The organism is Mesorhizobium sp. M6A.T.Cr.TU.017.01.1.1 (assembly GCF_004023115.1).
Classification (GTDB): domain Bacteria; phylum Pseudomonadota; class Alphaproteobacteria; order Rhizobiales; family Rhizobiaceae; genus Mesorhizobium; species Mesorhizobium mediterraneum.
In genome coordinates this window covers 1-42,478 of sequence record NZ_RZTA01000010.1, presented here as the reverse complement: position 1 = coordinate 42,478, position 42,478 = coordinate 1, and the positions used below count along the sequence as shown (strand labels likewise).

Annotated in this window: 36 protein-coding genes; 15 read left to right on the top strand and 21 right to left on the bottom strand. The window is 62.8% G+C overall.

Annotated features, from left to right (window positions below; all coding sequences use genetic code 11):
* The coding region (locus EOB36_RS05160) for a LysR family transcriptional regulator (protein ID WP_245467619.1) at positions 1-663 on the bottom strand (663 nt) is incomplete at its 3' end.
* A gap of 220 nt (positions 664-883) precedes the next feature.
* On the opposite strand from EOB36_RS05160, the gene EOB36_RS05155 reads away from it, so the two are divergent.
* From EOB36_RS05155 to EOB36_RS05145, 3 genes are all read left to right on the top strand, one after another.
* Positions 884-1,072 carry a hypothetical protein gene (locus EOB36_RS05155; protein WP_095486713.1) on the top strand — a complete coding sequence of 63 codons (189 nt, stop codon included), beginning with the start codon at positions 884-886 and terminating at the stop codon, positions 1,070-1,072.
* 335 nt (positions 1,073-1,407) lie between these two features.
* Entirely contained in the window at positions 1,408-1,542 is a 135-nt protein-coding gene (locus EOB36_RS35695; protein WP_013894968.1) for a hypothetical protein, read from the top strand.
* 352 nt (positions 1,543-1,894) lie between these two features.
* Complete coding sequence (locus EOB36_RS05145; protein ID WP_348627380.1) at positions 1,895-2,833, top strand: GlxA family transcriptional regulator; 939 nt, start codon at positions 1,895-1,897, stop codon at positions 2,831-2,833.
* Positions 2,834-2,881: 48 nt separating this feature from the next.
* Here the strand turns inward: EOB36_RS05145 and EOB36_RS05140 are convergent, their stop codons facing one another.
* The 10 genes from EOB36_RS05140 to EOB36_RS05095 all read right to left on the bottom strand — a co-directional run bounded on the left by EOB36_RS05140 (position 2,882) and on the right by EOB36_RS05095 (position 16,976).
* Positions 2,882-3,724, bottom strand: a complete 843-nt coding sequence (locus EOB36_RS05140) for a DUF1194 domain-containing protein (RefSeq protein ID WP_127206259.1) — start codon at positions 3,722-3,724, stop codon at positions 2,882-2,884.
* 120 nt (positions 3,725-3,844) lie between these two features.
* Complete coding sequence (locus tag EOB36_RS05135) at positions 3,845-6,406, bottom strand: FAD-dependent oxidoreductase (protein ID WP_126106099.1); 2,562 nt, start codon at positions 6,404-6,406, stop codon at positions 3,845-3,847.
* A 277-nt stretch (positions 6,407-6,683) separates the two neighbouring features.
* On the bottom strand, positions 6,684-7,913 hold the full coding sequence (locus EOB36_RS05130) for a hypothetical protein (protein WP_127206492.1): 1,230 nt from the start codon (positions 7,911-7,913) through the stop codon (positions 6,684-6,686).
* A gap of 16 nt (positions 7,914-7,929) precedes the next feature.
* A complete protein-coding gene (locus EOB36_RS05125) occupies positions 7,930-9,402 on the bottom strand; it encodes an aspartate aminotransferase family protein (protein ID WP_128284436.1) in 1,473 nt (490 codons plus the stop codon).
* Between the two features lie 23 nt (positions 9,403-9,425).
* A complete protein-coding gene (locus EOB36_RS05120; protein WP_095486718.1) occupies positions 9,426-10,433 on the bottom strand; it encodes an NAD(P)-dependent oxidoreductase in 1,008 nt (335 codons plus the stop codon).
* Complete coding sequence (locus EOB36_RS05115) at positions 10,430-10,876, bottom strand: EamA family transporter (protein WP_128284435.1); 447 nt, start codon at positions 10,874-10,876, stop codon at positions 10,430-10,432. The genes EOB36_RS05120 and EOB36_RS05115 overlap by 4 nt, the downstream gene beginning before the upstream one ends.
* Before the next feature lie 106 nt (positions 10,877-10,982).
* A complete protein-coding gene (locus tag EOB36_RS05110; RefSeq protein ID WP_128284434.1) occupies positions 10,983-12,350 on the bottom strand; it encodes an FAD-binding oxidoreductase in 1,368 nt (455 codons plus the stop codon).
* A 2-nt stretch (positions 12,351-12,352) separates the two neighbouring features.
* Positions 12,353-13,786 carry a UbiA family prenyltransferase gene (locus tag EOB36_RS05105; protein WP_128242693.1) on the bottom strand — a complete coding sequence of 478 codons (1,434 nt, stop codon included), beginning with the start codon at positions 13,784-13,786 and terminating at the stop codon, positions 12,353-12,355.
* Between the two features lie 268 nt (positions 13,787-14,054).
* Positions 14,055-14,318: a hypothetical protein gene (locus tag EOB36_RS05100; protein WP_095486721.1), complete on the bottom strand. Its 264-nt coding sequence runs from the start codon at positions 14,316-14,318 to the stop codon at positions 14,055-14,057.
* Between the two features lie 168 nt (positions 14,319-14,486).
* Positions 14,487-16,976 (bottom strand): mechanosensitive ion channel family protein, encoded by a 2,490-nt coding sequence (locus EOB36_RS05095; RefSeq protein WP_095486722.1) that lies wholly within the window; start codon positions 16,974-16,976, stop codon positions 14,487-14,489.
* Positions 16,977-17,196: 220 nt separating this feature from the next.
* Between EOB36_RS05095 and EOB36_RS05090 the strand changes: the two genes are divergently transcribed.
* The 4 genes from EOB36_RS05090 to EOB36_RS05075 are packed head-to-tail and all read left to right on the top strand — an operon-like array spanning position 17,197 to position 22,349.
* Positions 17,197-18,456, top strand: a complete 1,260-nt coding sequence (locus EOB36_RS05090) for a sarcosine oxidase subunit beta (protein ID WP_128284433.1) — start codon at positions 17,197-17,199, stop codon at positions 18,454-18,456.
* A gap of 11 nt (positions 18,457-18,467) precedes the next feature.
* A complete protein-coding gene (locus EOB36_RS05085) occupies positions 18,468-18,764 on the top strand; it encodes a sarcosine oxidase subunit delta (protein WP_095486724.1) in 297 nt (98 codons plus the stop codon).
* Positions 18,761-21,754, top strand: coding sequence for a sarcosine oxidase subunit alpha (locus tag EOB36_RS05080; protein ID WP_128284432.1), 2,994 nt, complete (start codon positions 18,761-18,763; stop codon positions 21,752-21,754). Before EOB36_RS05085 ends, EOB36_RS05080 begins: the two co-directional genes overlap by 4 nt.
* Entirely contained in the window at positions 21,747-22,349 is a 603-nt protein-coding gene (locus tag EOB36_RS05075; RefSeq protein WP_126106093.1) for a sarcosine oxidase subunit gamma, read from the top strand. Before EOB36_RS05080 ends, EOB36_RS05075 begins: the two co-directional genes overlap by 8 nt.
* A gap of 52 nt (positions 22,350-22,401) precedes the next feature.
* Here the strand turns inward: EOB36_RS05075 and EOB36_RS05070 are convergent, their stop codons facing one another.
* Positions 22,402-23,106 carry a nitroreductase gene (locus tag EOB36_RS05070; RefSeq protein ID WP_128242668.1) on the bottom strand — a complete coding sequence of 235 codons (705 nt, stop codon included), beginning with the start codon at positions 23,104-23,106 and terminating at the stop codon, positions 22,402-22,404.
* A gap of 300 nt (positions 23,107-23,406) precedes the next feature.
* Between EOB36_RS05070 and EOB36_RS05065 the strand changes: the two genes are divergently transcribed.
* From EOB36_RS05065 to EOB36_RS05050, 4 genes are read left to right on the top strand one after another with little or no spacing between them, the layout of a single operon-like run.
* Positions 23,407-23,994, top strand: a complete 588-nt coding sequence (locus tag EOB36_RS05065; RefSeq protein WP_126106092.1) for an XRE family transcriptional regulator — start codon at positions 23,407-23,409, stop codon at positions 23,992-23,994.
* 20 nt (positions 23,995-24,014) lie between these two features.
* Positions 24,015-26,468 carry an FAD-dependent oxidoreductase gene (locus tag EOB36_RS05060; RefSeq protein ID WP_128284431.1) on the top strand — a complete coding sequence of 818 codons (2,454 nt, stop codon included), beginning with the start codon at positions 24,015-24,017 and terminating at the stop codon, positions 26,466-26,468.
* A complete protein-coding gene (locus EOB36_RS05055; RefSeq protein ID WP_095486730.1) occupies positions 26,468-27,649 on the top strand; it encodes a pyridoxal phosphate-dependent aminotransferase in 1,182 nt (393 codons plus the stop codon). The genes EOB36_RS05060 and EOB36_RS05055 overlap by 1 nt, the downstream gene beginning before the upstream one ends.
* Complete coding sequence (locus EOB36_RS05050) at positions 27,646-30,105, top strand: FAD-dependent oxidoreductase (RefSeq protein ID WP_164547178.1); 2,460 nt, start codon at positions 27,646-27,648, stop codon at positions 30,103-30,105. Before EOB36_RS05055 ends, EOB36_RS05050 begins: the two co-directional genes overlap by 4 nt.
* Before the next feature lies 1 nt (position 30,106).
* Here EOB36_RS05050 and EOB36_RS05045 read toward each other — a convergent pair whose 3' ends face one another.
* The 7 genes from EOB36_RS05045 to EOB36_RS05010 form a co-directional block, all read right to left on the bottom strand.
* Entirely contained in the window at positions 30,107-30,694 is a 588-nt protein-coding gene (locus EOB36_RS05045) for an NAD(P)H-dependent oxidoreductase (RefSeq protein ID WP_126106090.1), read from the bottom strand.
* Positions 30,694-31,275, bottom strand: coding sequence for an NAD(P)H-dependent oxidoreductase (locus EOB36_RS05040; protein WP_095486732.1), 582 nt, complete (start codon positions 31,273-31,275; stop codon positions 30,694-30,696). Before EOB36_RS05040 ends, EOB36_RS05045 begins: the two co-directional genes overlap by 1 nt.
* Positions 31,276-31,481: 206 nt before the next feature.
* A complete protein-coding gene (locus tag EOB36_RS05035) occupies positions 31,482-32,879 on the bottom strand; it encodes an FAD-binding oxidoreductase (protein WP_095486733.1) in 1,398 nt (465 codons plus the stop codon).
* Positions 32,879-34,180 (bottom strand): cytosine deaminase, encoded by a 1,302-nt coding sequence (locus tag EOB36_RS05030; RefSeq protein WP_127205775.1) that lies wholly within the window; start codon positions 34,178-34,180, stop codon positions 32,879-32,881. Before EOB36_RS05030 ends, EOB36_RS05035 begins: the two co-directional genes overlap by 1 nt.
* A gap of 186 nt (positions 34,181-34,366) precedes the next feature.
* A complete protein-coding gene (locus EOB36_RS05020) occupies positions 34,367-35,218 on the bottom strand; it encodes an ABC transporter permease (RefSeq protein WP_126106088.1) in 852 nt (283 codons plus the stop codon).
* Entirely contained in the window at positions 35,205-36,035 is an 831-nt protein-coding gene (locus tag EOB36_RS05015; RefSeq protein WP_126106087.1) for an ABC transporter ATP-binding protein, read from the bottom strand. The genes EOB36_RS05020 and EOB36_RS05015 overlap by 14 nt, the downstream gene beginning before the upstream one ends.
* Positions 36,036-36,044: 9 nt before the next feature.
* A complete protein-coding gene (locus tag EOB36_RS05010) occupies positions 36,045-37,049 on the bottom strand; it encodes an ABC transporter substrate-binding protein (RefSeq protein WP_126106086.1) in 1,005 nt (334 codons plus the stop codon).
* Between the two features lie 253 nt (positions 37,050-37,302).
* On the opposite strand from EOB36_RS05010, the gene EOB36_RS05005 reads away from it, so the two are divergent.
* The 3 genes from EOB36_RS05005 to EOB36_RS04995 all read left to right on the top strand — a co-directional run bounded on the left by EOB36_RS05005 (position 37,303) and on the right by EOB36_RS04995 (position 39,235).
* Positions 37,303-37,686, top strand: coding sequence for a RidA family protein (locus EOB36_RS05005; RefSeq protein ID WP_127205777.1), 384 nt, complete (start codon positions 37,303-37,305; stop codon positions 37,684-37,686).
* 83 nt (positions 37,687-37,769) lie between these two features.
* Positions 37,770-38,573 (top strand): creatininase family protein, encoded by an 804-nt coding sequence (locus tag EOB36_RS05000; RefSeq protein ID WP_095486739.1) that lies wholly within the window; start codon positions 37,770-37,772, stop codon positions 38,571-38,573.
* 158 nt (positions 38,574-38,731) lie between these two features.
* Complete coding sequence (locus EOB36_RS04995) at positions 38,732-39,235, top strand: GNAT family N-acetyltransferase (protein ID WP_095486740.1); 504 nt, start codon at positions 38,732-38,734, stop codon at positions 39,233-39,235.
* A gap of 58 nt (positions 39,236-39,293) precedes the next feature.
* Here the strand turns inward: EOB36_RS04995 and EOB36_RS04990 are convergent, their stop codons facing one another.
* Positions 39,294-39,803 carry a tyrosine phosphatase family protein gene (locus EOB36_RS04990; RefSeq protein ID WP_095486741.1) on the bottom strand — a complete coding sequence of 170 codons (510 nt, stop codon included), beginning with the start codon at positions 39,801-39,803 and terminating at the stop codon, positions 39,294-39,296.
* A 116-nt stretch (positions 39,804-39,919) separates the two neighbouring features.
* Entirely contained in the window at positions 39,920-40,960 is a 1,041-nt protein-coding gene (gene cobD, locus EOB36_RS04985) for a threonine-phosphate decarboxylase CobD (protein WP_095486742.1), read from the bottom strand.
* Between cobD and cbiB the strand changes: the two genes are divergently transcribed.
* Positions 40,959-41,927, top strand: a complete 969-nt coding sequence (gene cbiB / locus EOB36_RS04980) for an adenosylcobinamide-phosphate synthase CbiB (protein WP_128284430.1) — start codon at positions 40,959-40,961, stop codon at positions 41,925-41,927. The two genes, cobD and cbiB, sit on opposite strands and share 2 nt — an antisense overlap.
* The last annotated feature ends 551 nt before the right edge of the window (positions 41,928-42,478 follow it).

The window sequence follows — 42,478 nt, the reverse complement described above, 5'->3', positions numbered from 1 at the left end:
CATATAGGCGACGCGATAGTTGCGGCCCTCACGGCCGAGCGCTTCGAGTGCCCCGGCCCGCCAGGCGCAGCCCTCTTCCCACAATGACACCGGCAATGGCTCGCGCAGATGCGCGCAGCCGCCCTTGGCGCCGGCCCAGACGATCGGTTCGGTGAGCAGCACCTCGGCGCCGAGCGCGCTGGTCTTGTACGAATTGGTGAGTAGCGTGATGTCGAGCGCCCGGTCGTCCATGCGCCGGCGCAGATTGATGCTCTGGTCGATGGTGACGTCAACCGCGATCGAGGGATGCGACTGCGCAAAACGCTTCAGCACATGCGGCAGCACGCGCTCGCCATAATCGTCCGGCGAGCCGAGCCGCACCACCCCGACAATATCGGGGATGATGAACTTCGACACCACCTCGCGGTTGATCGACAACAGCCGGCGGGCGTAGCCGAGCAGCATCTCGCCATCGGTGGTCAGCGTCACCGAGCGCGCGTCGCGCGCGAACACGGAGCGACCAAGAATATCCTCAAGCTTCTTGATCTGCATGGAAACAGCCGACGGCGTGCGGAAGACGGCATTGGCCGCGGTGGTGAAACTGCCGGTCTCGGCGATCGCCACGAAAGTGCGCAAAACGTCGAGATCAAGCAGCGGCAACGGATGATTGAGTGGGGCGTTCATCGGGATCGACCTTCAATTTTTCTGATTCAAACCATCATTCCATTTCGTTTGATTGAACATCACTTTGGGAGGATAGTCAACTCCATCGAAGGCAGACGTACCGAGGCCGCCTTGAAACGACTGTGACATTGATCTGCAATCGACACGAAATGAAGCTGAAACAAACCTGAAGTAGCTCTCATACGGGGCAAACTTCCGGCCCAACGCAAAGGAGAATGAAATGTCCATCCTGTCATCCATCGGCCGCATCGCGACCGAATTCAGCGCGGCCCGCGCCCGCTATCAGACCGAACGCGCCATCCGCTCTCTGCCGATCGAACTGCAGAAGGATATCGGCTGGCCCGAAGCCGCAGACACCAAGACCACCACTCGCTACGGCGTCGGATCCTGGGCTGGTGGAGCAAAATAGATCGTGTGTATTCAAAGCTGAAGGCCTGCCGCGCAGACGCTGCCCGGCAGGCCTTTTTATTTGTGGTCAAATGACCTTCCGAGCCATGTCGCCGCTGCATGGCGTATATGAAGGGGCTGCATAGCAGCCGACATTTCGAACTAACGCCTTGTAAGTGATCATAAATCTTAGGCGGAATGCCCAAATATGTCGCATTCCGTGTCGCTTTTCATATCAAGTGCTTCGCTTTTGCGATTTAGTTTCCCCTCACGTAAGCCTATATCAGCGCCAGCAAACGAGCTGCCCCACTCCATCAAGCGAAGGCGACCCGTCTGAGCAACCGAATGGAGATGATCATGAAGCTTTTTGCCCGCCTTTTCGCTCGCCGTGAAATGAACCTGACGACCGCGCTCGAGCGCCAGCGCCTTGCCAACACCATGCCCGGCCAGACCGGCGCCATGGCCGCCGCGCGTCTTGGTTTCGTCGCCTGATCTGACAAGCTTGCGAGCAGCGCTTCTTTCTGCTGCTTCGAAATTGATCAGAGCGCCGCTTCGGTCCTGCCGAGGCGGCGTTTTGTCGTGCGCCGACCACATCCGGCATATGTGCTCAATCCGGCAGCATGTTGGATCCGTCACCGTATAACGATTGCCCATTTGCGACCCATGTCGCAAATAAAGTCTTTCCGTTGCCGCCTAGCCAATTGACAGGAAAGGTTTTTCCTGATGTCGCTATGCTGATCGCGACATCCTGTTCGCGCCATTGCAGCGTGAGGGCTACCCTGTGAACGTCGTAAATCATCCGATCAAGCGATCGTTTGTGTTCTTCCTGGTCCCCGATTTCACCATGATCGCTTTTGCGACGGCGCTCGACCCGTTGCGTTCGGCCAACCGGATGCTCGGCTACGAGGCCTATCGCTGGCGGCTCGCCAGCATCGACGGCAAGCCGGTGCGCGCCTCGAACGGCGTCGAATGCGCCGTCAACACCTCGCTGGAGGACGAGCGCAAGAAGATGTCTGGCCCCGAACGGCCCAACATGGCGGTGGTCTGCAGCGGCATCAATGTCGAGCGTTACCAGAACAAATCGGCCTTCGCCTGGCTGCGCGAGGAATACAACCGCGGCGTCGCCCTCGGCGGCCTATGCACCGGCGCACATATATTGGCCGCCGCCGGCCTGTTGTCCAACAAGCGCTGCGCCATTCATTGGGAGAACCTGCCGGGATTTTCCGAGGCATTCCCCAAGGCCAATGTCTTTGCCGACCTCTTCGAGATCGACCAGAACATCTACACCTGCGCCGGCGGCACTGCGGCGCTCGACATGATGCTGAAGCTGATCGGCGACGATTTCGACGACAATCTCGTCAACCGGGTGTGCGAGCAAGTGTTGACTGACCGCGTGCGCAGCCCGACCGATCGTCAGCGCCTGCCTTTGCGCGCGCGCCTTGGCGTGCAGAACTCCAAAGTGCTGACCATCATCGAATTGATGGAAGCAAACCTGTCCGAGCCGCTGTCGCTGATCGAGATCGCCGATCATGTCGACCTGTCGCGCCGGCAGATCGAGCGCCTGTTCCGCACCGAGATGGGCAGATCCCCTGCCCGCTACTATCTGGAAATCCGGCTCGATCGGGCCCGGCACTTGCTGATCCAGTCATCGATGCCGGTGGTCGAGGTGGCGGTCGCTTGCGGCTTTGTCTCTGCCTCGCATTTCTCCAAATGCTACCGCGAGCTCTATGCGCGCTCGCCGCAGCAGGAGCGCGTCGATCGCAAGCAGTTGCTGGCCGCGTAAACAGCCAACATCTTGCACGCGTAGCCTCTGGCGGGGAGCGCTTGAAATCTAGCGGCTGTCGTACATCCAGCTTCGGTCGCGCCACATTTTTTCGCCGACCTGGCAGTCGGTGGCCGGCTTGTCTTGCGCCAGCACCACCGGCGAATGTGCCGCTTCGTCCGCCGCCCACTGTGGGGACGCAGGCCCGGCAAGCTCGAGCACCAGCTTGCGGCGGATCGCTTCGGGAAACTGCGTCCACTCATTGACCGGAATCATGAACGCGCCGGGCCCACCGATGACGCAGTCGGTGTAGTAGCGGTCGAGATAGTTGACGTCGTAGACGCTGGTGAAGCCGCTTCGGGTCATCAGCGGCAGGCCATTGATGGTGATGCCTTGCTTGACCAACCCGTCACGAACCACGTCGACGGGAGCACCTTGATTGTTGGGGCCGTCGCCTGAAATGTCGATGACGCGCTTGACGCCCCGAAAGCCGCTTTCGGCGAAGAGATCGCTGCCGAACTGCAGGGCACCGGAAATCGAGGTGCGCCGGGCGCTGTTGGGCGCATGGGCGGAGAGCTGCTCGACCACCCGCTCGGCGTCGGCACGATTGGCGATCACCGTCCACGGCACGATGACATGCTGCCAGGTCGTGCCGGCCCATTCGACATAGGTGACGGCGATCTTGCCATAGGCGCCATCGGCTATCGCCTGCAGCACCGTGTCGTGCGTCAGGGCCGCCACATAGCCGCGACGCTGGATTTCGAGCTCGGCTGGCGACATCGAAAGCGAAACGTCAACGGCAAGAACCAGCTCGACGTCGACCGGCTCGGCGGCGCGGGATTCTGGCGCCAGCCCAAGCGTCAGCGCAGCGGCAGCAGAGAGGAGATGTCTTGCGCGGGGAAAAGCAGACATGCCGCAAGGTAAGCGAGAATCGTCGCGTCACAAAGCGAAAAGCCCAGCGCTGGGCTGGGCTCTTGCGTTCACGTTTTTGCGAGGCCACCCCATTGTAGCGGCCCGGCAAGTCATCATCGCTCAGCTGCGCGGATTGAGATTCTCCGGATCGTAGAGCGGCTTGTAGCCGACAGCGGCCACCTCGACCGGGTATGTCTCGCCGAAATACTCAACATTCAGCTTGCGGCCCTCCTGGCAATACGCCCAGGGCAGATAGGCGAGCGCAATGTTCTTGCCGATGGTCGGACCATAGGCGATCGAGGTCGTGAAGGACCGGCGGCCGAGTTCGTCGACCAGCGTCTCGCCCGTTTCCGGGTCCATCACCGGCATCGTGCCGACCGGATAGCGGGCAACCCCCTTGGGATCGACATTGTCCGTCATGACGAGTGTGCAAAGCATGGCCGGCTGATGCGCTCGGGCGCGATATTCCAGATGCTTTGCCTTGCCGCTGAAATCGGCCTCCTTGACCTTCGGGCGGGCAAGATCGGCCTCCAGCAGATTGTACTCGGTCAGAAGATCCGCGTTCTGCAGGCGCAGGCTCTTCTCCATGCGGCGGCTGTTGGCATAGGTCTCGACGCCAAAAGCCATCACGCCGGTCGAACGCAACGCGTCCCAGACGGCCAGGCCGTCCTCGTATCGCATATGCAGTTCCCAGCCCTGCTCGCCGACATAGGAGATGCGGAAAGCGGTCACGTCCTTTCCGGCAATCCTGACAGGCTTGATCGCTGCGAAGGCAAAATTCTCCGGCGTCAGCCCGTCCGGGTTCTCGACGACCTTCTGCAAGGTCGACCGCGCGTTCGGACCCCAGATGCCGATGGTCACGTATTTTTCAGTCACGTCCGTGACGGTGACATCGAAGCCTTTGTCTTTTGCCGTCCGCCGCATGTACTGGAAGTCGCGCGGACCGGCATCGGCGCCGTCGATGACGCGGCAGCGGTCGGCCATGCGGATGACGGTCAGGTCGGCGCGCACCATGCCCTCGTCGTCGAGGAAATGGGTATAGATGCCCTTGCCGATGTTGGTATCGCCGCCGATCTTGGCCGCGCATAGCCACTCCATCAGCGCGACGTGATCCGGGCCTTCCACGTCGTACATCGCGAAATGCGATAGGTTGACGATGCCGCAATCCTCGCTCATGGCGAGATGCTCGGCATTTGAGACGCGCCAGAAATGGCGGTTGTCCCACTCGTTTTCACGGACTGGCACCCGGTTGCCGTATTTCTCGAGCAGGTGCTCGTTGGCGGCATAGCCATGGGCGCGCTCCCAGCCGCCCAGTTCCATGAAATAGCCGCCGAGTTCCTTCTCGCGCGCCCAGAAGGGCGAGCGGCGCACGTCGCGAGCCTTAGAGAAGGGCTCGCGCGGATGGACCGCCGGATTGTAGACCTTCATCGCCGTTTCGGTGCAGCGGTCCCAGATGAACTGCTCTTTCGTCTGGTGCGGATAGAAGCGCGCATAGTCGATGGCGTGGTGGTCGATCGACGTCCGGCCGTCGGTCATCCAGTCGGCGATGAGCTTGCCCATGCCGGGGCCGTCCTTGACCCAGATCGCGACGGCATACCAGAGGCCGCGCACCTTCTGGCTCTCGCCCATAGAGGGGCCGCCGTCTGCCGTCACCTGCAGAAGCCCGTTGAAGGAATGGCTCTCATTGTAGCCCAGTTCGCCCAGGATCGGCGTCAGTTCCATGGCGCGCTCGAGCGGCGCCAGGATCTGTTCCATGTCGAGGTCGCGCTGCGAGGGCGAAAGACGGGCCTGGTTCTTCTCCAGAAGGTCGCGCGGATGGCAAAGGCGCGGATTGGTCTCTTCGTAATAGCCCCACTCGATCTGCCCACCTTCGGCGGTCTTGGGATCGCCGGTGTCTCGCATGTAAGCCGAATTGCCCTGGTCGCGCAGCAGCGGCCAGCCGATCTCCTTGCCGGTGCCGGCGAACTCGGTATACGGCCCGAAGAAGGTGAGCGGATGATCGATCGGCATCACCGGCAGGTCCTCGCCCACCATTTCCGCGATCAACCGGCCCCAGATACCCGCGCAAACAATCACGTAGTCGGCTTCGATTGTGCCGCGATCGGTCACCACGCCTTTGATGCGCCCATTCTCGACGATAAGCGACTTGGCCGGTGTGTTCGCGAAGGATCTGAGCTTGCCGGAGGCTTCCGCCTGGTCGACCAGCTTGCCGGCGACTGTTTGCGAGCGCGGGATGACGAGACCGGCATCGGGATCCCACAGGCCGCCCTGCACCATCTCTTCTTCGATCAGCGGGAATTTCTGCTTGATCTCGGCCGGCTCGATCAGGCGGGCGCGCGTGCCGAACGCCTTTGCCGAGGCGATTTTGCGCTTGATCTCCGCCATGCGATCGTCGTCGCCGACGCGGGCGACCTCGAGGCCGCCGATGCGGGCGTAATGGCCCATCTTCTCGTAGAAATCGATGGAGTAGAGCGTCGTCCAGCAGGACAGGAAATCATGGCTGGTCGTGTAGCAGAAGTCGGAGGCGTGCGCTGTCGAGCCGATGTCGGTCGGGATGCCTGATTTGTCGATGCCGACGATATCGTCCCATCCGCGCTCGATCAGGTGATGGGCGACCGATGCGCCGACAATGCCGCCCAGCCCGACGATGACGACCTTCGCCTTTTCCGGAAATCCTGCCATTGCCCGCGACTCCAAAGTGCTGTTGCAGGCGCCGGCGCCCGCTTGACCGGCGCACAATATGCAGGCGACGGCCATCGTGCTACCGCCTGTTTGCGACACGCCGCAGGTGCGGCGCGACCCCGACGCATAACGCCGAAAAATCGGAATCGATTTTCGCTGGGATCATGCGCAGAAAGAAGTTCTACAGCGTCCTTTGCGCGTCCAAAGGACGCGTCGCGCAGCAGTAGAGATCAGCGGCTTCAAGCGAAAATGATGCGCGCCGGGCTGGAGACGGAACTCATGGTTTATCGCCCGGAATGACGTGCAACACTGCGGCTCGTCGCCCTTTGATGCTCGTCCACAGCGCCATGAATGGACCAGCGAGCAGCAGAAACGGCGGAATCAGGTTGGGAAAGTAGATGCGGGTGTCGTGGATCGGGAAGACGGTGAACTTGGCCAGCACGCCGAGCACCAATGCCGCGAACAGGATTCCGGCGCGGCGGTCGAGCTTGAAGCCGGCGCGGCTTGAGGCATACCACCCCGCCAGCGCCAGCACCGAGACGCCGATCCAGCTGTTGAGGCTGACGGCGCGGACCAGGGAGGCGGCAAAGGCCCGGAGATAGGCGACAACCGAGAACGGTGGATCGAAGCCGTCCATATTGTAGTGCTGCTCGATGCTGGAGAACCACAGATGCGGCCACCAGCCGGGATGCTGCGCCCAATGGGAGATGGCGAAATAAGCGACCAGGGAGGCGGCAAACCCGGCCAGCGCGCCCCACGCTTTCTGCCGGAAGGCGACCAGCAGCACGGCGAAGATGGCAAGGAAGACAATGTTGTCGGGCCGCGCCATGAAGGCGAGGAAAAGCAGGACCGCTGTCGCGACCTCGCGACCGCGCACATACGCAAAAAGCCCGCCGAGGAACAGCGCCGAGCACAGCAGATCCGGCGTCGCGGCCCGCGCCACATCGCCGAATTCGGCCATGATCAGCACCGCGCCGGCGACCGGCGCCAGCGCCAGCGCGCCTTCGGACCGCAGCCAGAGCAGCGCGATCCCACCGAACAGCAGCACCGACAATACCTGTAGCAGCCGCATCGCCTCGACCGGCGACATCACAGAGCTCATCGTCGAAAGGATCTCGGCGTAGAGGAACTTGACCCGATACATGCCGAGCAGCGAATGGAAGTCGGTGGCATTTCCGGCCATATGGCTGCGGAAGCCGCCGCCGTCATCGACCAGCGCTTTGTAGTCGCCCGCCGATACACCGTCCCTGACCGTGCCATAGGCATAGTCGTGCAGCGCCTTCGCATCGGCATAGGTGCCCTCTTCGGCGATCGCCAGATAGGGCAGCATGTCCCAATTGGCGTCGGGCATGAACCATGCCGTCACGGCAGTCAGAAGGATGTAGAGCGCAAAGGCCGCCGCCCCGATCGGTGCGGCAAGACGCGCATAGGCGCCCTCGCCCCATGCCAGACCGGCCTCGGTGAGCCGATCGAGCAGGTTTGTCGGAACGGGAGATTTGGTCAGCATGGTTTCGCTCAGTAGCCTAGCGGACCTGGCTTTTGACGAAATCCTTCACGATCGACACGATGCCGCGCGACAGCAGACTATCGAGCGCCTCGACAAAGCGGTCGACGTGTTCGCGCTGGCAGATCAGCGGTGGTTCGAGGCGGATGACGTTGCGGTTGTATTCGGTGAAGGCGACGAGCACGTCGTAGTCGCGCAGCAGCAGCGCTCCGACGAAACCGGACAAAGATCCCTTCAGCTTGTCGTCAAGCACGCTGACCACAGGCCGCAGCACCATCGGCAAGGTCTGCGAAAAGTCGTGGAATTCCAGCCCGACCATAAGCCCCTTGCCCCGCACGTCCTTGATGATCTTGGGATATTTCTCCTTGAGCGCTTGCAGCCGTTGCAGGAGGTAGTCGCCGGTCATCGCGGCGTTGTCGATCAGTCCCTCGTCGTAAAGCACGTTGAGCGCCTCGATCGAGGTGACACAGGCCTCGCCCATGCCGCCGAAGGTCGCCATGGCGTGGATCATCGCCGTCTTCGGCGTGCCATAGGCCTTCATGTAAATCTCGCGCCTGGCGATCATTGCGCCGACTGCGGCCTTGCCGCCGCCGAGCGACTTCGCCAGCGCCGTCACATCAGGAACAACGCCGTAATGCTCGAAGGCATAGAAACGGCCGGAGCGTCCATAGCCGCACTGCACCTCGTCGGCGACCCACAGCACGCCATACTGATCGCAGAGCGCGCGCAACTTCTGCCAGTATTCGGCAGGCGCCTGGATGATCCCGCCGCCGCCCTGGATGGTTTCCAGCACGATGACGCCGACCTCGGGATCGGAGCGGAAGGTGCGCTCGACCGCCTCGATGTCGGCGAACGGGATGCGCACGACATTGTCGGCGACCTTGAAGTCGGCCCGGTAGAGCGAGCCGTCGGTAATCGCCAGCACACCCTTGGTCTTGCCGTGGAAGGAATTCTCGGCATAGACGACCTTCGGCCGCTTCGGGCCCGCGGCGCGCTCGGCGAGCTTCACCGCCGCCTCCATGGCTTCTGAGCCGGACGAGCCCAGAAACACCATGTCGAGGTCGCCGGGCGAGCATTTGGCGAGATTGTGCGCCAAGGCCGCCGCATATTGCGACATGAAGGCGATGGCGATCTCCTGCCGCTTCTCCTCCTGGAATTTCTTGCGCGCCTCGAGTAGGCGCGGATGATTGTGGCCGAAGGCCAGCGAGCCGAAACCACCGAAGAAATCCAGGATTCTGCGGCCGTTCTGATCGATGTAGAACATGCCTTCGGCACGCTCGATCTTGATCTTGTGGAAGCCGAGCAGCTTCATGAAATGCAGCTGGCCGGGGTTGAGGTGCGCCTTGAACAGGTCGGTCATGCGCGCGACGTCCATCGTCTTGGCCTGCTCGACGCTGATCAGATCGGGCTTGACGGTGGTGGCGGGCGAAAGCGCCGGCGCGCTGACCGTGGCGCGCGCAGTCGTGTGGTCTGGCTTGGTCATGACGGTCATCTCAAGAGTCTCCTGCTGGCCCTTCACTCGGCGGGCACATGTTTGGCGGCGACGGCATGGCCGTCTTTCTTGGCGCGATATTCGCTGTAGGCGGCGATCAGCATGTCCTCGTCGCGATATTGCGGCACCCAGCCGAGTTGGCGCTCGGCCTTGGACACGTCGAGCACGCAGTCCTCGTCGGCGATCAGATACTGCTCCGGATCCATGATCGGCATGTTCAAGAGGTCGAGCAGGTCGAGCGTGCGCTTGACCGCCCAGCCCGGTGTCGGAATCAGGATCGACTTCGAACCGGCATGCCTGATCAGATCGCCGAGCAGTTTCCTGACCGGCGGCGGATTGAGCGAGCCGAGATTATAGGCCTCATCAGGCACGCCCGCCTTCCAGGCGGCGCGCGCGGCCTCGGCGCAGTCGAACACCGAGATGAACTGATAGGGGTTCTTGCCCGAGCCGATCATCGGCACCGGAAGGTTCCAGTCGATCAGCTTGAACAGTTTCTCGAGGATGCCGAGGCGGCCGGGGCCGATGATGAGGCGCGGCCGAAACAGCGAGATCGACATGCCGCGCTTGCGCCATTCGGCGGCCAGTTCCTCGGTCTTCTGCTTCGACCAGCCATATTCGCCGAGCGGCGCGACCGGATGGTCCTCCGTCATCGGCTGTGTGACCGTGTGGCCGTAGATCATGTCGGTCGTGTAGTGGACGAGCCTCGGAGCACCGGCCTTGTCCATCGCCTGCAGGATGTGCTCGGTGCCGTGGAAATTCACCGGGAAGAAGAACTCGTGGCGTTTGGCGCGGACCTGGATCGGCGACAGCATTTTCGCCGACAGATTGTAGACCATGTCGTCGGCCTTCAGCCCGACCGAAGCGACCGAGGCCGGATCGGTGACGTCGCACCTGACATATCGGACCGAGCGGTAATGCGGCAGATCGCTTTTAGCGATATCGGCGACAACCACCTCCTCGCCGTCGGCCAGAAGTTTCGGGGCAAGGTGGCGGCCGACGAACCCGTCGCCGCCGAAGATCACATGTCTCATCGAACGATCCCACTGTGAATCTTGTCGGACGAAAGGGAGGCCGTTTCCTCGTTATCCCCGCGCCCACCCAAATCCCGGCCACTTTGGGCGATCAGCACCGTGCCGACGCAGATGAAAGCGATGCCGGCGATACGCCAGCCATTGAGGTCCTCGCGGAAGACGAAATAGGCGAAGATCGCAACGGCGACATAGGCGAGGCTGAGGAACGGGTATGCGAAACTGAGCTCGACCTTGGACAGCACATAGAGATGCGACGCCATCGAGATGACGAAGGTGCACAGGCCGAGGAAAACCCACGGGCTGAAGGCGATCTGCAACAGCTTCAGCAATGGATTGGTGCCCTCGAAGGAAATCTGGCCGAGCGACATCATGCCCTGCTTCAGCATGAGCTGCGCAGCGGCGTTGGTCATGACCGTGAACAGAATGAAGATGATGTATTTCATGTCTTTTCCAGCAACCCTTCCTCGTTCTATTAAAAACCTGCAAACATTTCGTGAAGCACAGGAAAACTCGAAGAAAGCCTTACCTTATCGTTCCATTAACCATGAACTATTCGAATCTTATCGGATCCTCGGCTTCGGCGGGTTCGCGTCGCGCGTCGAGCTTTTTCGCCGTTCGCGCCCAGAAGCTCGACATGAAGGCGGGGTCGCGGATGGCTTCGAGGCGCTGCCATTCCGGAAAGGACGCGGCGAAAACGTCGGCACCCATTCGGGCGTCCTTGTAAGGATTGACCGCGCCACCGGCCTCGACGGTGATTTGGTCGAGCTCCTTCAGCAGCGCCAGCGTCGCCCGGCCACGGTTGGGAAAATCCAGCGTCAGCGTGAAACCCGGTCGCGGGAACGACAGCAGTGCCGGCGAGCGGATCGAGCCGAAACGCTTCAGGACCGTAAGAAACGAGCCCTGCCTGGCTCGTTTTGCCGCCGCAAGCAACGCCGGCACCGCCCGGCGCGCGACGTCTTCCGGCACCACGCTCTGGTGCTGGAAGAGCCCGTTCGGTCCGTAGAGCCGGTTCCAATTGCCGACCCCGTCGAGCGGAAAGAAAAAACCCTGGTAGCCGACCCGACGCGGCGCCGTGGACCGGCCTTTCTTCCACCGGTAAGCGGCATTGAAGGCAGTCAGGAACGGCCGGTTGAGCACGTTGAATGGCGGCTGGAACGGCACCGAAAGATTCCCGCCTGCACGTAAGGCCACATGGGAGCCATGCTCGGCGTGATTGCCGGTGAACAGCAGCCCGCGCCCACGGCCGGGGCCGCCGGCAAGCTGGTCGATCCAGGCCACGACGTATTCGTTGGCCTGGTCGGCCGCTTCGGCAAGCTCGAAGAATTCGCCGAGGTCGCGGAACGGCGTCGTCGTCTCGACGATGTCAAGCGATGGCACCCGCATCAGCCGGATCGATGCCGACAGGATCAGTCCGGTCAGCCCCATGCCGCCGATCGTTGCGGCAAACAGGCGTGCGTTGTCGGTGGCCGAGCAGTAGTAGGTCCGTCCATCCGATCTGAGCAGCGTGAAGGATTCGACATGGCAGCCGAAGGTGCCGCGCCGGTGATGGTTCTTGCCGTGAACATCATTGGCGATGGCGCCGCCGAGCGTGACGAACTGCGTGCCAGGAACGACGGCCGGAAAGAAGCCGTATGGCGCTGCATGGGCGATGATGTCGGGCAGAAGCATGCCGGCCTCGGCCTCCATCACGCCGGTCTCGGCATTAAAGGCGCGGATGCGATTCAGCGGCCGCATGTCGACGACCTTGCCAGCCTCGTTCTGGCAGGAATCGCCATAGGAGCGGCCGTTGCCATAGGCGAGCAAGGCGTTTCTTGTCGCCTTGCCGCCCTTCAGCAACGCAACAGCGTCGTCCGCCGGGATCACATCGAGTGCCGGCGGCGTGGCAAGGCCGAAGCTCTGAAAACGCTGCTTCGCCACGCCTACCAGCCTCCGGCGACCAGAAACACGGCGCCGATGAGCACGACGATCTGGCTGCGCCAGTCGCGAATGATGAAGACGACCGGATCGTCGTGCATCTCGTCGCGGCGGGCGAGTATCCAGACGCGCATGGTCAGGTAGAGCACGATCGGGGCCAGCGGCCAGACCAGCCAGGGATGCGGATAGAGTTCGCGCACCGCGACGCTGTCCATATAGAGGGCCAGCACCAGTGCCGAGGAAAAGGCCGAGGCCATGCCCGCCTGGGCGACGATCTCCTGGTCTTCGGTGCGGTAGCCGCGGCCGGCAATGCGCTCGCCGGCTGGAATAGCGGTCGTGCGCAGCTCAACGAAACGCTTCACCAGCGCCAGCGACAGGAAAAAGAAGATCGAGAAGGCAAGCAGCCAGAACGAGACGTCGACGCCGGTCGCCGCGGCGCCCGCCAGAACGCGGATCGTATAGAGACCGGCAAGCGTCAGCACGTCGATCAGGAGCATGCGCTTGAACGACAACGAATAGGCGGTGGTGACAATGATGTAGCCGCCGAGAACGCCGAGGAATTCGATCGGCAGCAGAAGCCCTGCTCCAACACCTATTGCAAGCAGCACCGCCATCGAACCGAGGCCGAACGGGATCGACAGCGCGCCGCTGGCGAATGGCCGGTTGCGCTTGGTCAGATGTTTGCGGTCGAGCGCCAGATCGAAGAAATCGTTGAGGATGTAGATGGCGGAAGCGACCGCGCTGAACGAGACGAATGCCAGCAAGCATTCCCAGATCATGTCGGCGTTGAAGTATTCGTGCGACAGCACCATCGGCACCGCGATCAGCGAGTTCTTCAGCCACTGATGAACACGCAGCATCTTGACGATGGTCCTGAATGTCGGCTTCGGCGCCGGCATCATTTCGGCACTGTGCGCGGCCTGCCAGCGCGCAGCATGGCGGTCGGGCGCGACGACGATTGCCGTGCGCGCGGCGTCGAATACGCTAAGGTCGTGCCGGCTGTTTCCGGCATAGTCGAAGCCGCCGTCGCCATAGGCGGCGACAAGCGAAGCGCGCTTTCTGCCTGCAGTCATGTTGTAGGGGCCATCGGTCGCCAGGACGCGGTCGAATATCCCGAGATGCGCGGCGATCGCCTCGGCGAATTTGCGTGGCGTGCCGGTCGCCAGCACGATCTGGCGGCCCTCGCCATGTTCAATGCGAAGGCGCTGAAGCAGCGTCTCGCGATAAGGCAGCGATGCAGGGTCGATCTCGACGCGTTGAGCGATGGCCTGCTTCAACTGCGCCGGCCCGCCGGCAAGCCAAAACGGCACGAGGAAGATATAGAGCGGATTCTTCTTGAGAAGGATGAACAGCCCTTCCCACAACAGGTCCGTCGCGATCAGCGTGCCGTCGAGATCGACCGCAAGCGGAATTGCGTTCCTGTCCGACCGCGCATCCATTTTCGTTGCCCTGCCTGAAAGCGCATGACCCCGAAAACCGATTTTTTCGGAAAGGATCATGCGCCGATCCAAAACCAGCGCCGTGCTTCGGCGTCTTCGGCTCGATATAGCGGGGAACAGCGCAGCGAACGTTAAAACGCCCAGCCTGGCTTGGCTTGCATGACGGAATTTCGCTCTTCATCGTTAAGCATCGATGACCCGAAACGATAAAAAGGCCGGGCATTTTCCCGGCCTTCGAAAGCAAGCAGTCAACGTTACTTCATGCGGGTTACTTGATACGGGCGACCCCGCCTGAGATTTCGATCGTTTCCGAGCCGGTCAGCGCCTCGAGGTCGCCATTCGGCATGGTAACGAAACACCCGCTCGGGCAGAATTCCGCGGTTTCGCCGGCGGCCAGCGCCAGCTCCGTTTTGCCACCGCCTTCGGTCACGACCAGCGTGCGGGTCTCGGCGTCCTTGTTGGTCGCGCTGGCGGCGAAGGCTGAACCGCCCACGGCAAGAAAAGCGATGGCGGCGACGAGAGACTTCCACATTTGCAATATCGGTGTTTCCACCGCCTCTGTTGCATTTCGCAAGGCATTCTCGCCCTTTGCATGTGAGCTTATATGAGATGCAAGCTGAACGGCAACTGAATGCCGCATTCATGCCGCATTTGGTTCTCGCTGCGCCGAGAGCTGGCATCAGCTGAATCTTGATAGATCCTAATCGGGATCCGGCTTGCGGATCTTGCGCCCGGATTTGGCCAGGCGTTTCGCCTCGGCCACGGCTTCCGCCTTCGCTTGCTCCTGTTCGGCAAAATCGACTTCGATCTTGTCGTCGTCGATCGGCCACGCCTCATGCTTCTTGGTCTCTACGACGGCGCGCGGCGCCGATGGAATTTCGATATGTTGGTCGGCGAACACATCGAGGACGGCAAACCGGATGTCGTTCTGCACGACGTTGCCGTTCATCACGTCCGCCAGGAACACGCGGATTTCGAATTCGAGAGCGGCCGGCCCGAAATTGGTGAACAGCACGAAGGGTTCGGGATTCTTCAGCACCAGCGGATGGCCACGCGCGATCTCCAAAAGCGCAGCATGGGCCTGTTTTACGTCGCTGCCGTAGGCGACGCCGACCTTGATGTCGATGCGACCGAGCTTGTTCCGGTGCGTCCAGTTGCCGACGGCATTGTTGATCAGGTTTGAATTGGGCAGGATCACCGACTGCCGCTGGAACGTCTCGATCTCGGTAGCGCGCACGCTGATCTTCTTGACCGTGCCGCTGATGTCACCGGCGACGATCCAGTCACCGACCTTGAATGGCCGCTCCGCCAAAAGGATCAGGCCGGAGACGAAGTTGGAGACGACGTTCTGCAGGCCAAAGCCGATACCGAGGGACAGGGCGCCGGCGACAAGCGCCAGGTTGGAGAGATCGATGCCAGCCGCCGAGACGCCGACGAGCGCTGCGAGCGCGACGCCGGCATAGCCGACCGCCAACCGGATCGAGTTGCGCACGCCGGTATCGACCTTGCCGCGCGCCATCACCGAGCCGTCGAGCCAGCCCTGGAACCAGCGCGTCAGGAAATAGCCGATGATGAAGACAACGATGCCGCTCAGGATGCCGGTCAACGAGATCGTCACCGAGCCGATGGTCAGGCCCGTCGCCAGCTTGTAGCCCCAGGCCTGGATGTCGCCGGGCTGGAAGCCCCACATCAGCAGGATCAGCGGCAGGAATACCAGCACGATCATGACATTGATGGCGACGCTGACGACCAGGCCGAGCTGGTCGAGCGCGGACTCCTCATAGCTGGAATTGACCGACAGCCAGCGCCCGATCGACGTGTTGGCAAAGCCGCCTTCCTCGCTGATCGCCCGCGCCGACAGGAAGCCGATATAGGCGGTGACCAGTATGGTGCCGGTGACCACGACCTGCAGCGAGACGAAGATGGCAAGGCCGATATAGCCGAGCAGCGCCGCGGCGACGGTGAAAAGGCCTAGCGCGAAGGCGGTGTACCGCAGCCACGCCGGCCAGGGCCGCCAGCGTCCGTCGGTGGCCTTGAACGGTTTCAGCAGCCCCATCAGGATCAGGATGACGCCAACGATGATGGTGGCGACAAAACTTCTGGCGATGGTCAGCGACAGCGGCGAGCCCATCTTGTCATTGACGACCGACAGGAAATTATTGATGCCGATAACCACCGCCATGGCCGTCGTCAGCCGCACCAGCCAGCGTGCCGGGCCGGTTTCAACGGGTATGAGCCGCCAGTTCGGCAGCCGCGGCTCCAGCGCCGCATTGGTCAGCCGGTTGACGCAGAACACCACCGCTATGACGGCGACCAGCGCATTCAGGAATACACCGATATCGCCGCGCAACACGTTGTAGTAGTTGAAAAAGAACACGGTCGAGACCAGGAAGACGCCGACCGCCAGCGTCGGCAGCAATGTCGACCAGAACGCCACCGACAGCCGGCTGAGATAGGAGGGGTCCTCAACGGAAGGGTCCGCTTCGAAGACACGCCCGAACAGACGCCGCCCACCGACAAAAAGCACTGCAGCCAGCGAAAGCGCCATCAAGGTCGCAGCCAGCACGGCCTGGAATTTGAACTTGAAGGCGAAGGTCAGCCAGGACGATACCGCCTTGTAAAAATTGGCGTATTCGTCCTGCGCATCGGAGAAGACCTCCGGGCTCAGTGCATCGGACAGCACATAACGTTTGGTGAGCACATTCCGAAACAGCTCGCTGCGCATGGTGCTAATCTTGTCGATCAGTCCGCTGATGCGGATCGACAGGTTCTGCGCGCTGGCGATGACGGCATTGATCTCCGCCTTTTCGGCGGCCAGTGCCCCGCGCTCGCTGGTGACGATCTCGGGTTCCTGTGGCTGACCCTCGGCCGGCGGCGCGCCCAGCACCTCGATACGGTTGTTGATGTCGGCAAGACGCGAACGAAATGCCAGCGCACTGGTCAACGCTGCCCGCGAAATATCCTCCAGTTGCAGCCGGATATCGACGAGGCCCGCGTCCTCCTCGGCCTCCTGCGGTATCTTTTTCTCGAGATCGTCGGTTTTGGCGGTCAGGTCCTGGATCGCCTTCATCTGCTCTGCGATCAGCGCGGCGGCGCCTTGGCCGATGGCCTGCGCCATCGCGTCGGAAGACGGCGGCGCCAAGACGAAAAGCGCAAGGATCAGAACCAGGCGGAGCAAACGAAAGAACATGATGTTTCCGGCGACTCGCGGACGGCAAAAGGCGGTTTCAAAAGCCCGTCCTTGATAAAGACGCTCATATCAAGGAGCAAGCCGTCGCGGGCGGCTCGTTTTCGGAGTCGGCCAGTCGAAAAGCGATGGCGCAATATTGGCTTTGCGGCAGCGGCCTGCTGTATAGTGTGCCGCATCGCCCAAAACGGATGACAAAAAGCCAGAACGGATAACAATAAGAATGGCGGAATATTCGGCCTTCTCGCTTCTCAAAAACGCGCTGACCGGCAACAAGGACTGGAAGCCGGCCTGGCGCAAGCCGGATCCGAAGGCATCCTACGACGTGATTGTCATCGGCGGCGGCGGCCACGGCCTGTCGACCGCCTATTATCTCGCCAAGGAGCACGGCATCACCAATGTCGCGGTGCTGGAGAAGGGCTGGCTCGGCTCGGGCAATGTCGGCCGCAACACGACGGCCGTTCGCTCCAACTACCTGCTGCCTGCCAACACCCGCTTCTACGAACATTCGATGAAGCTGTGGGAGAACCTGTCGCACGACCTCAACTACAACGTCATGTTCTCGCAGCGCGGCTGCCTGAACCTGGCGCACACGCCTGCCCAGCTTGACGATCTTGCGCGACGCGGCAACGCCATGCGCCATCTCGGCGTCGACGCCGAACTGATGACCACGGCGGAGATCGCACGCCTGATACCGGCGCTGGACGTCTCGGGCGCGGCTCGCTTCCCGGTCGTCGGCGGGCTGATGCAACCGCGCGCCGGCACCGCCCGCCACGATGCCGTCGCCTGGGGCTATGCGCGCGGCGCCGACCGTCGCGGCGTCGACATCATCGAAAATTGCGAGGTCACCGGTTTCCTGCGTGATGGCGACCGCGTCACCGGCGTCTCGACCTCGCGTGGTGAGATCCGCGCCAAGAAGGTGGCGGTCGCGGTGGCCGGCAGCACCGGACGGGTCATGCAGCTTGCCGGCATCGAGACGATGCCGATCGAGAGCCATGTGCTGCAGGCCTTCGTGACGGAATCGCTGAAGCCATTCGTCAATACCGTCCTCACCTTCGGCATGGGCCATTTCTACATGTCCCAATCGGACAAGGGCGGCCTTGTCTATGGCGGCGATCTCGACGGCTACAACAGCTACGCCCAGCGCGGCAGTTTGCCTATTGTCGACGAGGTGATGAGCGAGATGCTGGCGCTGTTTCCGGGGCTTGCGCGCGTGCGCATGCTGCGCTCCTGGGGCGGCGTCTGCGACATGTCGATGGACGGCTCGCCGATCATCACCACCGGCCCGCTGCCGGGCATGTATCTCAACTGCGGCTGGTGCTACGGCGGCTTCAAGGCGACGCCGGCGTCTGGCTGGTGCTTTGCCTGGACCATCGCCAAGGACGAGCCGCACGACTTGAACGCGCCCTTCACGCTCGACCGCTTCCATCGCGGCATGGTGATCGACGACAAGGGCCAGGGCGCGACGCCGCGGCTGCATTAGGTAAGACGAAAATGCTGATCACTTGCCCCTATTGCGGCCCGCGCGATGTCATCGAGTTCACCTACCAGGGCGACGGCAACCGCGAGCGCCCTCAGCCCGCGTCGCAGAATCTCGACGCCTGGAACGCCTATGTTTACGATCGGTTGAATCCGGCGGGTGACCACAACGAGATCTGGCAGCATTCCGGCGGCTGCCGCGCCCATCTCAAGGTCGTGCGCAACACGCTGACACACGATATCTCCAGCGTCGCCTTCGCGCGCGGCGACCACAAAGCCGCTGCGCGCCACAAGGCGGAGGGCAAGGCATGAGCCCACGCCGCACGGATGCCGGTGGTCGGATCGACCGGCTGCGAACCATCCGGTTCACCTTCGATGGCGCGCCTTACACCGGCCATGCCGGCGACACGCTTGCCTCGGCGCTGCTGGCCAATGGCGTCACCTTGTTCGGGCGCTCGTTCAAATATCACCGCCCGCGCGGCGTGCTGACATCAGGCGTCGAGGAGCCGAACGCCCTGGTGACGGTGCTGCGGGGCGAGGTTCGCGAGCCCAATATTGCCGCGACCATGGTCGAGATCTATGACGGGCTGACCGTTGTCAGCCAGAACCGCTTTCCATCGCTGTCCTGGGATGTCAGCGCCGTCAATCAGCTCGGCGGCAAGCTTCTGTCCGCCGGCTTCTATTACAAGACCTTCATGGGACCCGCGATCGGCCCGCTGAAGAGCACGCGTTTCTGGATGTTCTGCGAGCATTTCATCCGCCGGGCCGCCGGTCTCGGCCGCGCCGGGACTGCTCCCGACACGGCGCGCTACGAGCGTATGAACGCTTTCTGCGATGTGCTGGTGGTCGGCTCAGGTCCGGCCGGGCTGATGGCCGCCAGGGCCGCCGCCGATCAGGGCGCGCGTGTCATCCTCAGCGAGCTCGAACCGCATTTCGGCGGCTCGGCCAACTGGTCCGGCGAGACGATCGACGGCATGCCCGGGGCGGACTGGGCAGCGCGAGCCGCCGGCCAGCTCGAAGGCTATGACAATGTCCGCCTGCTGCCGCGCACCACGGTCTGGGGCTACTACGACGGCAACACGCTCGCTGCGCTCGAACGGGTCACCGACCATAAGGAGAGGCCCGGGAAGGGCGAACCGCGCCATCGCTACTGGACCATTCGCGCCAAATCGGTGGTGCTGGCCACCGGCTCCTTCGAGCGGCCGCTGGTGTTTCCGGGCAACGACCGGCCGGGTGTGATGCTGGCGCATGCCGCCGAGCGCTACGCCAACGAGTACGGCGTGCTGCCGGGCAACAGGATCGCAATCTTCACCAACAATGACAGCGCCTATCGCTCCGCTCTTGCGCTGAAGAATGCCGGCGCGGCCATCGTCGCCGTCGTCGACGTGCGGCCGGAGCTTTCGAGCGAGATGCGCGAGCTCGCCGATGAAGCGGAAGCCAAGATTCTTGCCGGTCACGCCGTGGTCGCCACCGAAGGCGGCAAGGCGCTGTCCGGCATCAAGGTGCAGCGCTTCGACATGGTCAACGGCGCGCTTGCCGGCGATCCGCGCAGCATTCAAGCCGACTGCCTGCTGATGTCGGGAGGCTGGTCGCCGACCATCCATCTGGCCAGTCAGGCCGGCGCTAAGGCGGAATGGAATGCCGCCAGGCAAGCCTTCCTGCCACCGAAGCCAACCCAGCAATGGATTGGCGCCGGCGCTTTCACCGGCAGCTTCTCCACCGCCGAGGCCATCGCCGAAGGTCGCGCCGCCGGGCTTTCGGCGGCCGGCGGGACCGGCGCACCAACGGCCTTGCCGGTCGTCGAAGCAGCACCCGGCGATCCCGACCCGGCGCCTGTGTTCGAGATCAAGGCCGATGGAAAAAGCTTCGTCGATTTCCAGCACGACGTGACCGCGGAGGATGTGCGGCTGGCGCATCGCGAAGGCTTTGTCTCGGTCGAGCACCTGAAACGCTACACCACGCTCGGCATGGCGACCGACCAGGGCAAGAACTCCAACATACCCGGCCTCGCCATCATGGCCGAAGCGCTGGGCAAGCCGATCCCCGAAGTCGGCACGACACGCTTCCGCCCGCCCTTTTCCGCGGTGTCTATCGGCTCGCTCGCCGCAGAACGCTTCGGCGACCTGAGGCCAGAGCGGCTGACGCCGATGCATGACTGGCACGTCGCCAATGGCGCAACCATGTATTCGGCCGGCCTCTGGTATCGCCCGATGATTTATGGCCATCCCGGCGAGACGATCGAGCAGGCCTATGTGCGCGAAGCCAGGGCGACGCGCGAGAGCGCCGGCATCGTCGATGTCTCGACACTGGGCAAGATCACCGTGCAGGGTCCGGACGCAGCGGAATTCCTCGATCGGGTCTACACCAACATGTTCTCGACGCTGGCTGTCGGCAAGGCCCGCTACGGGCTGATGCTGCGCGAGGACGGCCTCGCTTTCGACGACGGCACGACGTGGCGGCTCGGCGATCAGGACTTCCTGATGACCACCACCACGGCCAATGCCGGCAAGGTGATGCAGCATCTGGAGTATTTCCTTGACGTTATCTGGCCGGAGCTGAAGGTCCACGTCACCTCGGTGACCGACGAATGGGCGGGTGCCGCCATCGGCGGACCAAAGGCGCGAGCCATTCTTGCCGCTTGCATCACTGGCACCGCCGTCGACAACGCCACGCTGCCTTTCATGGGCATCGTGCACGGCAAGATATCGGGCGTGCCGGTGATGATCTGCCGGCTGTCTTTCTCCGGCGAAATGGCCTTCGAAGTTTACTCCGGCGCCGGGTACGGCACCCATGTCTGGGAAGCGTTGATCGAAGCCGGCAAGCCGTTCGGACTGGTGACTTACGGGCTCGAGGCGCTGGGCACGATGCGCATCGAGAAAGGCCACGTCACCGGCGCCGAGATCGACGGCCGAACCACGGCGCGCGACCTGCATCTCGACTGGATGCTGTCCAAGAAAAAGCCCTTCATCGGCTCGGCGATGATGGATCGCGAGGGGCTGATCGCTCCCGGCCGGCTGGAACTCGTCGGTCTGATTTCGCTGGACAACCAGCCGCTCAACGGCGGCGCGCACATCGTCGAGGCGCTTGACGAAGCCAATCCGCACGATTCCATCGGCCACATCACCGCTTGCTGTTATTCGCCGGCGCTCGGCAAATACATCGCGCTCGCTTTGGTCAAGGACGGCAAGGCACGGCGCGGCACGCGCGCCCATATCTCCGATCCCCTGCGCAACCGGTTCGGCCCGGTCGAGATCGTCTCCAACCACTTCTTTGATCCGGACGGGAGCCGCATGCATGGTTGAGCGCCAATCACCGCTTGAGCTGGCACCGCTTGAGCCGGAACTGCGCACCGGCTCGCACGGCGATTTCGAACACGGCATCGATGTCATCCTCTCCGAAACCAGGCCGGGATCGATCCTGCAGCTCGCTGCCTGGCCGGGCCAGGAGAAGAAGTTGATATCAGGCATCCGCACCGTTACCGGCCTTGCTCTGCCCGATGGCGCCGGCGCCGGCAGCACCGACGGCGTGAGGTCGGTGTTCGGCTTCGCGCCGGGAAAATTCACAGTGGTCGACGAGGCCGAAGGCCTGGCATCAGCCTTTGCCAATGTCGTCACCCCGGCGATCGGCACGGTGACCGACCTGTCGCACGGCCGCACCGCGATCCGCATCGCCGGACCAAAGGCCGAATGGGTGCTGGCAAAACTCTTCGCCATCGACTTCGCGCTGCCGGCCTTCCCGGTCGGCGCCGGCCGCTCGACCATGCATCATGACGTCTTCGCGCAGATCCAGCGCACCGGCGCCGACCAGTTCGACATCTATGTGTTCCGCTCGTTTGCGCGCTCGTTCTGGAAGGCGCTCTGCCACGCCAGCGAGGAAGTCGGCTACGAGGTGCAGTAGACCGAGGCGGCGCGTCGTCACCTCACTTGGCGCCACCTCATTTGGCGCCACCTCATTTGGCGAATGTCACCCACTCTTCCAGCGGCGCACGGTCGGTGCGGAACTCGTTTTCGGGTTTGGACGTGTCCTCGTGGCCGAGCGCCATGCCGCAGACGACGATCTCCTCGTCGGGGATGTTGAGCACCGGCCTGATCTGCTTGTGATACGGTGCAAAGGCGGCCTGCGGGCAGGTGTGCAGGCCCCTGCCCCGTGCCGCCACCATGATGTTCTGCAGGAACATGCCGTAATCGATCCACGACCCCTTGTTCAGCCGCCGGTCGACGGTGAAGATCATGCCGACCGGCGCGTCGAAGAAGACGAAGTTGCGGTCGTGCTGCGCACGCATCCTGTCCACCTCGCGCCGACCGATGCCGAGCACGCCGTAGAGGCCGAAGCCGTTCGCCCGCCGCCGGGTGAGATACGGTTCGAAGAACTGGTCCGGGTAGTAGCGATACTCGTCCCACTCGGCCTTTTCGGCGCGGATACCGGAATTGAGGATGGCATCGGTGATCCGCTGCTTGACCTCGCCTTTGGTGACGTAGACCCGCCAAGGTTGCATGTTGGTGCCCGAAGGCGCACGAGCCGCTACAGCGAGAATGGCGCGGATCGTCTCGTCGTCGACCATATCGGGCAGGAAGGCGCGCACCGAACGGCGCGACGTGATCGCCTCGTCGACGATCGCCGCATCCTTGGCGATCCGGGTGTTGTTTTCCAGCATGGGCCGTCCTTAGCGCATGACCCCGGAAATCGGAATCGGTGTCCGGAAGGATCATGCGCAGTCTAGAAAATGACAGAGCGTCCTTTGCGCGTCCAATTGGACGCGCGGCGCGCTATCGTGGGTCTCGACCGGACGCCCTCACTCGCCGTTCGTGGCCGAGCCTTTGCCTGAACCGTCAAAATGGCGCAAGCAAATCTTGTAGCCTCATGAAAATCCCCTTGATTTTTTCACGAACTTGACCCCTCATGAAATTTGCCCCAAATTTTTCACCAAGGGGAATTTTTCAGTAAGAGAAATGGCTTGACCTCAACCGCCGTCAGATCGGAGCAGGAAAACCGCGAACGGCTGCTGGCCGGTGATATCAGGGCGCTGCGCAGGGCGCGCGGGCTGACGCTTGCCGAGATCGGCCTGAAGCTCGGCCGCTCCGTCGGCTGGGTCAGTCAGGTCGAGCGCGGTCTGTCGATACCATCGCTCAGTGATCTCAGGGCCTTCGCGGAATTGTTCGGCGTGCCGGTCAGCCTGTTCTTCAGCCATGACGTGCCCGTCGAGAACGAGCGCGGCGTGGTCGTGCGCGCCGGCAGCCGCCGCACGCTTGGCACAAGCGATTCCGGCCTGGTGGAGGAGCTTCTTTCGCCTGATCTCGGCGGTAGCTTCGAGATGCTGCGTTCGGTCTTCGCGCCGGGTGCGGAGCTGAAGACCGAGGCGCGCCGGCCGACGGAGGAAGCCGGATATGTCGCTTCCGGCAGCTTCGACATCGAGATATCAGGCGTCTGGCACCGGCTTGGTGAGGGCGACTCCTTTCGCTTCGACGGCAAGCCGTTCCGCTGGCGCAATCCTGGAGCGGAGCCGGCTGTCGTCATTTGGGTGGTTTCGCCACCTGTCTACTGAATATAGGTCTGGAGAAGAACATGGCCGGTTTGCCGACCACGGCACGTGTGGTGATCATCGGAGGCGGTGTCGTCGGCGCCTCCTCGCTCTACCATCTCGCCAAGGCGGGCTGGACCGACTGCGTGCTCCTGGAGAAGAACGAGCTCACTTCCGGCTCGACCTGGCATGCGGCCGGCAACGTGCCGACCTTCTCCTCGTCGTGGTCGCTGATGAACATGCAGCGCTATTCGACCGAGCTTTATCGCGGGCTGGCCGATGCGGTCGGCTATCCCATGAACTACCACGTCACCGGCTCGCTCAGGCTGGCCCATACGGCCGAGCGCATGCAGGAGTTCCAGCGCGCCAAGGGCATGGGCTGCTATCAGGGCATGGACATCGACGTGGTCGGGCTCGACGAGATCAAGCGCCGCTACCCGTTCATCGAAACGCATGAGCTGAAGGGCGCGCTCTACGATCCGAGCGACGGCGATATCGACCCGGCGCAGCTGACCCAGGCGCTGGCCAAGGGCGCCCGCGACATGGGTGCGAAGATCATCCGTTTCTGTCCGGTCACCGGCGTGCGTCGCGAGAAGGACGAGTGGGTGGTCGAGACTGCGCAAGGCGAGATCCGCTGCGAGATCGTCGTCAACGCCGCCGGCTACCGTGCGGCCGAAGTCGGCAGGATGTTCGGCCGCGACGTGCCGATGATGGTGATGAGCCATCAATATATCCTGTTCGAGGAAATCCCCGAACTGGCCGCATGGTCGAAGGAGCAAGGCAAGAAACTGCCGCTGCTGCGCGATGTCGACACCTCCTACTATCTGCGCCAGGAAAAGAACGGCATGAATCTCGGCCCCTACGAGCGCAATTGCCGTGCGCATTGGGTCGGCCACAATGATCCGATGCCCGATGATTTTTCGTTCCAGCTGTTCCCCGACGATCTCGACCGGCTGGAGGACTATCTGGCCGATGCCGTCGCCCGCGTGCCTGTCCTCGGCACCGCCGGCCTGTCAAAAGTCATCAACGGCCCGATCCCCTACGCGCCGGACGGCAACCCGCTGATCGGCCCGATGCCCGGCGTGCCCAACGCCTTCGAGGCCTGCGTCTTCACCTTCGGCATCGCTCAGGGCGGCGGCGCCGGCAAGGTGCTGGCCGAATGGGTGACGGAGGGTCAGACCGAATGGGACATGTGGTCCTGCGATCCGCGCCGCTTCACCAGCTTTGCCTCGGCCCCGGATTACTGCATCGCCAAGGGCATGGAGATCTACGGCAACGAATACGCCATCCAATTCCCGCGCCATGCCTGGCCGGCTGGACGCGACCGTAAACTGTCGCCGATCCACGATCGCATCAAGGCGCTCGGCGCCTGCTTTGACGCCTATAATGGCTGGGAGCGCGCCACTTGGTACGCGCAAGCCGGCGACGACGTCTCGGAAGCCGCGACGCTGACCTTCCGCCGCGACGGGCCTTGGCAGCATCGCGTCCGCGAAGAATGCCTCGCTGTGCGCGACGCCGCCGGCATTTTGGACCTGCCTGGTTTTTCCCGCTTCAACCTCGACGGTCCAGGCGCTGCCGAATGGCTGAGCCAGCAGGTCACCGGCATCGTGCCGAAACCCGGCCGCATCGGCCTTGTCTATTTTGCCGACGACAAGGGCCGCATCGTCACCGAAATGTCGGTGGTGCGCCACGACGAGAATCTGATGACGCTGATAACCGCCGCGGTGGCGCAGTGGCACGATTTCGAGTGGCTGAAATCACGCATGCCGAAGCATGCGACATTCAAGCTGATCGATCGCACAGAGGAATATTTCACGCAGATCCTCGCCGGACCCAACTCGCGAAAAATCCTCGCCGATATCTGCGCCGCCGACCTTGCTCTGCCCTGGCTGACGCATCAGGAAACGACAATCGCAGGCCGCTGGGCGAGGCTGGTGCGTGTGTCCTTCGCTGGCGAACTCGGCTGGGAAATCCACACCAAGATCGACGACACCGCCGCGATCTTCGATGCCGTCTGGGCGGCCGGGCAGAAGCATGGCCTGAAGCCGTTCGGCATGTACGCGCTGGATTCGCTGCGGCTCGAAAAAGGCTATCGCGCCTGGAAGGGAGACCTGTCGACCGACTACTCGATCCTGCAGGGCGGGCTGGAGCGCTTCGTCAAATGGGACAAGCCGGATTTTCGCGGCAAGGCGGCGTTGCAGAACGAGAAGCAGCAGGGCGTGAAGAAACGCTTCGTCACGCTGGTCGTCGAAAACCCCGGCGACTGCGATGCGCCCACCATGTCGACGCTGTGGCATGACGGCGAGATCGTCGGCGAGACAACATCCGGCGGCTGGGGTCATCGCATCGACAAATCGATCGCGCTCGGCATGCTGCGCGCCGACCTCACCGAGCCGGGAACCACGGTCGAGGTTGAAATCTTTGGCGAGCGCTTCACGGCGGTCGTACAGAACGACAAGCCGCTGTGGGATCCGAAGAACGAGAGGCTAAGAGCATAATGCCCAGACCATCATCGCGTATTTCCGGCATCGTGCCTTCCGGCAAGGATGGCTGGGAGGTTCATTCCGCTGCCTGGGCACGCAAGGAGGCCGGCGAGGACATCATCATGCTGTCGGTCGGCGACCATGATTTCGATGCGCCGGGCCAAACCATCGAAGCCTGCGTGACAGCGGTTCGCGCCAGCAACCACCACTACACCCCGCTTCCCGGCATTCCGCGCCTGCGCAAGGCGATGGCGGCAGCCTCGACCGCCTGCACCGGCGTCCCAACCAGCCCCGACCAGGTCATCGCCACGCAGGGTGGACAGGCGGCACTCTACGCTGCCGTGCAGGCCGTGCTCGACCAGGGCGACCACGCCATCGTGGTCGCGCCCTATTACGCCACCTATCCAAACACCTTCAGTGCGGCGGGCGCGGAATTCACTGTCGTCGAGACGCCGGCCGAGGATGGTTTCCAACCCCGCGCGGACATGATCCGCGCCGCCCTTCGCCCGAACACGCGGGCCATCCTCATCAACACACCGAACAATCCGACCGGCGCCGTCTATTCGCGGCAGCATCTTGAAGAGCTGGCGCAGATCTGCCGCGAGCATGACCTCTGGCTGCTGTCGGACGAGGTCTACTGGACGCTGGGTGGTGGCGAGCATATCTCGCCCCGCGCCCTGCCCGGCATGGCCGAGCGCACGCTCGTCATCAACTCGATGTCCAAGAGCCATGGCATGACCGGCTGGCGCATGGGCTGGCTGACCGGCCCCGAAACGATGATCTCGCTGCTGATCAACCTCAATCTGGTGACGACCTATGGTTTGCCGGCCTTCATCAGCCTCGCTTGCGCCGAGGCGCTGGAAAACGGCTACGGCGTCACGGAGATTGCCGAACGCTATGCTGCAAGGCGCAGCGTCGTCCTCGATGCCATGCGCGGCATGAACAACGTCACCGTGCGCGGTTCCGAAGGCGGCATGTATGTCATGCTCGACATATCGGCTCTCGAGCCCGACGACGAGAAGTTCGCCTGGGCTCTCCTCGACAAGGAAAAGGTCGGCGTGATGCCCGGCTCAAGCTTCGGCGAGGCGGCCGCCGGCCATATTCGCGTCAGCCTCTGCCAGCCCGAGGCGGTGCTTTTGGAAGCAGCCCTTCGCTTGCGCCGTTTTGCTTCCAGCTATCGCCGTGAGGCTGCATGAGCGCCCTGCCCGCCAAAACCATTCCTCCCAAAGCAAGGGCTGTCATTATCGGCGGCGGTGTCTCCGGCTGCTCGGTCGCCTACCATCTGGCCAAGCTCGGCTGGACCGATATCGTGCTGCTCGAACGAAAGCAGCTGACATCGGGCACGACATGGCACGCCGCCGGCCTGATCGGCCAGTTGCGCGGCTCGCAGAACATGACGCGGCTGGCGAAATATTCGGCCGACCTCTACGTCAAGCTGGAAGCCGAGACCGATGTCGGCACCGGCATGCGCCAGGTCGGCTCGATCACCGTGGCGCTGACCGAGGAGCGCAAGCACGAGATCTATAGGCAGGCGTCTCTCGCCCGCGCCTTCGACGTCGACGTGCGCGAGATTTCGCCTGGTGAAGTCAAGGAGATGTATCCGCATCTCAACATTTCCGACGTGGTCGGCGCCGTGCATCTGCCGCTCGACGGCCAGTGCGATCCCGCCAACATCGCCATGGCGCTGGCCAAGGGCGCGCGCCAGCGCGGTGCGACCATCGTCGAGAACGTGAAGGTCACCAAGGTCCACACTAGGGCCGGCCGCGTCACCGGCGTTTCCTGGGCGCAAGGCGACGAGCAAGGCATGATCGAGGCCGATGTCGTCGTCAACTGCGCCGGCATGTGGGCGCGCGAGCTCGGGCGCCAGAACGGCGTCACCATCCCGCTGCATGCCTGCGAGCATTTTTATCTCGTCACCGAGCCGATCCCCGGCCTCACCCGGCTGCCGGTGCTGCGCGTGCCGGACGAATGCGCCTACTACAAGGAAGATGCCGGCAAGATGATGCTCGGTGCCTTCGAGCCGGTGGCCAAGCCTTGGGGCATGGATGGCATCCGTGAGGATTTCTGCTTCGACCAGTTGCCCGAGGATTTCGAGCATTTCGAGCCGATCCTCGAAATGGGCGTCAACCGCATGCCGATGCTGGCCAGCGCCGGCATCCACACCTTCTTCAACGGTCCCGAGAGTTTTACGCCCGACGATCGCTACTATCTCGGCGAGGCGCCGGAGCTTTCCGGCTATTGGATGGCGACCGGCTATAATTCCATCGGCATCGTCTCCTCCGGCGGCGCCGGCATGGCCCTGGCGCAATGGATCAACGATGGCGAGGCACCCTTCGATCTGTGGGAGGTCGATATCCGCCGCGCCCAGCCGTTCCAGAAGAACCGCCGTTACCTCAGAGAGCGCGTCTCCGAGACGCTCGGCCTGCTCTACGCCGACCATTTCCCGTACCGCCAGATGGCGACTTCACGGAACGTGAGACGCTCTCCCCTACACGAACATCTGAAGGCGCGCGGCGCGGTGTTCGGCGAAGTCGCCGGCTGGGAACGCGCCAACTGGTTCGCCCGCGAAGGCCAGGAGCACGAATACCGCTATTCCTGGAAGCGGCAGAACTGGTTCGACAACCAGCGCGAGGAACATCTGGCGGTCCGAAACGGCGTCGGCCTGTTCGACATGACCTCGTTCGGCAAGATCCGTGTCGAGGGCCGCGACGCCTGTGCATTGCTGCAGAAGCTTTGCGCCAACGACATGGACGTGGCGCCGGGCAAGATCATCTACACCCAGATGCTCAACCAGCGCGGCGGCATCGAGAGCGACCTCACCGTCTCGCGGCTGTCGGAAACGGCGTACTTCCTCGTCGTGCCCGGCGCGACGCTGCAGCGCGACCTGGCCTGGCTGCGCAAGCACCTCACCGATGAATTCGTCGTCATCACCGATGTGACCGCTGCAGAAGCCGTTCTCTGCCTGATGGGGCCGGACTCGCGAAAATTGATTCAAAAGCTGAGCCCGAACGATTTCTCCAACGAAACCAATCCATTCGGCACGTTTCAGGAGATTGAAATCGGCATGGGACTGGCCCGTGCTCACCGCGTCACCTATGTCGGCGAGCTCGGCTGGGAGCTTTATGTCTCGACCGACCAGGCCGCCCATGTCTTCGAGGCAATAGCTGAGGCTGGCGCCGACGTCGGCCTAAAACTCTGCGGTCTGCACACCCTGGATTCCTGCCGCATCGAAAAGGCCTTCCGGCATTTCGGCCACGACATCACCGACGAAGACAATGTGCTGGAGGCGGGCCTCGGCTTCGCGGTGAAGGCCGGCAAAGGAGATTTTCTCGGCCGCGATGCCGTGCTGAGGAAGAAAGAGACCGGATTGAACCGGCGCCTGGTGCAGTTCCGCCTGAGAGACCCTGAGCCGCTGCTCTTCCACAATGAGGCGATCCTGCGCGACGGCAAGATTGTCGGCCCGGTCACCTCGGGAAATTACGGCCACCATCTCGGCGGCGCCGTTGGGCTCGGCTACGTGCCTTGCCAGGGCGAGAGCGAGGCGGATGTGCTGTCGTCGTCCTACGAGATCGAGATCGCCGGCGAGCGCTTCGCCGCCGAAGTGTCGCTGAAGCCGATGTACGATCCGAAAGCGGAACGAGTGCGGATGTAGCTCAGAAGCGCTCCAGCTTCTTTCTTCCTTTCTCCAGAAATGCCGCCCTCGTCTTTGGCGTCGACGCGTCCATCAGGTAGTGGGCCAGAAAGAACGTCTTGCAGCGGGTGGCGCAGAGCGCCCGCATGCCGCGCAGGATTGTCTTGCGTCCCGGCTGTCCGACGACGACGCTCCACCAGGTCGGCGCGCCGCAGGTCGTGATCACCCCGATCTTCGTCACATGCCTCATCAGCGACTGAATCCGTCCTTTGCCCGCTGGTAGCTTAAAGGCGACGTCGGTCGCCCAGACCCGGTCTAGCCACCCCTTCAGCATTGCCGGCAGCCCGTACCACCATGTCGGATAGATGAAGAGGATTGCCTGGGCCCAGTTTAGGTGGTCGATGTGCGGCTTGAGCGCCGGGTCCTGCGGGGCATGCTCATTGTAGGAGCGTCGCTCGCCGCAGCCCATGACCGGATTGAAATTCTCCGCATAGAGGTCGAGCAGCCGCACCTCCCAGCCCCTCGCCTTCAGCACCTCGATGGCACTATCCCGGATCGCGGCGCAAAAGCTTTCGGGCACAGGATGGCAGTAAACCACCAGGACCCGCATCAGAAGGCATCCATGCTGGCGGCGACCTTCGCCATGAATCTTTTCCGCGTTTCATCGGTCGACAGGTTCATCGAGTAATGCGCGAGATAGGAAACGGAGGCGCCTGGCTTGACCGTGGCGCGCAACACACGCTTGACCAGCTTTCGCGGCGGGTCGCTCATCAGCATTGCATGGAGCCGGCTGCCGCCATAGGTGGTGACCGCCGCCAGCTTGCGGATGTTGTGCAGCGACGGCTTCACCTTGCCGTCGACCAGCTTGAACGACACGCCAGGCAGGAAAACGCGGTCGAAGAACCCCTTCAGGATCGCCGGATAGCCGTAGTTCCACACCGGGAATGACAGCACCAGCGCCTCGGCCTTTTGCAGCCTCTCGATATAAGCGGCCGCCGGATCAGCGGCGCCGCGCTCGTCGTGATAGCTGACCCGTTCGGCGCGCGTCAGCCTGGGATCGAAATTCTCGGCATAGAGGTCGCAATCGTCGACGGCATGGCCAGCGGCCGTCAGCCGCTCGACGATCACCTTGTGCAAACCGGCATTGAAGCTGGCCTCGACCGGATGGGCGTAGAGCACGAGGATTTTCATTGAAGTGCTCGCAGGTTGGCGCGAGGCACCCCCCTCTGCCCTGCCGGGCATCTCCCCCTCAAGGGGGGAGATTGGCCGTCACCATCGGTTTTGCCAAACACCAACGCGGCAAGGGGATCGAGGCGTAGAAACTGCCAATCTCCCCCCTTGAGGGGGAGATGGCCGGCAGGCCAGAGGGGGGTACAGCGCCACACGCTCGTCATCGTTCAACCCGCCTTCTCCAACCCCTTGAACAGGAACGACTTGCCCGAGCGATAGTCGTAGTCCGGGTTTTCCCAGGCGATCATCTTGCCGGGATTGAGCAGCCCTTGCGGATCGGTCTCGCGCTTGAAGGCGAGCTGCACCTCGTCCGTCTGCTTCATGCCGCCCTCTTCCAGCGTGTAGCGGTGCGGATTGAAGACCCAGCAGCCATTGTCTTCATGGATGCGGATGATCTCGTCGAGCCGCTCCGCTGTCGTGAAGCGGACCAGCGGCAGTCCGGCCACGCCGATCGCGCCATCGAAGCGGATGAATTCGAGATGCGTCGGCACCTCGTCGCCGAAGCGATCGATCATCGCCTTGACGTAAGCGAGGTGATCCGGCGAGGGATAGCGGGTCTGCAGATAAGTAATCGTCGAGTCGACCCTGATGGCACGCAGCGTCGTGTGGTTCCAGGTCAGCTCATAGGCCGGCGGCAGGCCTTTGAGATCGGCCTCCTTGTCGGCGCGGAAGACGATCTCGCCCTTGCTGCGTGCGGTGAGGGCGACAAAGGCATCCATCGCATGCGACGCGATCATGCAGACGACGATGCTTTGCTCGCGCCGGAAGAATTTCTGGTGCCGCTTGAAATAGTCATAGGGGATCGGAGCGGCGATCGGCGTGATCAGTTTCGCCAGAATGCCATCCTGGATGGCAAGACCATTGCCGAAACCGGCTGCATCCATGAAATCGTCGAAGCCGACTATGACATCGATCCAGTCGTAGCTTGCGGTCAGCGGCATCTCGACCTCGGTGATGATGCCGTTGGTGCCGTAGGCATGCATGACCTTCAGCACCTCCTCGCCGGTAAGATCCATGATGCGAGGCTCCGCCTCCATCGTCACGGTCCTGAGCCTGATGACATTGCCGAGGTCGCGCAGCCCGCCCCAGCGGATCGAGCCAATGCCGCCTGAACCGCCGGCGACAAAGCCGCCTATACTCGCCGTGTTGTAGGTTGACGGCGACATCCGAAGCTCCTGTCCGGAATGCGCCCGCGTCGCTCTGTCGATGTCGGCAAGCACGGCACCCGGCCCGGTCACGACGCGGCCCGGCGCAATCGTCTTGATCGTATTCATCTCGGCAAGGTTGAGCACGACGCCGCCGGACAGCGGCATAGCCTGCCCATAATTGCCGGTGCCGCTGCCGCGCGGCGTCACCGGAATGCCATGCCGGTGACAGGCGGCGAGCACGCGGATCACCTCGTCTTCCGTCTTCGGCGTCACGATCAGGTCGCCGGTCACATGGTCGAGCTGCTGCTTCAGCACCGGGCTGTACCAGTAGAAATCGCGGCTCTTCTGCTGGACGATCGCCGGATGGTCGTCGATCTTCAGACCGTCGAGGTCGCGCTTCAGTGCCGAAATGTCCATCATTTCACCATCAGCTCGTCGAGTTCGGCATAGTCGGGCAAGTGGCGCTCGATGGCGCGGCCATCGCGCACCACGATGCGATCCGATTCGGGCCGCGACAGCAATTCCGTCCAGCTCCGCCCCCTAAAGACGACGAAGTCGGCCGCGCTGCCTGCGGCAAGCATGCCGAAACCATCGAGCCGCATCACCTTGGCCGGCGTCGAAGTCACCGCTTGCGGCCAATCGCCGACCGGGTGATCGAAATGCAGGATACGCGTCGCCATGCGGTAGACCTCCAGCATGTCGAGATCGCCATAGGCGTAGAACGGGTCCCGGGTGTTGTCGGAGGCGACGGCCACTGGAATGCCGCGCGCCTTCATCTCGTGCAGCAGCGTCACGCCGCGCCAGCGCGGCGTGGTGTTATCAGCCCGCCGGTCCTGCAGATAGAGATTGCACATCGGCAGCGACACCACGGCGAGCCGCGCCTTCGCCACCTTGTCCAGCGTGTCCAGCACATCGAGATCGGGCTGGCGTGCCAGCGAGCAGCAATGGCCGACAAGGATGTTTCCCTCAAAACCGTTCCATAGTGCCGCCTCGGCGATCTTCTTCAGCGAGATCGCCGAGGCGGCGTCGGTCTCGTCGGCATGGAAATCGAGGTCGAGGCCATGCTTGATCGCCTGCGCAAACACCTGGTCGAGAAGCTCTTCCAGGTCCGGCAGCATGTAGGTGACGACGCCGAGCACGCCCTTGGCCGCGGCGACGCGTTTGGCCAATCCTTCGAACCATTTCCCGTCGCGCACGCCTTCGATGCCGAGCAGACAGGCCGCCTGCAGCTCGATGCGGCCGCGCCATTGCTCCCGCATCGTCTCGAACACCGGCCAGGAGATCTCCTCCTGCGGCGCGACGCTGTCGAGATGGGTGCGCAGGCCTTTGGTGCCGTGCGCGTACGCTGAACGCAGCGAAAAATCCATGCGGCGGGCAACATCGTCCGCGCTCCAACGGGCAGCGCGGTCAGCGCCGGTGGCATTCAGCGCGCCCATGAACGTGCCGTCGGGATTGGGTTTTCGAGGCCAGATATGGCCCTTGTCGATATGGGTGTGGCAGTCGACAAAGCACGGCATGACGATGCGGCCGCCGAGGTCGATCGTGCCTGCCGGTGTATTGGACTGGCGATGCGCGACGACGCTGGAAATCCTGCCGTCGGCGACGGCGATATTGGCGAGCGCAAACCCGTCGGCGTCGAAGGCTGCGGCAAGGCCCGGCGTCAGTGACGCATGAAGTCGGACGTTCGCAAGATGATAAGAACCAGAGGCCGGTATCAAGCCTTACCCCCCTCTGTCCTGCCGGACATCTCCCCCTCAAGGGGGGAGATTGGCAGCTTCGACCGAGGCGCTTCCTTTGCCGCGTCCGAGATTGGCGAAAACAAAACATGCAGCCGATCTCCCCCCTTGAGGGGGAGATGTCCGGCAGGACAGAGGGGGGTGTTTCGCGCAGACATTTCACCCACCTTACCGCTCCTGCTTCAGCGCGCTTTCATGCCAGCGCCGCAAAATGAGATGCGAGATCAGCGACAGCACCAGGAAGATCAGAATGCCGGTGAACGAGATCAGGATCAGCGCCGCGAACAGCCGCGGTGCGTTGAGCCGGTAGCCGGCCTCGATGATGCGCGAGGCAAGCCCCGACGACTGGCCGGTGGCCCCGGCGACGAACTCCGCCACCACCGCGCCGATCAGCGACAGGCCGCCGGCGATCTTCAGCCCACCGAGAAAATAGGGCATCGCCGCCGGCAGCCTGAGATAACGCAATTGCTGCCAGCGGGTCGCGCCGTTGAGCTTGAACATGTCGCGCAGATTGCGGTCGACGGAATTGAGGCCGAGTGTGGTGTTGGACAGGATCGGGAAGAAGGCGACGATCCAGGCACACAGCAGAAGCTTCGTCGTCTGGTTGTCGACATAGATGTTGATCAGCGGGAAGATCGCGACGATCGGCGTCACCTGCAGGACGATGGCAAACGGGAAGAACGACATCTCCACCCATTTCGATTGCGCGAACAGCACCGCCAGCCCGACACCGCCGATGACGGCCAGAAGCAGGCTGAGGAAGGTGATCTTGAGCGTCACCAGCAGCGAGGAGAACAGCAGCCCGGCATCGTCGAACAGCGTTTGCAGCACCACACCGGGGCGCGGCAGGATATATTTCGGAATGTCGTTCCAGACGCAGATTCGATCCCACAGCCAGATCGCCAGGATCATGATCGCCAGCGGCAGCACCCATCGGCCGATCTGCTCGAGCCGCTCCTGGCGCACGCGACGCGCCTCCTCGGGGTCGAGCGTCAGTGCGTGTTCTTCAATGGCCGTCATGATGGGGTCCGGCGGTTGAGTTGATGGCGCCGATCAGCACATCGGATGCCTGGCGGCAGAGCGCGGCATAGTCGGGCGAGGTACGGAAGGTCTCGTTGCGCGGATAGGGCGCATCGATGGCGAGTTCTTTGAACACCCGGCCCGGTCGCGCCGCCATGACCACGACGCGGTTGGAGAGGAAAACGCTTTCAAAGACGCTATGGGTAACGAAGACGACGGTGAAACGCTCGTCCTGCCATAGCTCCAGAAGATCGTTGTTGAGCTTGAAGCGGGTGATCTCGTCCAGTGCTGCGAACGGCTCGTCCATCAGCAGAACGCGCGGCTTGGTCACCATGGCGCGGGCGATCGAGACGCGCATCTTCATGCCGCCGGAAAGCTCGCGCGGCACCGCGTTCTCGAACCCGGTCAGGTGAACCCGCGCCAGCATCTCCATCACGACAGGCGCAGCCTTGGCCCGCGACACGCCCTTCAGCCGCAGCGGCAGCCAGATATTGTCGAAGACATCGGCCCAGGGTAGCAGCGTCGGCTCCTGGAAGACGAAGCCGATGTCAGAGCGATCGACAGAGCTGCTGCCGCGCCAGTCGAGCAGGCCGGAGGTCGGCGTCGACAGGCCGGCAATCAGCCGCAGCGCCGTCGACTTGCCGCAGCCGGAGGGCCCGAGAAGGCTGAGGAAATCGCCTTCCCGGATCGTCAGGTCGACGGCGCTGAGCGCTGTCACACCGTTGGAAAAGACCTTGCCGACGCCGCGCAGCGCCAACAGCATCGGACCCGTGCCCGATGCGCTCGCCGGCGCTTGCGCCACTTTCTCCTGCATCATGCCCGGGTGCTATTTCTTCAGGTCGATCCCGACGCCCTTGTTGACGAAAGCCAGCGTGTAGGACTTCTTGATGTCTATATCGGCCGGCACGACCTTGGCCTTGACCATCTTGTCGTAGAAGCTCTGGATGCGCGCGTCGGTCATCGCGCCGATGCCGAGTTTTTCCGTGTCGCCGGAATCGACGATGCCGAATTTCTTCATCTGCTCGATCGAAAACGCGATCTGTTCGTCGCTGATGTCGGGGTTATCCTTCTTGATCGCCGCGTTGGCGGCAGCGTTGTCGCCGTAGAGATAGTTGTACCAGCCCTTGGCCGAGCCATCGACGAAGCACTGAACCACCTCCGGCCGCTTGTCGATCGTGGCCTGCATGGTCTCGATCGTCGTCGCATAGGTGTCGAAGCCGTAGTCGGCGAGCAGGAACAAATTGGGCTGGAAGCCGCCTTCCTTGGCGACGGCATGGGGCTCCGACGTCACGTAGCCTTGCTGGATCGATTTTGGATTGGCGATGAAAGGTGCGGGGTTGAAGGTGTAGGGCACGCGCTTGGCCGGATCGAAGCCGAATTCCGTTACCATCCATTGGAAGAAGCTCTGTGCACCTTCGTCAGCGATGATGTACTGGTCCGCGTTCTTCAGATCCTCCCATTTGTCGAGCCCTTGACCCGGATGGGCCATGATCACCTGCGGTTCTTTCTGGAAGGAGGCAGCGACCACGCGCAGCGGAATCTCCTGCTGCACGGCGTCGAAAGCCTGCAGCATGTTGCCGCCCATGTAGAAGTCGATCTTGCCGGCGAGCAACAGCGGCCGACCGCTGACCTGCGGGCCACCTTGCATGATCGTTACGTCGAGCCCGCAAGCGGCATAGGTGCCATCAGCGGCCGCCTGATAGTAGCCGCCGTGCTCGGCCTGGGCGAGCCAGTTGGTGCCGAAGGTGACCTTCTCATTTGCTGCCGCGCTCAGCGTGCTCGCGGCAACCAGCACGATCGCACCAGCCGAAATCTTAAGGTTTCCGTCCATCCACACCACCCTTTGTTGGCTCGGGCGCGTCACGCGCCGGGCTCGACACCATCGATTCAAGAAGCAAGACACATGCCATCGCCGGGACCGCCCGCTTGCGCCACGGTGGTGCGCGAAGGCCGGACTGGTCATGCTGTACCGGAGGCATCGTGCCTATTTTTTGAACGCCTGTCCACAATCGCCCTGATAGCATGCACTGCATCTTGAAGGGGCCACCAATCCCGCTTTAGGCTGGCGGAGACTGGAGATCGTCATGTTCAAATTCCTCACGCCGAAATCGATCAAGCCGCCCTTCGCCCGCTATAGTCATGGCGTCGAGGTGCCTCCGGGCAAGAGGCTGGTGTTGTGCTCGGGACAGGTCGCCATCACGGTGGATGATCAAATCCCGGAGGATGCTGGCGCCCAGGCCGAACTCTGTTTCCAAAACATAGCGGCGATCCTCGGCGAGGCTGGGCTCGGAATTCAAGACATCGTCCGCATCAACGCCTATGTTACCGACCGCGCTTTCCTCAGGCCCTATATGGACGTCCGCGACCGCCTGTTCACCAGCCCGGCGCCCGCCTCGACGCTGATGATCGTGTCCGGTTTCGCCCGGCCGGAATTCAAGGTCGAGATCGAGGTCATCGCGGCAGGGTGATCGACAGGCGATCCTTCCCGCGCTAGGTCTGCATCGAAGAGGCCGGCCTATCGAAAAGGCCAGTCTGTCGAAAAAGGCATAACATGACCGTTGCGAAAAGACGCGTGTGGTGGGGCGACTATCGGACCACCGAATACGCCACCATCGACCCGGAGGCGACGATCGCCGTTCTGCCGGTGGCAGCGATCGAACAGCACGGGCCGCATCTGCCGGTTTCGACCGACACCTCGATCATGATCGGCATGCTCGACACGATGATCGCCCGCCTGCCGGGTGATCTCGACATCCGCATCCTACCCGTCCAGGCGGTGGGCAAGTCGAACGAGCACCTGCATGCGCCGGGGACCCTCACTCTGCCGGCGGCGACCTTGATCGAGGCCTGGACCGAGCTTGGCCTGTCGATAGCGCGCGCCGGCATCAGGAAACTGATCGTCGTGAACTCGCATGGCGGCAACGAGGAGATCATGGGCATCATCACGCGCGAATTGCGCGTGCGTGCAAAGATGCTGGCGGTGAAGACGAGTTGGCAGCGCTTTGGCCGGCCGGCCGGCATGTATACCGCGCTTGAGGACCGCCAGGGCATTCATGGCGGCGATGTCGAGACCTCGCTGATGCTGCATTTCCGGCCGGATCTGGTCGACATGGCAAAGGCCGACAATTTCGTGTCCAACGTCGCCCGCGCCGAAAAGGAATTTTCGCTGCTGCGCCACACCGGAACGCACGCCTTCGCCTGGATCGCTACCGATCTCAACCCGAACGGCGTGGTCGGCGATGCCAGCATTGCAACGGCCGAAAAGGGCAGGCTTACCGCCATCCATCAGGCCGACGGATTCATCAGCCTGCTGAAGGATTTGCGCAAGGCCAAGCTGGTCGATTGGCTGGCCTAGGGGTGTTTCTCAGGTCAAGGTGAGCCAAAATGCGGATTTCTGCACACGCCGCGCTTGAGGTTCAAGGCAGACAGCCACTTTTGATGGCGCTAGTTTCCAGACCGTGCGTAAAGCAAAGTATCGCCGGTTGCTTCTAGTCTCACATCCATGGGTGCGCGATGGTTGTCGTCACAAAGGCACTGACCCTTGCTGACTTCCATGAAGCCGGCGCACTCATCGCGGAGATGGGCCAATGGGACGTTGCACAATGCGGCGTGCACGGACTTCCGTCCGAAGATGTGATTTCCGCCTACTATTCTGACGATGCCGCGAGCTTGTTGGAGAAATGCACCTCGCCCAGCACAGGCATGTACCTCGCTCGGGCTGGCTCTGTCGCCTTAGGTTGCGTCGGCTACGTCAGTCATGGAGATGTTGCCGAGATCATTAAGCTCTTCGTGCGTCCGGAAGAACGAGGAAAAGGCGTAGGCGCCCGCCTACTTGCGACGGCGCTCGATGCTATCGAGCAGTCCAGGTGCCAAAAGGTGAACCTAGTGACAGTTTCATTCATGACGAATGCAATCACCCTTTACCGCCAGTTCGGCTTTCAAGAGTGCGAACCGTTCGAACCGGCACCGAAGGGCTTGGAGGAAGCTACGCGGTACATGGAAAGGGTGATCAAATAGCTTGGATGAAAACAGGCGCAGCCCATCCAGATCGGGATGGATCAGGTTCTGACCAGAATCAGCCGTCGATCTTCAGCGCGAACGGCGTGCCTTCGAAGGCGTCCGCGCCGCGCCCAATCGCCTCGATGGCGCGGCTCATGCGGCCGTTGCGATCAAGCAGCGCGTCGGCAACTGCGATCAGTCGCGGATTGGGCGTCGCCGTCGGCGATAGCGCCCGCAGCGTCTCAGCCAACTCGACCTCGTCGCGCTTCGGCGCCAATGCCGCCGCGATGATGTAGGCCGAGGCCGTCGAACGGCTGATGCCGGCATAGCAATGCACGACCAGCGGCCTTGCACGATCCCATTGCCGCGCGAAATCGAGCAGGCCGCGGACATGCGCCTCGCCCGGCATGGTCATGCCGTCCTGCGCCACGGCGATGTCGTGCATGACCAGATGCAGATGGTTTTCCCTGGTGATCGAGGCCGGGCGCGTCACCTCGGTACCGGCAGCCAGCAGGGAAAGCAGCCGCTCGGCGCCGGTTTTCGCGACCGTTTCCTCGACCTTCGACAGCGAACAGACATGGATCATTGCTTGGATCTCCTAATGCATGTCGCGCAAAAGTGCGCAGCGGTTTTGCGACAACGACATGCATAAAAACAAGAACTTAAAGCGCGTCGCATGAATCCGTTCAAATGCGACGCGCTTTAGGCGTTATCGTCGCGCTGTTGCGCCCAGTCGGCAAGAGCCGATTCGAGCCGCTGCCATTCTTCCTCCGGACCCGGCAGCCCGGCGCGCAGCACATGCGGCCGGCCGGAGAAATGACGAAGCAGGATGCCACGCTCGCCAAGTGCCGAAAACAGGCCGGCGGCGTCCGTCAGCCTGACATAGCGGAACAGCGTGGTGCCGCCGGCGACAGGCACGCCGAAGCGGCCGAACAGCGCATCGAGCCGCGCCGCATCCTCGGCCAAACGGCGTCGCATCTCGGCCTGCCAACCGGTGTCGGCAAGTGCGCGGATCCCATATTCGAGCGCCGGTCCGGCGACCGCCCATGGCCCGAACTGCGCCTCCAGCCGCTCGACCGTCAGCGTGTCGGCCAGTGCAAAGCCAAGCCGCAGCCCGGCGAGGCCAAAGAACTTGCCGAAGGATCGCAATACGACGATGCCGCCTTGCTCGACATCGCCGGTCAGGCTTTCGCCCAGCGGACCGACATCCATGAACGCCTCGTCGACGACCAGCAACCCGCCTCTGGCGCGCAATTTTCCCGCAAGCGCAAGCAGCTTCTTGCGTTCGATGATGCGCCCGTCTGGATTGTTGGGGTTAACGACGATGGCAAGGTCGGCTCCTGCCAGGGCTTCGAAATCATCGACCTCCATCACAGCATGGCCGGCGATCGCCGCTGCCCGCTGATGTTCGGCGTAGGTCGGCCCGAGCACCAGCGCCTTACCGGGGCTCGCCAGCGAGGCGACGCGCGGCAACAGGATCTGGGTGCCAGGCGCCGACATCACATGCGCTGCCGATGGCGAGCCATAGGCGCTTGCCGCGACGTCGGCCAACTCGCGGGCGCGCGCGGCTTCCGGCAATCTCGACAGGGCGGTGGCGGGCAACTCGAAAAACGGATAGGAGTGCGGATTGATACCGGTCGAGAGGTCGACGAAGGGTTGTGGCGCGTGCGGGAAAAGCGCCCTCGCCCGGCCAAGGCTTCCGCCGTGATCCACCACTGTCGCCGCTCCATCAAGAGACTTCATGTCGATCCTGATCGCTTTCCTGTCACTGGTTGTTGAATTCGCTGTCGGCTACCCGGCCTGGCTGTTCGGCGCCATCGGCCATCCCGTCACCTGGTTCGGCAGGCTGATATCCTTTCTCGACCGCAGGCTCAACCGCGATACTGATTCCGACGCCCTGCGTCGCCGGCGCGGTGTTCATGCGCTGCTGATCATCGTGCTGGTGCCGGCCGCCATCGCTTTCGCAGTTGAAACCATGCTTTCGGGCATTCCAGCCGGATTGATCCTCACGGCGATTCTGGCGACGTCGCTGCTGTCGCAGAAGAGCCTGGCCGAGCATGTCGAGGCGGTGGCCGACGGGTTGGACAATGGCGGACTCGATATCGGCCGTGTTGCCGTCTCGCGGATCGTCGGCCGCGATCCGGAAAAGCTCGACAGATCAGGTGTCTGCCGCGCGGCGATCGAAAGCCTGGCCGAGAATTTTTCCGACGGCGTCGTCGCGCCCGTCTTCTGGATCGGCGTCGGCGGCTTGGCCGGCGGCGTCGCCTACAAGGCCGCCAACACCGCCGATTCGATGATCGGCCACCGCACGCCGCGCCACGAGGCCTTCGGCCGGGCGGCGGCGCGCTTCGACGATCTGATCAACCTGCCGACGTCACGGCTGACCGCGCTGCTCATCGTGGCTGCCTCTTTCTTCGTCAAAGGCGCCGATGCCGGCAACGCCTGGCGCACCGTGCAGCGCGACGCGAAAAAGCACCGCTCGCCCAATGCCGGCTGGCCTGAGGCAGCGATGGCCGGCGCGCTTGGCCTGGCGCTCGCCGGCCCGCGTTCCTATGACGGCGTCATGGTCGACGATGCATTCATGGGCGAAGGCGGCCGCCGCGATGCGGAAAGCATCGACATCAGGCGGGCGCTGAAACTCTACCGGACGGCCGACCTTCTGCTGATCGCGCTGTTCGGCCTGCTGTCGGCGATCGTCATCGCTGCGTGACGTTTAATTCGGTCGAGATCGGCTAAAAAAAAAAACCCGCCTCAAAGGCGGGTCGCTGGCGCAAATCTGCACCATGAATAAATTCCTAGCATAACTGCCGTCACAAAGCAATTGATTTCGGGCCACGACGTGGCCAATCGCTTCAGGTTTGCGCTGCCCTCACTCTTACCATTCCGGGGCGAGCCGCTTCGTGCGGCTTTCCCTTCTCCCCTTGTGGGAGAAGGTGGCCGCGAAGCGGCCGGATGAGGGGTGTTCCAGCTTGGCACCAACAGCGCTCCGGCCAGCACCCCTCAACCGTCTTGGCGCTGCGCGCCAATCCACCTTCTCCCACAGGGAGGGCTTTGCACGGGGAGCGAAGTGGAGTTCGGTGGTCAGTGGGGGCCTTTTTGAAGGCCGGCAGAGCGGTTTTCCGCGGCCCTTGCGGGGCCTTTGTCGGTTTAGGCAGCCATCCTGCCGGATTGTGGACGCACTCCTCCCTCATGTCCGCCTCTCATCGGGTGGATAGAGGACGCCAATCATGGTGCGCAGATTGTAAGCGCAGGCGGCCAGTA

Coding starts and splice junctions, on each gene's coding strand:
- EOB36_RS05155 (WP_095486713.1), top strand. CDS start 884: ATGTCCATCCTGTCATCCATCGGCCGCATCGCGACCGAATTCAGCGCG.
- EOB36_RS35695 (WP_013894968.1), top strand. CDS start 1,408: ATGAAGCTTTTTGCCCGCCTTTTCGCTCGCCGTGAAATGAACCTGACG.
- EOB36_RS05145 (WP_348627380.1), top strand. CDS start 1,895: ATGATCGCTTTTGCGACGGCGCTCGACCCGTTGCGTTCGGCCAACCGG.
- EOB36_RS05140 (WP_127206259.1), bottom strand. CDS start 3,724: ATGTCTGCTTTTCCCCGCGCAAGACATCTCCTCTCTGCTGCCGCTGCG.
- EOB36_RS05135 (WP_126106099.1), bottom strand. CDS start 6,406: ATGGCAGGATTTCCGGAAAAGGCGAAGGTCGTCATCGTCGGGCTGGGC.
- EOB36_RS05130 (WP_127206492.1), bottom strand. CDS start 7,913: ATGCTGACCAAATCTCCCGTTCCGACAAACCTGCTCGATCGGCTCACC.
- EOB36_RS05125 (WP_128284436.1), bottom strand. CDS start 9,402: ATGACCGTCATGACCAAGCCAGACCACACGACTGCGCGCGCCACGGTC.
- EOB36_RS05120 (WP_095486718.1), bottom strand. CDS start 10,433: ATGAGACATGTGATCTTCGGCGGCGACGGGTTCGTCGGCCGCCACCTT.
- EOB36_RS05115 (WP_128284435.1), bottom strand. CDS start 10,876: ATGAAATACATCATCTTCATTCTGTTCACGGTCATGACCAACGCCGCT.
- EOB36_RS05105 (WP_128242693.1), bottom strand. CDS start 13,786: ATGGATGCGCGGTCGGACAGGAACGCAATTCCGCTTGCGGTCGATCTC.
- EOB36_RS05100 (WP_095486721.1), bottom strand. CDS start 14,318: ATGTGGAAGTCTCTCGTCGCCGCCATCGCTTTTCTTGCCGTGGGCGGT.
- EOB36_RS05095 (WP_095486722.1), bottom strand. CDS start 16,976: ATGTTCTTTCGTTTGCTCCGCCTGGTTCTGATCCTTGCGCTTTTCGTC.
- EOB36_RS05090 (WP_128284433.1), top strand. CDS start 17,197: ATGGCGGAATATTCGGCCTTCTCGCTTCTCAAAAACGCGCTGACCGGC.
- EOB36_RS05085 (WP_095486724.1), top strand. CDS start 18,468: ATGCTGATCACTTGCCCCTATTGCGGCCCGCGCGATGTCATCGAGTTC.
- EOB36_RS05080 (WP_128284432.1), top strand. CDS start 18,761: ATGAGCCCACGCCGCACGGATGCCGGTGGTCGGATCGACCGGCTGCGA.
- EOB36_RS05075 (WP_126106093.1), top strand. CDS start 21,747: ATGGTTGAGCGCCAATCACCGCTTGAGCTGGCACCGCTTGAGCCGGAA.
- EOB36_RS05070 (WP_128242668.1), bottom strand. CDS start 23,106: ATGCTGGAAAACAACACCCGGATCGCCAAGGATGCGGCGATCGTCGAC.
- EOB36_RS05060 (WP_128284431.1), top strand. CDS start 24,015: ATGGCCGGTTTGCCGACCACGGCACGTGTGGTGATCATCGGAGGCGGT.
- EOB36_RS05055 (WP_095486730.1), top strand. CDS start 26,468: ATGCCCAGACCATCATCGCGTATTTCCGGCATCGTGCCTTCCGGCAAG.
- EOB36_RS05050 (WP_164547178.1), top strand. CDS start 27,646: ATGAGCGCCCTGCCCGCCAAAACCATTCCTCCCAAAGCAAGGGCTGTC.
- EOB36_RS05045 (WP_126106090.1), bottom strand. CDS start 30,694: ATGCGGGTCCTGGTGGTTTACTGCCATCCTGTGCCCGAAAGCTTTTGC.
- EOB36_RS05040 (WP_095486732.1), bottom strand. CDS start 31,275: ATGAAAATCCTCGTGCTCTACGCCCATCCGGTCGAGGCCAGCTTCAAT.
- EOB36_RS05035 (WP_095486733.1), bottom strand. CDS start 32,879: ATGGACATTTCGGCACTGAAGCGCGACCTCGACGGTCTGAAGATCGAC.
- EOB36_RS05020 (WP_126106088.1), bottom strand. CDS start 35,218: ATGACGGCCATTGAAGAACACGCACTGACGCTCGACCCCGAGGAGGCG.
- EOB36_RS05015 (WP_126106087.1), bottom strand. CDS start 36,035: ATGATGCAGGAGAAAGTGGCGCAAGCGCCGGCGAGCGCATCGGGCACG.
- EOB36_RS05010 (WP_126106086.1), bottom strand. CDS start 37,049: ATGGACGGAAACCTTAAGATTTCGGCTGGTGCGATCGTGCTGGTTGCC.
- EOB36_RS05005 (WP_127205777.1), top strand. CDS start 37,303: ATGTTCAAATTCCTCACGCCGAAATCGATCAAGCCGCCCTTCGCCCGC.
- EOB36_RS05000 (WP_095486739.1), top strand. CDS start 37,770: ATGACCGTTGCGAAAAGACGCGTGTGGTGGGGCGACTATCGGACCACC.
- EOB36_RS04995 (WP_095486740.1), top strand. CDS start 38,732: ATGGTTGTCGTCACAAAGGCACTGACCCTTGCTGACTTCCATGAAGCC.
- EOB36_RS04990 (WP_095486741.1), bottom strand. CDS start 39,803: ATGATCCATGTCTGTTCGCTGTCGAAGGTCGAGGAAACGGTCGCGAAA.
- cbiB (WP_128284430.1), top strand. CDS start 40,959: ATGTCGATCCTGATCGCTTTCCTGTCACTGGTTGTTGAATTCGCTGTC.
- cobD (WP_095486742.1), bottom strand. CDS start 40,960: ATGAAGTCTCTTGATGGAGCGGCGACAGTGGTGGATCACGGCGGAAGC.